The 57,671-nt window shown below is 32.1% G+C and carries 58 protein-coding genes (2 of these 58 only partly in view); 19 read left to right on the top strand and 39 right to left on the bottom strand.

The genetic code is table 11. From position 1 onward, the window contains the following. The 4 genes from lepB to DG435_RS07135 all read left to right on the top strand — a co-directional run. Nucleotides 1-1,462 carry the 3' portion of a signal peptidase I gene (gene lepB, locus DG435_RS07120; RefSeq protein WP_106792680.1) on the top strand. 110 nt of this gene lie to the left of the window's left edge, so 1,462 of the gene's 1,572 nt are visible here — the last part of the coding sequence; its start codon lies beyond the left edge, outside the window; the stop codon is at nucleotides 1,460-1,462. Between the two features lie 17 nt (nucleotides 1,463-1,479). Next, nucleotides 1,480-2,106: a WbqC family protein gene (locus DG435_RS07125; RefSeq protein ID WP_106792679.1), complete on the top strand. Its 627-nt coding sequence runs from the start codon at nucleotides 1,480-1,482 to the stop codon at nucleotides 2,104-2,106. After that, nucleotides 2,103-2,411, top strand: coding sequence for a DUF6122 family protein (locus DG435_RS07130; protein ID WP_106792678.1), 309 nt, complete (start codon nucleotides 2,103-2,105; stop codon nucleotides 2,409-2,411). The genes DG435_RS07125 and DG435_RS07130 overlap by 4 nt, the downstream gene beginning before the upstream one ends. A 90-nt stretch (nucleotides 2,412-2,501) precedes the next feature. Next, nucleotides 2,502-3,278 carry a M949_RS01915 family surface polysaccharide biosynthesis protein gene (locus tag DG435_RS07135; protein ID WP_106792677.1) on the top strand — a complete coding sequence of 259 codons (777 nt, stop codon included), beginning with the start codon at nucleotides 2,502-2,504 and terminating at the stop codon, nucleotides 3,276-3,278. A gap of 44 nt (nucleotides 3,279-3,322) precedes the next feature. On the opposite strand, the gene DG435_RS07140 is transcribed toward DG435_RS07135, so the two are convergent. The 7 genes from DG435_RS07140 to DG435_RS07170 form a co-directional block, all read right to left on the bottom strand. After that, nucleotides 3,323-4,339 (bottom strand): endonuclease/exonuclease/phosphatase family protein, encoded by a 1,017-nt coding sequence (locus tag DG435_RS07140; RefSeq protein WP_106792676.1) that lies wholly within the window; start codon nucleotides 4,337-4,339, stop codon nucleotides 3,323-3,325. Between the two features lie 2 nt (nucleotides 4,340-4,341). Then, entirely contained in the window at nucleotides 4,342-5,220 is an 879-nt protein-coding gene (locus tag DG435_RS07145) for a rhomboid family intramembrane serine protease (RefSeq protein WP_106792675.1), read from the bottom strand. 3 nt (nucleotides 5,221-5,223) lie between these two features. Then, nucleotides 5,224-5,976 (bottom strand): rhomboid family intramembrane serine protease, encoded by a 753-nt coding sequence (locus DG435_RS07150; RefSeq protein ID WP_106792674.1) that lies wholly within the window; start codon nucleotides 5,974-5,976, stop codon nucleotides 5,224-5,226. A 7-nt stretch (nucleotides 5,977-5,983) separates the two neighbouring features. Continuing rightward, a complete protein-coding gene (mutL, locus tag DG435_RS07155; protein ID WP_106792673.1) occupies nucleotides 5,984-7,858 on the bottom strand; it encodes a DNA mismatch repair endonuclease MutL in 1,875 nt (624 codons plus the stop codon). Then, entirely contained in the window at nucleotides 7,859-8,155 is a 297-nt protein-coding gene (locus DG435_RS07160) for a hypothetical protein (protein WP_035090467.1), read from the bottom strand. It lies immediately after the preceding gene. Nucleotides 8,156-8,282: 127 nt separating this feature from the next. Beyond that, on the bottom strand, nucleotides 8,283-8,786 hold the full coding sequence (gene ribH, locus DG435_RS07165) for a 6,7-dimethyl-8-ribityllumazine synthase (protein ID WP_024768676.1): 504 nt from the start codon (nucleotides 8,784-8,786) through the stop codon (nucleotides 8,283-8,285). 63 nt (nucleotides 8,787-8,849) lie between these two features. Continuing rightward, the gene (locus tag DG435_RS07170; RefSeq protein WP_024768677.1) at nucleotides 8,850-9,620 is read right to left on the bottom strand and encodes a tol-pal system YbgF family protein; all 771 of its coding nucleotides are present in this window, start codon (nucleotides 9,618-9,620) and stop codon (nucleotides 8,850-8,852) included. Between the two features lie 136 nt (nucleotides 9,621-9,756). Between DG435_RS07170 and DG435_RS07175 the strand changes: the two genes are divergently transcribed. Genes DG435_RS07175 through DG435_RS07185 form a run of 3 tightly spaced genes read left to right on the top strand, consistent with a single transcriptional unit; the run spans nucleotide 9,757 to nucleotide 11,615 of the window. Then, nucleotides 9,757-10,857 carry a DNA replication/repair protein RecF gene (locus DG435_RS07175; protein ID WP_106792672.1) on the top strand — a complete coding sequence of 367 codons (1,101 nt, stop codon included), beginning with the start codon at nucleotides 9,757-9,759 and terminating at the stop codon, nucleotides 10,855-10,857. A gap of 48 nt (nucleotides 10,858-10,905) precedes the next feature. Continuing rightward, complete coding sequence (locus tag DG435_RS07180) at nucleotides 10,906-11,319, top strand: hypothetical protein (RefSeq protein ID WP_106792671.1); 414 nt, start codon at nucleotides 10,906-10,908, stop codon at nucleotides 11,317-11,319. Continuing rightward, the gene (locus DG435_RS07185) at nucleotides 11,319-11,615 is read left to right on the top strand and encodes a DUF721 domain-containing protein (RefSeq protein WP_106792670.1); all 297 of its coding nucleotides are present in this window, start codon (nucleotides 11,319-11,321) and stop codon (nucleotides 11,613-11,615) included. The genes DG435_RS07180 and DG435_RS07185 overlap by 1 nt, the downstream gene beginning before the upstream one ends. Here DG435_RS07185 and DG435_RS07190 read toward each other — a convergent pair. Together DG435_RS07190 and DG435_RS07195 are read right to left on the bottom strand one after the other, a co-directional pair. Next, nucleotides 11,601-11,993, bottom strand: a complete 393-nt coding sequence (locus DG435_RS07190; protein ID WP_106792669.1) for an acyl-CoA thioesterase — start codon at nucleotides 11,991-11,993, stop codon at nucleotides 11,601-11,603. The genes DG435_RS07185 and DG435_RS07190 overlap by 15 nt on opposite strands. A gap of 124 nt (nucleotides 11,994-12,117) precedes the next feature. Then, nucleotides 12,118-13,290: a hypothetical protein gene (locus DG435_RS07195; RefSeq protein WP_106792668.1), complete on the bottom strand. Its 1,173-nt coding sequence runs from the start codon at nucleotides 13,288-13,290 to the stop codon at nucleotides 12,118-12,120. 400 nt (nucleotides 13,291-13,690) lie between these two features. Here DG435_RS07195 and DG435_RS07200 point away from each other — a divergent pair, with 400 nt between their 5' ends. Together DG435_RS07200 and DG435_RS07205 are read left to right on the top strand one after the other, a co-directional pair. Beyond that, entirely contained in the window at nucleotides 13,691-16,918 is a 3,228-nt protein-coding gene (locus DG435_RS07200) for a SusC/RagA family TonB-linked outer membrane protein (RefSeq protein ID WP_106792667.1), read from the top strand. 10 nt (nucleotides 16,919-16,928) lie between these two features. Continuing rightward, nucleotides 16,929-18,383: a SusD/RagB family nutrient-binding outer membrane lipoprotein gene (locus tag DG435_RS07205; protein ID WP_106792666.1), complete on the top strand. Its 1,455-nt coding sequence runs from the start codon at nucleotides 16,929-16,931 to the stop codon at nucleotides 18,381-18,383. A gap of 554 nt (nucleotides 18,384-18,937) precedes the next feature. Here the strand turns inward: DG435_RS07205 and DG435_RS07210 are convergent. Continuing rightward, complete coding sequence (locus DG435_RS07210; RefSeq protein WP_106792665.1) at nucleotides 18,938-20,098, bottom strand: hypothetical protein; 1,161 nt, start codon at nucleotides 20,096-20,098, stop codon at nucleotides 18,938-18,940. 167 nt (nucleotides 20,099-20,265) lie between these two features. Here DG435_RS07210 and DG435_RS07215 point away from each other — a divergent pair, with 167 nt between their 5' ends. From DG435_RS07215 to DG435_RS07230, 4 genes are all read left to right on the top strand, one after another. Next, the gene (locus DG435_RS07215; protein ID WP_106792664.1) at nucleotides 20,266-20,787 is read left to right on the top strand and encodes an RNA polymerase sigma factor; all 522 of its coding nucleotides are present in this window, start codon (nucleotides 20,266-20,268) and stop codon (nucleotides 20,785-20,787) included. Between the two features lie 87 nt (nucleotides 20,788-20,874). Then, the gene (locus DG435_RS07220; RefSeq protein WP_106792663.1) at nucleotides 20,875-21,789 is read left to right on the top strand and encodes a FecR family protein; all 915 of its coding nucleotides are present in this window, start codon (nucleotides 20,875-20,877) and stop codon (nucleotides 21,787-21,789) included. A 4-nt stretch (nucleotides 21,790-21,793) separates the two neighbouring features. After that, nucleotides 21,794-24,346 (top strand): TonB-dependent siderophore receptor, encoded by a 2,553-nt coding sequence (locus DG435_RS07225; protein ID WP_106792662.1) that lies wholly within the window; start codon nucleotides 21,794-21,796, stop codon nucleotides 24,344-24,346. Between the two features lie 83 nt (nucleotides 24,347-24,429). Further along, on the top strand, nucleotides 24,430-25,539 hold the full coding sequence (locus DG435_RS07230; protein WP_106792723.1) for a C1 family peptidase: 1,110 nt from the start codon (nucleotides 24,430-24,432) through the stop codon (nucleotides 25,537-25,539). 68 nt (nucleotides 25,540-25,607) lie between these two features. Here DG435_RS07230 and DG435_RS07235 read toward each other — a convergent pair whose 3' ends face one another. Both DG435_RS07235 and DG435_RS07240 read right to left on the bottom strand, forming a co-directional pair. Next, on the bottom strand, nucleotides 25,608-26,027 hold the full coding sequence (locus DG435_RS07235) for a nucleoside-diphosphate kinase (protein WP_024768690.1): 420 nt from the start codon (nucleotides 26,025-26,027) through the stop codon (nucleotides 25,608-25,610). A 232-nt stretch (nucleotides 26,028-26,259) separates the two neighbouring features. Continuing rightward, nucleotides 26,260-27,288 (bottom strand): alkaline phosphatase D family protein, encoded by a 1,029-nt coding sequence (locus DG435_RS07240; RefSeq protein ID WP_106792661.1) that lies wholly within the window; start codon nucleotides 27,286-27,288, stop codon nucleotides 26,260-26,262. Between the two features lie 79 nt (nucleotides 27,289-27,367). Between DG435_RS07240 and DG435_RS07245 the strand changes: the two genes are divergently transcribed. From DG435_RS07245 to DG435_RS07255, 3 genes are read left to right on the top strand one after another with little or no spacing between them, the layout of a single operon-like run. Then, nucleotides 27,368-28,384 carry a bifunctional oligoribonuclease/PAP phosphatase NrnA gene (locus DG435_RS07245; RefSeq protein WP_106792660.1) on the top strand — a complete coding sequence of 339 codons (1,017 nt, stop codon included), beginning with the start codon at nucleotides 27,368-27,370 and terminating at the stop codon, nucleotides 28,382-28,384. After that, nucleotides 28,381-28,932 (top strand): gliding motility-associated peptidyl-prolyl isomerase GldI, encoded by a 552-nt coding sequence (gene gldI, locus DG435_RS07250; protein WP_106792659.1) that lies wholly within the window; start codon nucleotides 28,381-28,383, stop codon nucleotides 28,930-28,932. Before DG435_RS07245 ends, gldI begins: the two co-directional genes overlap by 4 nt. 12 nt (nucleotides 28,933-28,944) lie before the next feature. Then, complete coding sequence (locus tag DG435_RS07255; protein WP_106792658.1) at nucleotides 28,945-30,087, top strand: peptidylprolyl isomerase; 1,143 nt, start codon at nucleotides 28,945-28,947, stop codon at nucleotides 30,085-30,087. Nucleotides 30,088-30,203: 116 nt separating this feature from the next. Here DG435_RS07255 and DG435_RS07260 read toward each other — a convergent pair whose 3' ends face one another. From DG435_RS07260 to DG435_RS07355, 20 genes are all read right to left on the bottom strand, one after another. Then, nucleotides 30,204-31,952: a serine hydrolase gene (locus tag DG435_RS07260; protein ID WP_106792657.1), complete on the bottom strand. Its 1,749-nt coding sequence runs from the start codon at nucleotides 31,950-31,952 to the stop codon at nucleotides 30,204-30,206. Between the two features lie 109 nt (nucleotides 31,953-32,061). Continuing rightward, nucleotides 32,062-32,436: a hypothetical protein gene (locus tag DG435_RS07265; RefSeq protein WP_106792656.1), complete on the bottom strand. Its 375-nt coding sequence runs from the start codon at nucleotides 32,434-32,436 to the stop codon at nucleotides 32,062-32,064. Nucleotides 32,437-32,504: 68 nt separating this feature from the next. Then, on the bottom strand, nucleotides 32,505-32,948 hold the full coding sequence (locus tag DG435_RS07270) for a hypothetical protein (protein ID WP_106792655.1): 444 nt from the start codon (nucleotides 32,946-32,948) through the stop codon (nucleotides 32,505-32,507). Beyond that, entirely contained in the window at nucleotides 32,945-33,541 is a 597-nt protein-coding gene (locus tag DG435_RS07275) for an RNA polymerase sigma factor (protein WP_106792654.1), read from the bottom strand. The genes DG435_RS07270 and DG435_RS07275 overlap by 4 nt, the downstream gene beginning before the upstream one ends. A gap of 79 nt (nucleotides 33,542-33,620) precedes the next feature. Then, on the bottom strand, nucleotides 33,621-34,796 hold the full coding sequence (locus DG435_RS07280) for an acyl-CoA dehydrogenase family protein (RefSeq protein ID WP_108840576.1): 1,176 nt from the start codon (nucleotides 34,794-34,796) through the stop codon (nucleotides 33,621-33,623). A 33-nt stretch (nucleotides 34,797-34,829) separates the two neighbouring features. Beyond that, complete coding sequence (locus DG435_RS07285; RefSeq protein ID WP_106792652.1) at nucleotides 34,830-35,660, bottom strand: DUF2306 domain-containing protein; 831 nt, start codon at nucleotides 35,658-35,660, stop codon at nucleotides 34,830-34,832. A gap of 249 nt (nucleotides 35,661-35,909) precedes the next feature. Then, nucleotides 35,910-36,467, bottom strand: a complete 558-nt coding sequence (locus DG435_RS07290) for a hypothetical protein (RefSeq protein ID WP_106792651.1) — start codon at nucleotides 36,465-36,467, stop codon at nucleotides 35,910-35,912. A 100-nt stretch (nucleotides 36,468-36,567) separates the two neighbouring features. Further along, nucleotides 36,568-37,020: a hypothetical protein gene (locus DG435_RS07295; RefSeq protein WP_106792650.1), complete on the bottom strand. Its 453-nt coding sequence runs from the start codon at nucleotides 37,018-37,020 to the stop codon at nucleotides 36,568-36,570. Nucleotides 37,021-37,105: 85 nt separating this feature from the next. After that, nucleotides 37,106-37,828 (bottom strand): DUF4386 domain-containing protein, encoded by a 723-nt coding sequence (locus DG435_RS07300; protein ID WP_106792649.1) that lies wholly within the window; start codon nucleotides 37,826-37,828, stop codon nucleotides 37,106-37,108. Between the two features lie 172 nt (nucleotides 37,829-38,000). Next, nucleotides 38,001-38,435, bottom strand: a complete 435-nt coding sequence (locus DG435_RS07305) for a DUF6326 family protein (RefSeq protein WP_106792648.1) — start codon at nucleotides 38,433-38,435, stop codon at nucleotides 38,001-38,003. A gap of 50 nt (nucleotides 38,436-38,485) precedes the next feature. After that, nucleotides 38,486-39,043: a GIN domain-containing protein gene (locus DG435_RS07310; protein ID WP_106792647.1), complete on the bottom strand. Its 558-nt coding sequence runs from the start codon at nucleotides 39,041-39,043 to the stop codon at nucleotides 38,486-38,488. Next, complete coding sequence (locus tag DG435_RS07315) at nucleotides 39,030-39,410, bottom strand: GntR family transcriptional regulator (RefSeq protein WP_106792646.1); 381 nt, start codon at nucleotides 39,408-39,410, stop codon at nucleotides 39,030-39,032. Before DG435_RS07315 ends, DG435_RS07310 begins: the two co-directional genes overlap by 14 nt. Before the next feature lie 2 nt (nucleotides 39,411-39,412). Continuing rightward, nucleotides 39,413-40,165: a hypothetical protein gene (locus DG435_RS07320; protein ID WP_159025576.1), complete on the bottom strand. Its 753-nt coding sequence runs from the start codon at nucleotides 40,163-40,165 to the stop codon at nucleotides 39,413-39,415. Beyond that, nucleotides 40,149-40,997, bottom strand: a complete 849-nt coding sequence (locus DG435_RS07325; protein WP_106792644.1) for an ATP-binding cassette domain-containing protein — start codon at nucleotides 40,995-40,997, stop codon at nucleotides 40,149-40,151. The genes DG435_RS07320 and DG435_RS07325 overlap by 17 nt, the downstream gene beginning before the upstream one ends. Nucleotides 40,998-41,235: 238 nt before the next feature. After that, a complete protein-coding gene (locus tag DG435_RS07330) occupies nucleotides 41,236-41,799 on the bottom strand; it encodes a DUF2867 domain-containing protein (RefSeq protein WP_106792643.1) in 564 nt (187 codons plus the stop codon). 50 nt (nucleotides 41,800-41,849) lie between these two features. Next, nucleotides 41,850-42,365 (bottom strand): GNAT family N-acetyltransferase, encoded by a 516-nt coding sequence (locus tag DG435_RS07335; RefSeq protein WP_106792642.1) that lies wholly within the window; start codon nucleotides 42,363-42,365, stop codon nucleotides 41,850-41,852. A 69-nt stretch (nucleotides 42,366-42,434) separates the two neighbouring features. After that, nucleotides 42,435-42,875, bottom strand: a complete 441-nt coding sequence (locus tag DG435_RS07340) for an SRPBCC domain-containing protein (protein ID WP_106792641.1) — start codon at nucleotides 42,873-42,875, stop codon at nucleotides 42,435-42,437. A gap of 136 nt (nucleotides 42,876-43,011) precedes the next feature. Next, complete coding sequence (locus DG435_RS07345) at nucleotides 43,012-43,521, bottom strand: hypothetical protein (protein WP_106792640.1); 510 nt, start codon at nucleotides 43,519-43,521, stop codon at nucleotides 43,012-43,014. A gap of 95 nt (nucleotides 43,522-43,616) precedes the next feature. After that, nucleotides 43,617-44,348 carry a hypothetical protein gene (locus tag DG435_RS07350; RefSeq protein ID WP_106792639.1) on the bottom strand — a complete coding sequence of 244 codons (732 nt, stop codon included), beginning with the start codon at nucleotides 44,346-44,348 and terminating at the stop codon, nucleotides 43,617-43,619. Nucleotides 44,349-44,603: 255 nt separating this feature from the next. Next, on the bottom strand, nucleotides 44,604-46,064 hold the full coding sequence (locus DG435_RS07355) for an aminoacyl-histidine dipeptidase (protein WP_106792638.1): 1,461 nt from the start codon (nucleotides 46,062-46,064) through the stop codon (nucleotides 44,604-44,606). 180 nt (nucleotides 46,065-46,244) lie between these two features. On the opposite strand from DG435_RS07355, the gene DG435_RS07360 reads away from it, so the two are divergent. After that, complete coding sequence (locus DG435_RS07360) at nucleotides 46,245-47,309, top strand: DUF3810 domain-containing protein (RefSeq protein ID WP_106792637.1); 1,065 nt, start codon at nucleotides 46,245-46,247, stop codon at nucleotides 47,307-47,309. A 5-nt stretch (nucleotides 47,310-47,314) separates the two neighbouring features. Here the strand turns inward: DG435_RS07360 and DG435_RS07365 are convergent, their stop codons facing one another. The 3 genes from DG435_RS07365 to DG435_RS07375 all read right to left on the bottom strand — a co-directional run bounded on the left by DG435_RS07365 (nucleotide 47,315) and on the right by DG435_RS07375 (nucleotide 49,936). After that, the gene (locus DG435_RS07365; RefSeq protein WP_159025575.1) at nucleotides 47,315-47,983 is read right to left on the bottom strand and encodes a hypothetical protein; all 669 of its coding nucleotides are present in this window, start codon (nucleotides 47,981-47,983) and stop codon (nucleotides 47,315-47,317) included. A gap of 143 nt (nucleotides 47,984-48,126) precedes the next feature. Next, nucleotides 48,127-48,807 (bottom strand): hypothetical protein, encoded by a 681-nt coding sequence (locus DG435_RS07370; RefSeq protein ID WP_108840577.1) that lies wholly within the window; start codon nucleotides 48,805-48,807, stop codon nucleotides 48,127-48,129. Nucleotides 48,808-49,240: 433 nt separating this feature from the next. Further along, entirely contained in the window at nucleotides 49,241-49,936 is a 696-nt protein-coding gene (locus DG435_RS07375; RefSeq protein ID WP_159025574.1) for a hypothetical protein, read from the bottom strand. Between the two features lie 156 nt (nucleotides 49,937-50,092). Here DG435_RS07375 and DG435_RS07380 point away from each other — a divergent pair, with 156 nt between their 5' ends. Then, nucleotides 50,093-53,077 carry an amidohydrolase family protein gene (locus DG435_RS07380; protein WP_106792633.1) on the top strand — a complete coding sequence of 995 codons (2,985 nt, stop codon included), beginning with the start codon at nucleotides 50,093-50,095 and terminating at the stop codon, nucleotides 53,075-53,077. A gap of 50 nt (nucleotides 53,078-53,127) precedes the next feature. Beyond that, nucleotides 53,128-54,420, top strand: a complete 1,293-nt coding sequence (locus DG435_RS07385; RefSeq protein WP_106792632.1) for an amidohydrolase family protein — start codon at nucleotides 53,128-53,130, stop codon at nucleotides 54,418-54,420. Nucleotides 54,421-54,543: 123 nt separating this feature from the next. Here the strand turns inward: DG435_RS07385 and DG435_RS07390 are convergent, their stop codons facing one another. The 4 genes from DG435_RS07390 to DG435_RS07405 all read right to left on the bottom strand — a co-directional run. Continuing rightward, nucleotides 54,544-55,362 (bottom strand): tetratricopeptide repeat protein, encoded by an 819-nt coding sequence (locus DG435_RS07390; RefSeq protein WP_106792631.1) that lies wholly within the window; start codon nucleotides 55,360-55,362, stop codon nucleotides 54,544-54,546. Nucleotides 55,363-55,434: 72 nt separating this feature from the next. Beyond that, a complete protein-coding gene (locus DG435_RS07395; RefSeq protein WP_106792630.1) occupies nucleotides 55,435-56,244 on the bottom strand; it encodes a hypothetical protein in 810 nt (269 codons plus the stop codon). A 71-nt stretch (nucleotides 56,245-56,315) separates the two neighbouring features. After that, nucleotides 56,316-57,305, bottom strand: a complete 990-nt coding sequence (locus tag DG435_RS07400) for a DKNYY domain-containing protein (protein ID WP_159025573.1) — start codon at nucleotides 57,303-57,305, stop codon at nucleotides 56,316-56,318. A gap of 122 nt (nucleotides 57,306-57,427) precedes the next feature. Further along, a protein-coding gene (locus DG435_RS07405; RefSeq protein WP_369871770.1) for an asparagine synthetase B crosses the window boundary here: on the bottom strand, nucleotides 57,428-57,671 show its end. Its footprint extends 1,082 nt past the window's final position; only the last 244 of its 1,326 coding nucleotides appear in the window; its start codon lies off the right edge, out of view; it ends in the stop codon at nucleotides 57,428-57,430.

The following is a 57,671-nucleotide window of genomic DNA, read 5'->3' on the forward strand; positions in this document are numbered from 1 at the left end:
CCCTGTCTATAATGCTGTAATTTTAATGAAAATTATAAATCGTCCATGGTGGTGGGTGATACTATTATTTATCCCTGTAATAAATGTCATTATGCTACCTGTTATTTGGGTAGAAACGATACGAAGTTTTGGGAAAAATTCTACCACCGATACCATTCTGGTTATCGTTACTCTTGGATTCTATATCTTTTATGTTAACTACATGCTCGATGTAACTTATATTGAAGATCGAGATCTAAAACCAAGAACCGCAACAGGAGAATGGGTAAGTTCAATTCTATTTGCAATCGTTGCTGCAACTATAGTACACACTTATTTTATGCAGCCCTACACCATTCCTACCGGTTCCTTAGAAAGAACATTACTGGTTGGGGATTTCTTATTTGTTAGTAAGTTTCATTATGGTGCTCGTACTCCTATGACAGCAGTATCTTTTCCTATGGTTCATGATACAATCCCACTGGTACGAACCAAATCGTATTCTAATAAGCCACAATATCCATATTTTAGATTACCTGGTTTTCAAAAAATCAAGCGTAATGATATTGTAGTGTTTAGCTGGCCAATAGATACTGTAAATGCTTTTCAGCAATATAGCGATGGGAAATATCATTATAAACCTATAGATAAAAAATCTAATTATGTAAAACGTTGTGTAGGTATTCCTGGTGATTCTCTGGCAGTAGTAGATGGTTTTGTCTATATTAATGGAAAACAAACCAAATTACCAGAACGTGCTCAAGTACAGTTTTCATATTCTGGAACAACTAAAGGTAGTAGTTTCAATCTTCAAAATCTATACAACCGTTATAAAATAAAACAAAATGAGTTTGGGTATAACAATTCACAATTTAGTGCCCATGGTATGACCGAGGAGGCTGCTTCTCGATTTAAAAATCATCAAAACATAGCTAGTATACAGAGAAATGTGACTCCAAAAGGTTTAAAAGATCCTAAAATCTTTCCTAATAATGGTAAAGTAAATTGGAATTCGGATAATTTTGGTGCAATTTATATTCCCGAAGCTGGTAAAACAGTGAAAATGGATCTCAAAAGTTTCTCCCTTTACAGAAGAATCATAGAGGTCTATGAAGGTTCTGAAATGGGAATTGACAATAAATTATCTGTAAACGGCACGCAAGTACTCCTTAATGGCAAATCTATAGATCGCTATACTTTTAAACAAGATTATTACTGGATGATGGGTGATAATCGTCATAACAGTGAAGATAGTCGTGTATGGGGTTACGTTCCTGCCAATCATATTGTAGGGAAACCTGTTTTTGTATGGTTTAGTTGGGATTCTAATGCTAAAGGACTTTTTAACAAAATACGATGGGAACGCATGTTCACTACCGTTGGAGGAAATGGAAAGCCTGTGTCCTATTTTAAATATTTCTTGATTGTTTTAGCTGGCTGGATTATCTATAATCAATATCGTAAAAGGAAAAAAGGAGCTTAATACCCAGTACCATAAAATTGAAAACATCCCTACTCCATCCTATGTATTTTGGATCTATACTGCAGTATGTAGCTGTAGCCAAATCTGATGTTGTTGTTTTTGAAAATGAAGATAATTATCAAAAACAAACCTATCGTAACCGTACTTATGTCTATGGAGCAAATGGCAAACTTTTATTGTCCATTCCCATTAAGCATAATCAAAAGCAAGAAAGACAATTATACAGGGATGTTCGTATCGAGAATGATTTTCAATGGCAAGCATTACATTGGAAATCCCTTGAAACCGCCTACAGAACTTCGCCGTTTTTTGAATATTATGAACATGAATTTGTTTACTTATTTGAAAAACCCAAAGAATTTCTTCTGGATTTCAATTATGAATGTATGCAAGTCGTACTAGACTGTCTTCAATTAGATACTTCTTTTTCTAAAACTATTACATATGACAAGGATCCCAAAGAAGTTACTGATTTGCGAAATCTGGTAAATGCAAAAAAAACAAAGTCATATGACCTTCAACCTTATATTCAAGTTTTTGAAGACAAATACGGCTTTATACCTAATCTCTCTATTTTAGATTTGATATTTAATGAGGGTACCAATGCATTAACGTATCTCGAGAATCAATCTATTTTTCTATGATTCGACCGATCTTACACTATGGATTTCATTTCATAGTTCCATTATTGATCGCAATACTCTTCTTTCCCAAACAATGGAAGAAGGTCTATTTTCTGTTTATAGCAGCTATGGTAATTGATATCGATCATATTTTGGCCGATCAAATTTTTGACCCTAATCGGTGTAGTATTGGATTCCATCCTTTACATAGTTATTATGCTATTACAGCATATGGGATTATGTTATTTTTTCCTAAAACGAGAATTATCGGATTAGCTCTACTATGGCATATTCTTACAGATCAGCTTGATTGCTGGATGATGTAAAAAATAGCTTATACAATCCATTTTAGAAAATATTGATTACATTTAGTATAGAACTGGTTCTAACAAACTGCTTTTAATCTATTTTTTTCTATGAACAAACTTCTACTTTTTATCGTAATTATTAGCTTATTTTCTTGTGGAAAACAAACAAAAGATTCCAATGACAATACTGAGCAACAAGTAACAAAAGAGGATTCTACCCCAATAGTAGAGCTTAAAAGGCTTGATTCTATTTCATTCGATCCAAAAATGGCCCGTAGGCTTTCTAATAAAGAAATCGCATCAACTTTTACTAAAAGAACAAAAAGGCGGTTCGATATTGTATCCCCTATTTATCAAGCATATTCGTATAAAGACGAGTTGGGGGAATATTACCTGTTATTATCAGAACGTTTTAAAGGAATAGATGAAAAAAATGACACCTTGTATGATCAGATAAAAGCAACTAATTTATCTTATAGAAACAAGCAGTTCAAAAAAAAATCTTCTATTAAAGATGATATAGATAAAGATTGGGAAACATCGATTGGATTTTGGAATAAATACTCAAGTTTATCTGATTTAGATAATGATGGTCTGGCTGATCTTGTATTGGTTTATGGTACTATGGGACAAGATGGATATACAGATGGTAGAGTGAAGATTATTATCTACCATAACAAAAGGAGAGTAACTATTAGACATCAGAACAGCAATTATGATGGAAGGTTAACCAAAATCAGTAAAAAATTCTACACATTACCTCTACAAATACAACAGTCTGTAAAAGAAAGGATGAAGCTAATGATGAAAAACAAACATGCAGTTTTCTTTGAGGATTGGGAAGCAAAAATGGAAATAAATGCTATCAGTATAGATGGATTGTAATACGATAATGAATCATTAAGAAAATGGTATTGCGCCTTTAAAAACTAAAACTTTATTTTTGATAGTATTGGAAAATGGTCTGAAAGCTCAAGGTCAAAGCTTTTAAACCCTTGTACTTCAAATTCTTCGGGGACTAAAATAAAATCAATTCTGGCCGGAAACAATTCGAACTTAAAGGTTTTACCAAATCCTTTTCCTGCTTTCTTAAAAGTATCCTGAAGGTTTTCTGATCTAATTTTATCGTACACATATGAATATGCCGTATTATTAAAATCACCCATCACAATGTTTCTATACGGCGAAGATTTCATATGCTCTATAAGCTGCTCTGTCTGAGTTTGTTGTTTTTTAAAAGATACTCCGATACGCTTTAATAACTTTTGAGAATCTGCCTTAGCCAAATCATCTGTTTTAGAACTAATTCTATGGGATTGCAAATGAATATTATACACTCTAATAGTATCCTTAGGAAATATTACATCTGCAAAAATCACATTGTTAGCCGTATTCTCAAAACTTAAAGAGCCTTTATTTATAAACGGATATTTCGAAAAGATAACCAATGCCAATTCTCTACTGTTGTGATTAAAATACTCATACTTATTTGAATATTGGCTAAAATCGATATCCGGATTATTATAATATTCCTGAGCACAAAAGATGTCTGGGTTTTGATCTTTCACCAGTTTTGAAATATCCTTAGGGATAGTTTTTGAGGTTATCCAGAAAAAACGATTAAAACTATGTACGTTATAACTCATCAATGAAATACCATCCTCGACCTCATCGGCTGATTTTCCTCTTAGCTTATACAATGAAGATACATGAGAAATTCCAAGAATTAGTACAACCAGAGAAAGTATTCCCTTTTTATTGAGTTGTACTGCCCAAAATAGCAGAAACAACACATTAATCACAATTAGGATTGGTACTGCCAAACTTAACACAGACAATAACGGAAACATTTTTGGAGAAACATAAGGTAGTAAATAGGACAGTAACAAGGCAGAAGCTGCCATCGCGTTCATCAAAAAGACGATCTTACTAATTACTTTCCTCATAACTACTCCTTCCCTGCTTTAAACAAAAAATCTTTCTCTTCTTTGGTTAAGCTATCATAGCCACTTTTGCTAATTTTATCCAAAATAGCATCAATTTGTTTCTGATTAGGAGTTTTAACTGAAGAAGTTGCTGTTTTTTTAGGAGCTCTTTTATGAGTTTTTGATCTATGAACTGTCTTTAACGGACTTTTCTTTTTTGAGGTAAACATGGCACTTAGTCCATCCATAAGTTTTTCGAACCAGGAACCGATGTCATTTCCTTTTTTAAGCTGAATCGCATATATATAACCAAAAAGTGCACCGCCCAAATGAGCAATCAATCCACCAGCATTACCAGATGTAGGAATTTGAATAAGATCAGAAAGCACTACAAACACTCCTATCTGCCATAATTTGATGTTAAACATAAAGATTCGCACTTCAGAATTTGGTGTATATGCAGCAATAAAAATCATAATGGCACGAACTGCAGCCGATGCTCCAATTAAATATGCTAATGTGTTATTTAAAACCGGAAATACATTATAAGCCAGTACAAATAATAATCCTCCGCAGATAGCACCTAATAAGTAAATTGTGAGAAATCTTTTTTCGGTAAATAAGTTTAAAACATATTGTCCGAACCAGTATAGCACTAGCATATTCCAGAAAATATGCCAAAAATCAAAATGCAAAAAACTATACGTGAGAATACTCCAGGGTTGTACGATCAACGATCCAGGATCAACAGGTAAAACAAACCACTCCATCAAAGCACCAGAGTTTGTTTTAAAAATCCAGGATCCTAGTGTAGCGAATAAAAATAAAGCTACATTAATAACAATAAGCTTAATGATTACATTAGCTGTTTTAAACTGATATGATAGATTATTTGCTGTCATCGATTAATACCACCGTTTATCATTGAACGAATTCTTTTTCCAATACCACATAGTAATAAATCCAATTACAGCACCACCAATATGTGCCCAATGAGCGACATTAGAAGGACCTAAAATTGCTTGCCCCGTTATTCCTCCATAAAGGTCTAATAAAAAATAACCACCTATCAAATATTTTGCCTTAATAGGAATCGGAATAAAAATTATATATAATGGTAAATTAGGGTATAATACCGCAAATGCTGCTAATATTCCAAAAATAGCACCCGAAGCCCCTACCATTGGCGTTACATAAGCCCCTATCATTCTCTCAGTAACTTCTTGAGGTATATTAGGATATACTTTATATTGACCAGAGGCAACAGTATCTTGTATGAATTTACCAATTTCTGCAGGAGAAAAACCTGCATCCAAATATGCCTGATATCCTGGGGTAAACTGAAAATATGAAAATAGAATTTGAAAACCTACTGCACCAAGCCCTGAAAAAAAGTAAATAAAAAGAAACTTTTTCTGACCGATAGAACTTTCCAAATGGCTTCCAAACATATATAAGGCAAACATATTAAAAAAGATATGCCCTGCATCTGCATGCATAAACATATGGGAAACAATTTGCCATATCTGGAAATTATCATTTTTAGGAAACCAGAGTGCAAATAAATTAAATGCGTTGTTTCCTAAAGTTAACGACCCTACGAAAAAAATGGCATTAATAATTAATAACCCCTTTACTGTATCTGTAATTCTCCCCATTTATGTATTAAAATTTCTTATCGATTTCATCTACTGTTAACGTAATGAAAGTCGGCTTATTATTTGGTGTTATAGTAGGCTCGGTACATGCAAACAGGCTATTTACCATATACTGTTGTTGTTCTGAAGCCAATTCTACTCCTGCTCGCACTGCAATACTTTTTGAAATGGATCTGGCTAGCAAATCTGTCTGAGAAAAACCACTATCTGGCACCTCACTTTCGAGATCATTAATCAACTGTTCTAAAAGTTGAGCTACTTCTTTTTCTGAAGTAACCGATGGTATTCCCATGATTTCAACCTCTCCGGGGGATAACTCTCCAAAAACAAACCCTGTATTTTCGAGCTGTTCTTTTACAGTAGTAAGAAGTTCAATCTCTTTTTTGGTAAAAGAAAGTACCAGTGGAAACAATAATTGTTGACTTACAGCACTTGCCATGGTAATATTACGCAATAACTCTTCGTATAATATTCTTTGATGTGCTCGGTTTTGATTAACAATCACCATCCCACTTTTTATGGTAGTAACAATATATTTTTTTCTAAGTTGATACGTTGTATGATGTCCAACTTTTTTTTCATCGGTCTCAAACAATGATCCTGTAACTTCTGCACTTTCGAATTCTACTGAAGAAAAATCATTTTCAGTAGGCTTGAAGGTTGTCATTTCAGATTCTAACCCTACATACAGATTCTCCCAGTCTCCGGCAGATTCTTTTTTAAACGATGTATGGCTTTTGCCCGAAAACGAGCCACCACCAGATACTTTTTCATCTTTAAACGGATTAAAATTACGATCTACCTCTATTGTAGGTGTTTGAGCAGTCTTACTCTTATACTCATAAGGTGTATCCATCGAAGCATCTCTATTAAAATCTAATACAGGTGCCACATTAAATTGCCCAAGGCTATGTTTTATCGAAGCTCTTAACATGGCATACAACGCATGTTCATCTTCAAATTTAATTTCGGTCTTAGTAGGGTGAATATTAATATCTATTGATTTGGGGTCCACAGTAAGATATACAAAATAGCTTGGATGTGCTTTATCTTTTAGCAAACCTTCAAATGCAGCATTAACGGCATGATTCAAATAAGGACTCTTAATAAACCTATTATTAACAAAGAAAAACTGCTCGCCACGTGTACGCTTAGCATATTCTGGTTTTCCTATAAACCCACTTATAGTAACTAAGTCTGTTTCTTCTTCAACGGGAACAAGTTTTTCATTGGTTTTCCCTCCAAAAATATTTACAATACGTTGGCGACAATTTGTAATAGGTAGATTAAAAACTTCACTACCATTATGGTACATATCAAATTTAATAGAATGATGTGCCATAGTCACCCGATGAAATTCATCGATAATATGGCGTAATTCTACTGCATTTGATTTTAAAAAATTTCGCCTTGCAGGAATATTATAAAATAGATTTTTGACACTTATAGAGGTTCCTTTTGGTGTTACGCATACTTCTTGAGAAATCACTTCACTACCTTCTATATTAATCTCTGTACCTACCTCATCTTCTTCTTGCTTAGTTTTTAACTCTACATGGGCAATCGCAGCAATAGAGGCCAAAGCTTCTCCTCTGAAACCTTTGGTATCTAATTGAAAAATATCTTCTGCTGCTTTTATTTTTGAAGTAGCATGCCTTTCAAAACTCAGTCTGGCATCGGTAACGCTCATTCCTGATCCATTATCAATAACCTGAATAAGAGTTTTACCAGCTTCTTTTATGATTAATTTTATATGCGTAGCCTTAGCATCAATTGCGTTCTCTAATAGCTCTTTCACTACTGAAGCTGGTCGTTGAACCACCTCTCCGGCAGCAATTTGATTAGCTACGTGATCTGGTAATAGTTGAATGATATCAGACATCTATCGTCGTGCAGTAAATATGGATAAATCAAAATCAATTATATACAAAAAGATGAAGATCAGGATTATTGCAATATAAATAACCTTTCTATTAATTTCACGATTACCTCGATTACGACTCGATGTACGGGCTTCTGCCCAGTGTGAACCAAAATCTATATCATTTGTAGCATCCCTGTATTTGGTAATTTTATTCTCAAAATTATAGATATTACCTCCACTTTTACCTTCATAGTATCTAGGGGTGTAATTGAATCTTCGGTTTTTCCTTCTTTTTGGGATACTTAACTTCACAATCTGCTTCTATCTTTTTGATTATCCAAATATACTTAAAAAGCATTGTAATGTAAAGTTTTTAGCATTACAATAACATCAAAATATAAATAGCAAAGATTATACCGCTTAGATTTTAGCTAGAGAATTCTCATTTATAAAAGGTTGCGTCTTTACGCAACTGTGCCATTTTGATAGCTGCAATTGCCGCTTCAGTTCCTTTATTACCATGCTTTCCGCCAGAACGATCAATAGATTGCTGTAGTGTATTATCTGTAAGCACACAAAAGATTACAGGGATATCACTAGCTATATTTAAGTCCTTGATTCCTTGTGTAACACCTTCGCAAACAAAGTCAAAATGCTTGGTTTCTCCTTGTATAACAGATCCTACAGCAATAACAGCATCAAGCATATCAAAAGATTCTTGCATTTTCTTACAGCCGTATATCAATTCGAAACTTCCGGGTACATTCCAGCGTACTATGTTTTCTTTTACTGCTCCACAATCTATAAATGCATCAAATGCACCTTGAAATAGCCCTTGGGTAATTTCTTCATTCCATTCTGAAACAACAATCCCAAACCGAAAGTTTTTCGCATTTGGGATAGTAGTTTTATCGTATTGTGATAAATTTTTATTTTCTGTAGCCATATTGGTTTCGCGTCTTGGGTTTTAGGTTTCAGCAAAAAACTAAAAATTAGAACCACAAAACTATTACTTCATTGCTTGTGCTTTACCTAGATGTACATCTGCTTGATTAGCTTCTACACTCTTAGGAAACTCTTCTTTAATTCTTTCTAAATACGGAATTGCAACTTCTGGTTTATCAAGAGATATTGCAGTAATTGCTGCTTTTAATAAAAACTTCGGAGTAGTAAAGTCATTTACTTTTGCTTTAGCCGCTTTTTCATAATACCCTAATGCTTCTTCTGTTTGATCAAGCTGAGAAAATGCATCCCCAATACCACCTAAAGCTAAAGGACCTAATATATCGTCATCACTCTTAAAACTATCAAGGTAATTGATTGCTTCCTGGTATTTATTCATATTTAGGTAAGAAAATCCAGCATAATAGTTTGATAGGTTAGCAGCGTCGGTACTACCATAATTCTCTATAATTCCTAAAAAACCATACTTCCCTTCTCCTCCGTTAAGAGCTAAAGTATATAACGAATCACTAAGTTTAGAGTTACCATTAACAGCATTATCAAAATACTGTTGTGCAGTAAACATCTCATTAGCTGCTTCTTCCTCTTTTGGTTCCTGGATAAATTTCTGAAATCCAAGATATCCTAATATCACAACGGCTATCATTCCGACAGCACTTAGTATATATTTTTGGTTAGCTGCAACCCATTCTTCAGTTTTAGAAGCCCCTTCATCTAAGGTATTAAATACCTCAGCAGTTGTTGAATTGTCTTCTATTTGCTCAACTTCTTCAGCTTTGTTTTTTGGTTTGTGTCCACGTTTCTTGTAAGTTGCCATAAATTTTCTTTAATGAACGGCAAAAATAAAATATTTATTCACAATTAAAAGCACAACTATTTATTATTTTTCAATAATTTGCGTCGGTTAACTAAGAATTCTATTAAAGTCGGGACTCCTTGATGATCACTATTTTATGATTTTAAATTCTCTTTCTTTACTTAATTATAAAAATTTCGAGTCCATCAATTTTGAATTTGACGATAAGATAAACTGTCTTGTTGGAAATAATGGGGTCGGAAAAACAAATATTCTGGATGCTATTTATCATTTGTCATTTGGTAAAAGCTATTTCAATCCAATTACCAGTCAAAACATTAAGCATAATGCCGATTTTTTTGTCATTGACGGTCTTTACACAAAGGAAGGTCGTGATGAAAAAGTTATTGTAAGTGCAAAAAGAGGGCAGAAAAAAGTAATCAAACGCAACGCAAAAATATATGATACTTTTAGTGAGCATATTGGTTTTTTACCTTTGGTAATTATTTCTCCTGCAGACAGAGATCTAATTACAGAAGGTAGTGATACTCGTCGCAAATTTATAGATGGTGTGATCTCCCAAAGTGATCAATCTTATCTAAAAACATTATTAAAATATTCTAAAATTGTATCACAGCGTAACTCTCTATTAAAGTACTTTACTGCCAATAATACTTTTGATCCTACCACATTAGAGGTATACAACCAGCAAATGCATGAGTACGGTAGTATTATCTATGAAAAAAGAGCAGCATTTTTAGAGGTTTTTATTCCTATTTTCGAAAACAGGTATCAAGCAATTAGCTCTGGAAAAGAAAGTGTTACTCTTTCTTATCAAAGTAAGCTATCCGAAACTAATTTACTAACTCTTTTAGAGCAGAGTCTTTCTAGAGACAGAATGCTACAATATACCAGTGTGGGAGTTCATAAAGATGATTTAGCTTTTGAGATTGAAGGCTATCCTATTAAAAAATTCGGAAGCCAGGGACAACAAAAATCGTTTCTTATTGCTTTAAAACTAGCTCAATTTGATTTTATTAAAAAACAAAGTAAAGTAAACCCTATACTCTTACTTGATGATATTTTTGACAAACTTGATGAAAAACGTGTAGAGCATATCATAAAATTGGTAGATGATCAAAATTTTGGACAATTATTCATTAGTGATACTCATGCAGATCGAACAGAAAGTGTGGTAAAAAAGATATCGCAATCATACAAAATTATTAAGTTGAAAAATAACGAATTAGAGAAATAGAGATCATTAAAAATTTCTTCTGATTAATAAAAAACACTCAAATAAAATATGCGACGAGTTTTACTTTATATAGCACTTCTATATGTCACTTCTTGTACAACCACCAACCCAAAAGAGTATATTCAATACTTGGATGGATATTGGGAAATCAAAAAGGTAGTATTACCTGATGGAAACAAAAAAGAATATGTGTTCAATCAAGATATTGACTTTTTTGAAGTTAAAGACTCAATAGGAATACGCAAAAAAGTACGACCTCAACTGGATGGAAATTTTATAATTACCAATAATCAGGAAATATTCACTATAGCTATTGAAAACGATAGTGTAAGATTATATTATAAAAACTCGTTAGCGGCATGGAAAGAAACCATTATTTCTGCAAAAGAAAACGAGATAGTTTTCAAGAATGAAACAGGAAATGTTTACTTTTATCAACGATATCAAAAGCTAAAATTATAATGGCAAAACGTCATCAAGAACATCAGAGTATGGAAGAGGCTTTAAAAAGCTTTGTTTCTGACAATAATCTACAAAAAGGACTAGACAAGGTTGCTGTACGTGATGTTTGGGAAAAAATAATGGGACCTGCAATAACAAAATATACGCGGAATATTAAACTTGAAAGAGAAACTGTGTATGTTGAACTTACATCATCTGTATTAAGAGAAGAACTTAGTTATGGCAGGCAAAAAATAATAGATAACCTCAATGAAGAACTAGGCAAAGTATTAGTCAAAAAATTAGTTCTGAGGTAACTCCTTTTTTTCATGTAAAATTTCAGTTTTACCATGTGATACTGGTTTTCCATTGATATCAAGATTAACTACTGTTATATTCTCTACCTTAATAATTGTCTTATGCGTTAATTTATTTCTCACTTCACATTTAAGAATCAAAGAGGTATTTCCGAATTTCACAACGCCCATTCCTATTTCAATAATATCACCTTGTACTGCAGAGCTCACAAAATTGATTTCAGACATGAATTTTGTCACTACTCTTCTGTTTTGTAATTGTATAATTGCATACAACGCCGCTTCTTCATCTATCCATTCTAACAACCTACCTCCAAATAAGGTTTCATTAGAATTTAAATCGCCTGGTTTTATAATTTTTCTGGTGTGATACTTCATGATTTCATTTTGTTTACCACAAAATTATCAAAAATATCGTGTTCTATGCTCGATAAAAGAAAAGGATTTTACAGTTAAGATGTATTACTATTTAACGCTTTGTCATTAACAATGTACAGAGTGGTTAGGGAACTATTATCTCGTCACAAAACTGTATGCCATCAGAGCAATTTGGAGTCATTACTTTTGCACACACATTATTTGTGCCTTGATCCAAATCAAACTCTACTACTCCAACGCTTAACAATGAATTTTCAATAAAAACTTCATTCACATACCAGCCTATAGTAACATCATTACTCACTCCTGTAACAGAGGGGTTAAATTTATATGTATTTGTGCCTGTAATTCGTTCATTAGTAAATGTAATATCTGGGCAAATAGGTTCTACCACAATTTCTTTACAAGCAATCGTTCCGCTAAGGCAGTTAGTGGTAATCACTTTTATACAAGTTTCATATGTTCCCGGAGTAAATTGTCTTGTAAATGGGTTTCCATCAACAACCTGATCAGCAATTATCTCCCCATTGATTTTAAAAAATAGTTGATATCCTTCGATAACCTCAATATCCGGAATGAATCTATACTCATTATCTTGTAAAGGTTCGATTTCAAATCGTATTGCAGGACAGCCAACACAATTATTTATGATTTCATAAAACTCATAATATGTCGATATTTGGGTCGGCTTAAGGTCTGGAGTAACTAGTATTGATATTGGAAATTTAAAATTCGGCTGATAAATAGCTCCCTGATCCGTAAGAAAACGACTAAAATTTTCCTCACTATCAATATTAACTTCTTTATTTTCTTTATCACTTAGCGAAATAGGATATTCAAACTTAAAACATTGTCTATATAAATGATCAAAAACATCTCTGAATGTTTTTATCTGACATTCTCTAAGTACATTAATCAAAGAATCTTCATTTTCTACAAGAAGTGGACCATCAGCACCTTTAAACATTACCTGAATAGGAAATTGCAACCCGGTTATATTAAAATTTGCACTTTGTCCAGAAATTACACCAAGTAATCCTTGATAATCATCAACTCGTATGGTCGAATCAGTATTATAACCAAATATTAATGGATATTTAAAAGTAAAACACAACTCTTCTTCATTTATTACCGAATTTCTGGTTTTTATATCATTAAGGATAGATACGATTGTTGTAGTTGATGTAATCTTAGCATCTATACTATCAGGAAAAAAAGAGTCATCATTTACACAAGAATATGCAAACATTACCAATGCTAGTATAAAACCTTTACAATATGTACTTAATTTATTCAATATGAAACTATTCTAGATATATTTATAACGTTTCCAAATTCATTTACCCTACCCCATTTCTCTATTTAACATGGATGAATGTATATAAAATAAAATTAGAATCAAAAGGCTATCTAAATAATTAAGAACAACAAAACAACTCGATAAATTTTAATTTACCTGTATTATTATAAAAAAACATTGGGTCTTAAATCACAATATTCGATATTCATCGTTCTAAAAGTTATAGAGTTTAAAACGATCTAAAATTTCTTCACAAATAGATAAAAATATTAATTAGTCGTTTCAAATAATTACCCTTACAAATTTGAGGTTAATCTTTTGTTAAAAAATTACTATCACTATTCTCCTCTAAATATTCTTAATAACCTTGCTTACTAACAAAAATTAACATGCAATAATGAAATTATTAACAAAAAACATGCTAATACTTCTAACGGTATTAGTGACGCAATTTTCTGTTGCGCAAGAAACCCCTATTACAGGTAAGGTCACAGACGATGGCGGCATGCCATTACCTGGTGTAAATATTATAGTAAAGGGAAGCAACAGTGGAGCTCAAACAGATTTTGACGGAATGTATTCGTTACAAGCTTCTGAAGGAAGTACTCTTCTTTTCAGTTATCTTGGTTTTGCAGATCAGGAGGTTATTGTAGGTGCCCAAAAAACTATTAATGTACAATTAGAAGTTACAGCTTCTCAATTAGAAGAAATAGTAGTTACGGCTCTCGGTATTTCTAGAGATAAGAAATCTTTAGGATATTCTACACAAGAAGTTGATGGAGAAGATTTAACCAAAGTGAAAACTGCAAATTTTGTAAACGCACTTTCTGGAAAAGCTTCTGGTATTCAAATTAGAAAAAATAACAATATAGGTGGGTCTACCAATGTTGTTATTAGAGGTAACGCTTCTTTAACAGGAAGTAACCAGGCTTTATTTGTTATTGATGGAGTTCCTATCAATAATACAAATAGTAATTCTGCTGGTCAGGGGCAAGCTCAAGGAGGGTATTATGATTATGGTAATGCTGCATCAGATATTAATCCTGAGGATATAGAATCTATAAACGTTCTAAAAGGTGCTGCTGCATCTGCTCTTTATGGCTCAAGAGCTGCAAATGGTGTCATTATGATTACTACTAAAAAAGGTGGTAAATCCAAAGGTATGGGAATTACAGTTAATTCTGGAATGACATTTGGAACTATAGATAAAAGTACATTTGCAAAATACCAAACACAATATGGTGCTGGGTATAGCCCTGGTTTTTATCAGGAAGATATTTTAGGAGATGGTACAGCAGATGATGAAACAGTTAAATATGATGATGATGCTTCTTATGGATCTGCTTTTGATCCAAATTTATTAATCTACCAATGGGATTCTTTTGATCCTGCATCACCTAACTACAGAACAGCCACTCCATGGGTAAACGCTGAGAATGGTCCTATTTCATTTTTTGAGACTCCGATAACAATTACAAATTCGTTATCATTAGACAAAGGGTATGATCAGGGTTCTTTTAGATTAAATTACACGATGTTTGATCAAACTGGTTTGATGCCAAACAGTTCTATCAAGAAGCATAACTTTTCTATGAGTGGAAGTTTTAAACTTAGCGATAAATTAACTGCAACTGGATATGCTAATTATATCAAAACAGATGGTTTAGGTCGTAACTCTACAGGATATAATGATAATATTGTATCTAATTTTAAACAATGGTGGCAAACCAATGTTGATATAAGGCAACAAGAAGATATCTATTTTGCAACAAGAAGAAACGTAACTTGGAACCCTGCTTCTGCAGATGCCGGTTCTACGCCAATTTATTGGGATAATCCATATTGGAAACGTTATGAGAATTATCAATCTGATTCAAGAAATCGTTTTTTAGGAAACGTTTCTTTAAATTATGTAATAACTGATTGGTTTAATATTACAGGTAGAGTCGCTACAGATACATATTCTGAATTACAGGAAGAAAGAAGAGCTAACGGTAGTGTTCCTACTCGTTTTGGAGTTAGTAGAGGTAATGTAGATTCTGGATATGGAAGAAGGGATATTCGAAATACAGAAACCAACTATGATTTGATGTTCAATTTTGATAAAAACTTAAGTGATGAATTTAATATTAAAGGAATTTTAGGAACTAATATTAGAAGAAATCACTTTCAATCTATTTATGCATCTACCAGTGGTGGGCTAAGTGTTCCTAGATTATATTCATTACAAAACAGTAAAGGACCACTTCCATTACCTGTAGAAAGAGATGAAAAAATTGGAGTTGATGGTGTGTATGCCAGTGTATCTCTTGGATATAAAAACATGTTGTTTTTAGATGGTACCATAAGAAGAGATCATTCTTCAACTTTACCAAAAGGTAATAGTACTTTCTACTACCCATCTATTGCTGGTAGTTTTGTTTTTTCTAGCCTTTTGGAGACAGATATTATTTCATTTGGTAAATTAAGAGCCAATTATGCAGAAGTAGGTAATAGTGCTCCTTTTGATTTTTTATATGATAGTTATAATGTGAATACTCCTATAGGAAGCGCAAGTACTTCTGTAGGAAACGTAAAAAAGAATCCTAATCTAAAACCTGAAAGAACAACAAGTACTGAGATTGGTTTAGAAATGAAACTTTTACAAAATAGATTTGGATTTGATGTTGCATATTACGTAAACAACTCTATTGATCAAATTTTTGGAGTACCTGTTAGTAGAGGAACTGGTTATACTTCTAAAATTCTTAATGCAGGAGAAATTGAAAATAAAGGTATAGAAGTATCTGTATCTGGAACCCCAATAAAAACAGACGATCTGTCCTGGAAGGTAAATGTAAACTGGTCAAAAAATAAAAACAAAGTAGTCTCTTTAGAAGATGGTATAGAAAATCTTCAATTAGGTGACTTTCAAGGAGGTGTTACAATAAACGCTACTGTGGGTCAGCCATATGGTGTTATTTATGGTACAGATTACACTTATATAAATGGGCAAAGAGTTATAGACCCTTCTAATGGACAACATATAAAAACTACTGCATCCAATAATGTAATAGGAGACACTAACCCAGAATGGTTGATGGGTATTTCTAATAAAGTTAATTATAAAAACCTTTCTTTTAGCTTTTTAATTGATATCCAAAAAGGAGGTAGCATATTTGCTTTGGATCAGTATTATGGTCTGGCAACTGGTTTATATGCAGAAACAGCTTTTATCAATGATTTAGGGAACCCTGTAAGAAATACTTTAGCCGATGGCGGAGGTTTTATCAACCCAGGTGTAAATCCTGATGGATCTACAAATACTACGCGAATCAGAGCAGATCGATTTGGTGCTCAAGGATATCGTAGAGGTTTACCTGATGCTGCTTTTGTATATGATGCTAGTTATGTAAAATTACGTGAAGTCTCTTTAACATATACTTTTCCTAAAAAATTAATTGACTACACTTTCTTAAATGATGTATCTATAAGTATAATTGGATCAAACCTTTGGATTATTGACAAAAACACTCCTCATGAAGATCCTGAAGGAGGTTTAAGTTCTGGTAACCTACAAGGGTACTCTACTGGGTCATTACCAACAACCAGAGATTTTGGTTTTAACTTAAAATTACAATTCTAAAAAAATTAAGATGAAAAAAATATTAATCCTAATTACCGCGGTAATTATAGCCTCTTGTTCGGATAATCTCGAGAGTCTGAACGAAAATATTAAAGATCCATCTTCTGTTCCTGGAGAAACCTTATTTACAGGTGCACAGAAAAATCTGGTTGATCAAATAGTAGATCTAAATGTAAATAATAACAATACTAAACTTTTTGCTCAATATCTACAAGAAACAACCTATACAGATGAAAGCAACTATGATCAAACTAGTAGAACTATTCCTGCTACACATTGGAGTATTCTTTATAAAGATGTCTTAAAAGACCTGGATGAAGCTGCTAAGATTATAGAAGACACAGAATATTCACTTCCTTCGGATATTGAAGTTAAAGCGAATAAGCTTCAGGTAATAGAAATCTTAACTGTCTATACTTATAGCATATTAATAGAAACTTTTGGAAATGTTCCTTATACAGAAGCTCTAGATATTAATAACTTATTACCTGCATATGATGATGGTGAAACTGTATACAAAGCATTGATTGGTAGACTTACGGTTGCTATTGATGCATTAGATACAAGCAAAGGAAGTTTTGGAGCTGCAGATAATATTTATGGTGGTGATGCATCGCTATGGAAAAAGTTTGCTGCTTCTTTAAAACTTAGAATGGGTATCTTATTATCTGATGTAGATAATGCATTTGCAAGAACTACCGTAGAAGCAGCAGTTACAAGTGGTGTATTTACCAGTAGAGCTGATAATGCCAATTTTACGTACTTAGCAGCGTCACCAAACACAAATCCTATTCATGATAATTTAGTTTTGAGTGGAAGGCATGATTTTGTTGCGGCGGTTACGATCGTAGATATGATGAATACATTAAATGATCCCAGAAGACCTCTATATTTCTTAGAAGTACCAGGAACTGGCACTTATGTTGGAGGAGGTATTGGAGCTACATCAAACTATTCTTCACATTCTCACGTGTCTGCTCAGGTAGAAGCGGCAACAACTCCAGGTGTAATTTTTGACTATGCTGAAGTTGAATTTCTATTAGCCGAAGCTGCTGCTAGAACTTTTGCAGTTGGTGGTACAGCAAAAAGTCATTATGATATTGCTGTAGTTGAATCTATAGAAAGCTGGGGAGGATCAAATGCAGATGCAGTAACATATCTTGCTCAAGCAACTGTGGACTATGATACTGCTTTGGCAGCAAGTACTGCAACTACTCCTTGGAAAGAAGTAATTGGTAATCAAAAATGGATAGCCTTATTTAATAGAGGGTTAGAAGGCTGGACTTCAATCAGACTTTTAGATTTCCCAATATTAGCTACTCCAGCTGAACCCGTTTCTGGTTTCCCTAATAGATATACGTATCCTATTATAGAACAAACCTTAAATGGTACGAACTGGCAAGCTGCCTCTGCAACAATAGGTGGTGATCTTGCAGAAACAAAACTTTTTTGGGATTTGAATTAACCAATATTCCATTAAAATATTAATATAGTTTATAGGGGTGAGATAGAAAATCTCATCCCTATTTTTTATACCAATATTATGCTTAGTTTTTTAAATAATATTCCTTCGTTTTATATCCTGAAATCTTCTACCTTTCTATCAAAGAGGTTTCTATTAAACATTTAAACACAAATCTAAAGGAGTGTTTTCTGGATAAAAAAAACATGTAAAAACAAATCATTTATCTCGCATATCCTTCAAGGGTTGTAGGAGAAGGATTGGGAAAATCTCTACAATTTTCCTTCTGTCATTTCGAAATTTTCAATTTCATTCTAGGTAGGACCACCTAGTCATTACAAAAGACACTCTATTTGACGGCTTTTTTCTTTCGATCTTCATCATATTAAATTCTATGATTTAATTTTTCACTAACTATAAATAATATTACATCATAACCTTATAAATAAAGATTCCCCGAAAGCATGGCCTCGCTTCCAGGGAATCAACCTAATTAATCTAACCTAACTAACTTTTATGTTCTTTATAATCTATAAGTGAATAGAAAATCAGTAGTATTACTCAAATTCTACAATCTTACAATATGAGATACCATCTGGACAACTTGGTGTTTCAATCATTAAGCATACTTCATATCTTCCTGGTCCATCAAATTCATAATAAAATGGATTGTTATGAGGGAATTCTGGTGATTTGCCCACATATTTTCCGTTAACGAACCATTCTAGAGTAACATCATCTATTCCTTCAAATGCGCGAGGATAAAAATGATATGCAGCTTTATCTCCATCTCGTTCTGGTTCAAAGAACAGATCTGGGCAATCTCCTACTCTTATCTCTTTACAATATTTCACTCCTTCTGGGCAATCAGGCGTAATCACTTTTAAGCATACTTCATGAGCTCCAGAATCAAATTGATATACAAGAGTTCTATTTCCTACCTGTGGATCATTTTTTGGTGATTCAACATCTTTCCCATCAACATACCACAATATTTGACTTACTTCATCTGTACCTTCTATTTTTGCTTCAAAAGTATAGGTGCCCACAGTTCCTGGTTCTATTTCTTTTGTAAAAGAAACTTCTGGACAAACCAAATCTGATTCTTCAACCTCTATAACTTTACAATAAGAGACTCCTTCTGGGCAATTTGGTGTTTCTGTTTTGATACATACTTCATATCTACCTGGTTCTTTAAAATCCCAAATCAAATAATTATCCTCGTCAGGTGCAGAATCTTCTACCAATCTATCATTAATATACCATCCATAAGATACCTCTTGAATCCCTCTAAAGTCTGCAAAAAACTTATAAGTAGATCGCCCTTGATAATGTTTACTTCTAAAAAACAAATCAGGACAAGGGTTATTTTCGTCTACCTCTACCTCTATATCAGCACAGGCTTCTATTGTTCTCTCCTCGGTTATTATTCTTACACAAATTGTATGTTTACCGGGCTCAAACAAATAATCCAAAATCTGATTAATAATATTTTCTTCGTCTTCTCCTTCTATATCATTTCCATCTACAGACCAAATCGTCTGTGCATCATTGTTAATCCCGCTTGTCTTAGCTTCAAAACTATAAACCGCACTTCCATCTTTGTTATCTATAACAATCTTAACCTCTGGATCATTATTAAAATCTTCTGTTTCACAAGAGGCAAATCCTAATAGAAGCGTAAGCATCAACGTATACCAAATACCAAGTTTTTTCATCGTAAATAATTTTAGGGGTTACTAAATTTTCTTCAGAAGCTTTTTAAACCTCTCTTAAAATGAAACGATTTAAAAAAAAATTACCCTACCCCCCCTACTTTCATTTTTTATTCTTTGATAGCTTGAAAAAAAAATCTAGATTTGAAAATATATTTTTATTCCCCTAAATGTCTGACAACAATAATTCTACATGTAACGAGCAAGTCTTTGACGAGTTTTTCAAAAGTAATTCCAAACTTTTGAGGAATTATATATATTACAAATTTGGAGATCTGGAACAAGCAGAAGATATTGTTCAGGATGCATTTATTAAACTCTGGAGCAATTGCTCTAAAGTGTCGATAGATAAAGCCAAAAGCTACATTTATACTATTGCTACCAATCTTGGAATTAGCGTTACACGACATCAAAAAGTGAGGTTTAAATACAGAGACTATATTACACAACGTAAAACAGATATCAATCACGAATCACCAGAATTTATTGCTCTTGAAAAAGAGTATATGGAAAAATTAAAAAGCGCAATTGCGGATTTACCAGAACGCCAAAGAGAAGTGTTCCTGCTGAGTCGAATAGATAAAAAAACATATAAAGAAATTGCAGAGCTATCGAATGTTTCTGTAAAAGCAATAGAAAAATTGATGCATAAAGCATTATTAACATTAAGAGGAAAAATAGGAAATATTTAAAGTAAACCTATTGACCTAGAAAACTTTTTAATAAAAAGAGGTAGGGTAATTTAAAAATAAAACGTTCACATATTATATGCCGAAGTTATGTTAGACGATAAAAAAGACGATATATTCTTATCCAGATGGATTAGCGGAGAGCTTTCTGAGGAGGAACTTCGTGAGTTTAAGTCTCATCCTGAATATGAGTATTATGTAAAAATAATGGCTGGTGCTGATGCTTTGGACCTAAAAGATTATGATGTAGAAAAAGAGCTATCTACTTTAAAATCTAAATCAGACTATACAGCAAAAGAAAATTCTAATTCGGTTATACGATTATGGCCCTATATTGCAGTTGCAGCTTCGATTGCAATTATTCTGGGAATCTTTTTATTTAGCCCCAATGAATCTTTCAACACTAATTTTGGAGAACAATTATCTGTAATATTACCAGATGGATCAGAAATGATCTTAAATGCTAAATCTATTGCAAGTTTTGACAAAGAGAATTGGAAAGAAAATAGAATGGTAACATTAGAAGGGGAGGCATTTTTTAAAGTAAAAAGAGGAAGTAAATTCACAGTTACTACCAAAAACGGCGAGGTTTCTGTACTAGGAACCCAATTTAATGTGCAGTCTCAAAATACTTTTTTCGAAGTTACTTGTTTTGAAGGTAAAGTTAGTGTTGCCAATAAGGAAAATAAAGAAATTCTAACAGCGGGAAAAGGATATAGAAATCTAGAAAATACTGTTCCAGAAAGTTGGACTTTCGACACTCGGGAACCATCCTGGCTTAGCAATACAAGTTCGTTTAGAAGCATACCTATCAAATATGTATTTAATGAACTTGAAGAACAATATGATTTAAAAATTAAAACAACAGAGATAAATCTCGAAACTATATACACAGGAACTTTCCCTAATAATAATAAGGAAGTTGCTCTTAGAACAGTTTTTAGTACCTTAGGCATGAAGTATAGCCTATCGAAAGATGGCAAGACCGTGGTATTAGAAAAGTAATAGAATGATAAGACTTTTATGTGTATGTCTTTTTTTATGTAGCATATCTGTTTCTTCTCAAGAAGAAGCAAAAGTCATTACTATTAATAATAGACCACTACCAGAAATAATTCCTATAATCGAGGAATTTTATAGCCTTAAGTTTTCTTATATCGATACTTTTATAAAGGATAAAAATATTTCTATAACCCTAAGCCCTCAACTCTCTCTACAAGATTTAATTAAAAAATTACAACAACAAACGAAATTACAATTTAAAATCACTGGAAAAAACTTTGTTACCATTAGTGTTTTAAACAAAAGAGATACTATTTCTGTTTGTGGATATATTCTAGACGAAGAGCAAAAGCCTCTTAAGGATATAGGAGTTTTTTTTAAAGCTAATCGTACTAATGTAACCACAGACAACAAGGGGTATTTTGAAAGTAATCAAGTTCCATACAACTCGGTTATTTTAATTAGTGCACCGGGATTTCGTCAAAGAGTTCTGAATTCTAAATCGTTTTTAACTAATGAGTGCATTAAAATATACCTTACCAATGCACATGAAGAAATCCTGGATGAAGTTTTTATTCAGGAATATTTGGCTAAAGGAATTACCCAAAACAAAGAAGTTATTCATATTGATTTAAATAATGTAGAAATTCTTCCTGGGCGTACAGAGCCAGATATTTTACAAACTATACAACTCACTCCTGGTGTTAACAATCCTTTTGAGACTGCTTCTGGGTTATTTGTAAGAGGAAGTTCTCCTAATCAAAATCTAGTACTATGGAATGGTATAAAAACCTACCATCAGGGACATTTATTTGGTATGCTATCTGCGTTTAACCCATATGTAGCTAAAGAGGTAAATTTTTCTAAAAGTGGAGTCAGTGCCAAGTACGGGGATAGAATTGCAGGAGTTGTAGATATTAAATCCGAAAACCAAATTGCAGAACGTTTTTCTGGTGGAGCCGGATTTAATATGATAAATGCAGATATAGTAGCGCATATTCCTATCATACGAGATAAAATATCACTTCAGGTATCAGGAAGAAGATCATATACCGATGTTTTAGAAACATTTACCTATAAACAACTCTCTGATCGTGTTTTTCAGAATACTAAAATTGCCGAGACCGTTGCCCTTAATAATGAAAATAATGATTTTTTCTATATAGATTATAATGCGAATTTAATTCTACAGCCTTCAGATAGTGACAAAATTGAAATTAATACGATTTATAGTAAAAATGACTTAGATTTTAGAAGAAGTGACGCTATCGAATCCTTTAATGATGACCTCACTACAGAAAATGAAGGATATAATTTTAAGTGGAGCCACACATACAGTAAAACTTTTAATACCAAAGTAAGTGGGTATTACACCAAATATCTTTTAAATTATCAGTTTATTACCCGAAACCTAGGAACAATAACCGAAATCGAAAGTAAAAAAAATACTGTTGGAGATTATGGTGCAGAACTTGGGTTAAATTATAAACTATCAAAATATCAAAACATTTCTGGAGGTTATCAATTATCTAACAATACGATTAGATATGCCTTTGTTACTGCTACCCCTAGTTATGAATTAATTCTGGATGAAGATGATCGTTTTTTAAATACACATGCAGCATATGCAGAATACACATTCGATACTCCAAAAAACTTTTATGTTTCTGCCGGATTACGTTTCAATTTTTATGCAGAGCTTGATAAAACTTTTATAGAGCCTCGAATTTTTGCTCAAAAATATATTACCAAAAATTGGGAAATCAATACCAGCTTAGAATACAGAAGTCAATCAACCAGCCAGATACAAGAATCTGTCGTGAGCGACTTATCTCTTGAAAATCAAGTCTGGACATTAGCAAACAATGAGCAGTTTCCCGTGATTAGTAGCTATCAATTTACATTAGGAAGCAGTTTTAGAAAAAATAAATGGTACCTGGATATCGATGGATATTATAAACAAATCGAAGATATTACCACATTAACCGCAGGATTTATTAATCCTATAGACAATGTTCACCATGTAGGGGAAAGTAGAATTTTTGGCGTCGATCTTTTTATAAAAAAAAGATTTAAAAATTACAAAACCTGGGTTAGTTATTCTTATATCAACACCCATAATACATTTGAAGATATTAATAACAATCAATCTTTTCCTGGTAATTGGAATATTGAACATACAGTAAAATGGTCACAATTTTATAAAATTAATAATTTTCAATTCTCCCTGGGGTGGATTTGGCATACAGGTAAAGCCTATACTAATGTATCTGGAGTAGATGAAAGTGGTGAAATCGTAATCTTAGAATTTGATGAGATTAACAGTAATAATCTTCCAGAATATCATAGATTAGATTTCTCTGCTATTTATGATTTTAAAATAGGATACAATCCCAGTATTAAATACAGAATTGGGCTTTCTGTTCTAAATTTATACAATAAAAAGAATTTACTAAATCGAGAGTTTAGAACAACAAATTCTCTTAATAACCAGTTGATCAATTCTGATATATTATCACTGGGGATTACTCCTAATATTAGCTTTAGAATTTTTTGGTAAATAACTACTCTATTTTTTTAGTTGAGTTTTTCTTATTTATCTATTTTCTTGTACCTTCATTGCCTACAAATCATATAACTAAAATGAAAAAACTCTTTTTTATTAATTGCATGTTTCTATTTTTATCTATAGGATATGCGCAAGAAACACATCCCGATTATAGTATAACAGATGAAATATCTCTTAAATGTAATCCTGTTATTAGTCAAGGAAAAACAGGTACCTGCTGGAGTTTTTCTACCACCTCATATATCGAATCAGAAATTGCTCGTCTAGGACATGGAGTTCATGATTTATCAGAAGTATTTCAAGTTAGAAATACATACACCGATAAAGCCAGAAATTATATATTAAGACAAGGTAAAGCCCAATTTAGTGAAGGAGCACTTGCACATGATGTTATAAAATCTATTCGTAAACACGGGATTATTCCTAATGAAATTTATACAGGTTTTGCTGGAAGTATTGCAGACCGTCACGATCACAGTGAACTCATTAAATTATTAACCAATATGGTTGATAACGCAGTGAAACACAAAATTCTTTCAAAAAACTGGTGGAAAAGTTATGAAGCTATGTTAGACATCTATCTTGGAGAAAGACCAGACACCTTTAATTACAATAATAAAACCTATACTCCTATGGAGTTTGCCAAAGAACTTGGGATAGATGCAAATAACTATATTACACTAACTTCTTTCACTCATCATCCAATGAATAGTGATTTTATTCTCGAAATACCAGATAATTTTTCTAATGGTATATATCATAATATCCCACTTGATGAGTTACAACAGGTAGTTGATCATGCGTTAAAAGAAGGATATACTGTAGCCTGGGATGGAGATGTAAGTGAAGTAGGATTTTCTCAAAAAAGCGGCTTAGCAATTCTTACCCATAAAAAAGAACGCAAGGATGCATTTAAAGAATATATCAAAGAAGAAAAAGTTACTCCCGAATCTCGACAAAAAGAATTCGAAAAGTACAATACAACAGATGATCACTTAATGCATTTAGTGGGCAAAGGCGTGGATAAAAAAGGAAAGACGTATTATAAGATCAAAAATTCATGGGGAATTAAAGGAGCTCAACATGGGTATCTTTATATGTCTGAAGCGTATTTTAGAATGAAAACCGTAGGGATTTTACTTCATAAAGATGGTATTCCTAAAAAAATAAAAGAAAAGGTATAATCAATTTATAAAACACAAAAAAGCTGTCTATATATAGACAGCTTTTTTGTAATAAGAAATATATCTTTTTAGAACTGCTCTCTTCCAGAAAAATGAAAAGCTCCTTCAATAGCAGCATTTTCATCACTATCACTACCGTGAACAGCGTTTTCACTAATAGAAGTAGCATACTTTTTACGAATAGTTCCTTCTGCAGCTTCTTCAGGATTTGTTGCTCCTATTAAGGTTCTGAAATCTTCTACAGCATTTTCCTTTTCTAAAATAGCCGCTACAATTGGACCACTTGTCATATACTCTACTAATTCTCCGTAAAAAGGACGCTCTTTATGAACTGCATAAAATGCTGCAGCATCATCTGTAGTAAGCTGAGTTAATTTCATCGCTACAATTCTAAATCCTGAAGCAGTAATTTGCTCAATAATTCCTCCAATGTATCCTTTTCTTACCGCATCCGGTTTAAGCATTGTAAAAGTTCTGTTTGTTGCCATTGTATGTTTTTGTTATCTAATACCTCTTATAATCAGAAGTATTTCAAATTATTACTTAGGTATATAAAACCCGATTTTTAAAATTTTTGTGCAAAAATATATATAAAAGCATCAAAAACAAGAATTATTATATGAAATGAGTATTATTAAGAATCAATTATTTACATCCGAATAGATTTATTCTTCTTTTTATAGTTAAAGAAAAGCACGTTCAATAACTAGATCTCCAAATCTATTTTTTAGGGTATTGTCGTTTATACTCTTGTAATACAATATTATTTTTACCTCGAATCTGCATAGTTACGGTATAAGAATCAAGATCAAATTTTAGCACTCCAAAACTTGGAGTCGAGATTACCCGGCCGATTCTGTACTTATTAGATTCTCCTTTATATTCGGCATATGAATGTGTTAAACCACTAGATGTAAAATCAATTAATGGATACTTAAGTCCCTTTACCTTATTCATAGAAAACTCAGAAATATGGCGATCTCCACTAAGTATTATAGCATTTCTTACTCCATTATTTATTAGCATATCATTTAATCGTTTTACTTCGTGAGGAAAATTCCCCCAAGTTTCAAAACCATGTTCTGATGACAAAAATTGAATACTACTCACAATAAGAACAAAATCAGAATAATTGGATGCCAGCTCTTTTTCAAACCATTTCCATTGCGCTTCTCCTAATACAGTACCTTCATTATTTTCATATGGTTCATACCGTCTTCCTTCTTCTGTACTCTTTCTTAAAGCAGATCTAAAATATCGAGTATCCAAAACGATCACTTTTATGCTTCCTTTTTCAATTTCAAAAACTCTTGATGTATAAATCCCATCCTGAACTCTTAGAGGATCATCCTTTCCTACTTCTAAAAAATCTAGAAATAACTGCTGGCTTTCTTCTTTTTTATTCCACTCTACTCCTGCATCATTTTTACCATAATCATGATCATCCCAGGTAGCCATTACAGGAACTACTTTCTTTAATTTTTGATAATCGGGATTACTATTTTGTATCGTATAATCACTTTCTATTTTGGACATATCATCAGAATCTGCATAGATATTATCTCCTCCCCAAATAAATAGATTAGGAGTATTTTTTAAGATTTCATTCCAAAAAGGCTGAGGGCTGTTCTGCTTATTGCAACTTCCGAATCCTATAACAAAATCTGAAGATGATGCAGTTTTATCTTGTGAAAAAGTGAATTGAATTACACAAAAAAACATAACTAGAAAACTATCAATATATCTCATGACTCTTAAATTTAATGACTCAACAAAATTAATTGTTCTAATATTACTAAAATATTATTTATTGTATCTTCGCTGACCTATGAATACTAATGAAACAAACAAGGTAAGAAGACTTCTTTCTTCTTCAAAAAATATTGTAATTGTAACTCATAAAAATCCTGATGGTGATGCTATAGGTTCTAGTTTGGCTTTATATCACTATCTCATTTCTTTTGGACATGATGTTACGGTTATTACACCAAATGACTATCCCCTTTTTTTAAAATGGATGCCTGGTGAAGATACTATTCTTAAGTATGATAGTGATATAAAAACTGCCTTATCCAAAATTGAAAAAGCGGATCTTATTTTCACTTTAGATTTTAATCACTTTTCTAGAAGTGGTGATATGGAGAATGTTTTGGCAAAAGCGAAAGCTACCTTTATTATGATTGATCATCACCAACAACCCGATGATTACGCAGAAGTAACTTATAGTGATCCTGGTATGAGCTCTACCTGCCAGATGATATATCATTTCATAGAAAAACTGAATGATTTGGATAAAATCACTCCAGAGGCCGCAACCTGCATTTATGTTGGAATAATGACAGATACTGGATCTTTTAGATATAGATCTACAACAAGCACTACTCATAAAGTAATAGCAGATCTAATCGATCGAGGAGCCGATAATACTAGAATCCATGAAAGTATTTATGATACTAATACACTATCCAAAATTCAATTAAAAGGTATTGCCTTAAATAATCTAAAAGTACTACCAGAATACAAAACAGCATACATTACTTTATCTCAAAAAGAATTGGATCAACATGGTTTCAAAAAAGGAGATACTGAAGGTTTTGTTAATTTTGGGCTTTCTATAAAAGGAATCAAATTTGCTGCTATTTTTATTGAAAACAAAGGAGAAGAAATTATCAAAATCTCTTTACGCTCTAAGGGTGATTTTTCGGTAAACGAATTCTCAAGAAATCATTTTGAAGGGGGAGGTCATAATAATGCAGCTGGTGGGAGAAGTAATCTATCATTATCTAATACCGTTGAAAAATTTATTAGTATCTTACCAACTTATAAAAAAGTCCTGAATCAATGAGATTAGCCCTTCACACGCTCTGTCTTCTTTTTTTATTTTCTTCTTGTAAAACACCTGAAGCCCGAAGACCAATAAGTATTAAATCTGGTTCTTTTATTAGTGAATCTATTAATCGCAATAAAGAACTTGCAGCAAGAGAAGAGGCTAGAATTCAAAAAATTATTAATGAAGACTCTACCAATAATTATATAACCTCAGAAACAGGATTCTGGTATTTCTACACTAAAAAAGATACCATATCTACCACCACACCACAATTTGGAGATATCGTTACTTTCGATTATAATGTAAAAGATTTAGGCGGCACTGTAATTTATTCGCAACAAGAATTAAATACAATTACATACCGTATTGATAAAGAAGAACTTTTTTTAGGTCTTAGAGAAGGATTAAAGCTTATGAAACAAGGTGAAATGGTAACATTTCTGTTTCCTTCTTATCAAGCATATGGATATTATGGTGATGATAATAAGATTGGCACAAATATTCCGTTAATAGCAGAAGTAACACTTAACACAATTACAAAAGAATCAACAACAGAAAATTAATTACCAACAAAAATGAAAAAATTAAATTTATTATTCTTAGCTATTATTGCATTAGCATTCAACAGTTGTAATGAAAAATATCCAGATTTACAAGAAGGTGTCTATGCTGAAATCGTTACAAACAAAGGTACTGCTGTAGCAAAATTACATTATGACCTTACACCTATGACAGTCGCCAACTTTGTTTCTCTGGCAGAAGGTACCAATACTATGGTTGACAGTACTTATAAAGGAAAAAAATATTATAACGGAATTATATTTCACAGAGTAATCAAAGATTTTATGATCCAAACTGGAGATCCTCTTGGAACTGGAACAGGAGATCCAGGATATAAATTTCCGGATGAGATTGTGGATTCACTTTCTCATAAATCAAAAGGAATCTTATCAATGGCTAATTCTGGCCCAAATACCAACGGTAGTCAGTTTTTTATTACGCTAAAAGAAACTCCTTGGTTAAATGGAAAACATACTGTTTTTGGAGAAATCGTTTTAGGACAAGACATTATTGATAGTATTGGTGTTACAAAAACGGTTCCTGGAGACAAACCAGAAGCAGAGATAAAAATGATGGAAGTTAATATCATTCGTAAAGGTTCCGATGCTAAAGCTTTTAATACGGAAACTGCGTTTACAGACAAGATAAAAGCTGTTGAAGAAGAAAAGGCTGAAAAAGAACGATTAGCAAAAGAGCGTAATGAAGCTATTGCTGCAAAGTTTAATGAACAGAAAGGTACAGCAACAAAATTAGAAAGTGGTCTTGAAATTATACATACAAATCAGGGAGATGGACCACAACCCAAACCGGGAGAAACTGTAGGTATAAATTATGCAGGGTATTTCACAGATGGAAGAGTCTTTGATACTAATATTGCCGAAAAAGCAAAAGAACTAGGAGTTTTTAATCAGCGTAGAGCTGATGACCCAAGAGGATATGCCCCTGCACAAATGCCATATTCTGCTGAAGCAAAAATGATTGCTGGTTTTAAAGAAGGTATATTACAATTAAAAAATGTAGGTTCTAAAGCTATAATTTTTATTCCTTCTCATCTTGCTTATGGAGAAAGAGGTAATCGAGGAATTCCACCAAATACCGATCTAATTTTCGAGATAGAATTGGCTAGTATACCAGGCCAGGCAGAAGAAAAAAAATAATTTCTATTGTATTATCACAATAGTCAAAAAATAAAAACATCCCGATTAATTCGGGATGTTTTCTGTTTTGTATAATATCCTCCCACAATTCTCATCCTGTAGAGGTTAAAAGATTTTCACAACCGTTTTGCTTGTATTTCTTCTCCATTCTCAATAAGAGTCAAACTTTCTACTTTACCATCATCATTTTTATTGAACCGAATATTAGTATTCATTTTTTCTAGAAAGAACTCTTCATTCGATACTGCAAACATTGGCATAGAACTCCGACCAGTGGGTTGAACAATTAATTTATCGTTTTCATAAGTTACAGTTAGTACAAACCCTGGTTTAAGTTCATATTTTCCTACATAACTTTTTAGGATAGAATTATCAACAACAGCTTCTTTTTTTGTTTTTACTTCAACCTTAATACCAAGCTCTGCTAATGATTTAATTGATGCAGTAAGTGAAGGATCAAGTTCATATGCTTTTTGATATGCTTTAATTGCTTTTTCTTTATCTCCTTTTTTCTTATATCCATCACCCAGAGAATCCCAAAGATTACCATTATCTGGAAATAACTGAACATTGAACCTAAATAACTCTATTGCCCAATCAGGATTTTCCTCTTGCCTTAACATCATATATCCTATATCATTAAGAGTATCTCCATTTCTCAAATCAGAGCTATATTCTTTTTTGATCATTGCAGTTAACACATTTGACTGATTTATTTTATTTTTCTTTATAAAATCAAATACAAAAAAGTTAATATTTTTTTTAATTGGTTTTGGTTGATAATCTGTATTAAAAATCATTTTTTCTATAGGCCATGCAAGTTCTACTTCTCTACTGGTCGCATTTGTAAAAAATATAATTATCACATCTTCTTTGGGAAGCCATATAAAATCATGGAAAAATATACGATTTCCTCCGTTATGACTTATAATTTTTGTGTTTCTATCTGAATTAAAAATTGCCCATCCATAAGCATAATGACTAGATCTGCTTTCCTGCTCTGGAGTATATGGTGTAGTCAATATTTTTGTTAGTGGTTTTGATAAGATCTTATTAGATTTTAGGGCCAAATACCATTTATACATATCTTCGGGTGTAGAATGAATTCCTCCATTTCCTTTTAGAGTCCATGATACTTTATCTCCCGCTTTATGAAATCGTTCAATCATCGTTCCTACAGGTACAACATTATTCATATAACCACTTGCAATCATCTTTTTATCCCAGTCAGGGATAAAATATCCTGTTTGTTTCATACCTGCAGGCTTGAACAAATATTCATTTAAAAAACTCTCATACTCCTGTCCAGAAATCAATTCGATAATTCGTGCTAGTATACTATAGCCTGCATTAGAATATCTGTATTTTAATCCCGGTTTCTGAATTAATTCTGTTTCAAACAAAGTCTTAAAAAATTGCGTTCTGGGTATATAATCAAAATCTCCCTCACCGATTACATCAATTAGTCCTGATGTATGGGTTAATAACTGATGAATCGTAATGTTTTTTTTATCATTTGGCAGATCAATGAAAAACATGCTCAGAGGATCGGTTACCTTTATTTTATTAAACTCGACCAGTTTTAATATAGCAGTAGCTGTAAATTGTTTCGTTGTAGATCCTATTGTAGCAACTGTATTCGGTGAATACAAAATATCATCTTCTCTATTTGCTAAACCATACCCTTTATTAAGAATAATTCTTCCTTGTTTAGCTACCAAAACACTTCCTGAAAATCCATTTGAGACACTTCTATTTAAGTAATTATCTATTTTTCTAATGATATATTCATCTTTTTGTGCACATGAAGTAGTCCATCCTGATAATATAATGAGACTAATTAAGGTTAAAAATGCTCTTTTCATGATTATTTTATTTTTTTTCTGTAGTTAATATTAAGACGTATTTTTCCGGGCTCTTCTGGAGAGCCATGTATAAAATTGCCGTGTTTTTGATTTTAATTTCTAAGAAGTATTACTTACCAAGCCGTTTCAAATACCAGAAATAGAGTAAAAAGCTTACCGAAATACAGATAGCCATTATAGCAAAAGAATGTATCCCTAAAGGCAGTGTATAGTTGACAATAAATAATCCAATCCCTACACTCATCAAAATGGCAAACCATTTAATATTGATATGATGATCATCTGATTTTCTTTGTAGAATAGAAGAGACAATACTTTCAGATATTCCTTTATCCAGGATTTTATTTTTCAGCTTATGCTCCAATATTTTTCTTATAATTAACAACACAAAGAGCATTACCAAAACAATGATAAAAATAAAAACACCCATTTTTATAAAATCTGAATCTATATATTGTGCTGGAGTAATAAATATTGAGTTCATAGCCTATATCTTTTTTATGTTTATATGGGATTAGACAACTAGTCCCACTAAATGTTGCAATCCTTTTATTAATACTTCAACATATTTATTTTTTTATAGTATGATCTATACATATCCAGGCCAAGAAACAACGAAATCAGGATCGCTATACTAAGGATAAAATAGTTTGAGATCGTAATATTGGTACTAAATACATTACTGAATACGTCTCTAAAAATATAAATGGTAAAAAAAGCAGCTCCCAGACTCATTATAATTATAAGACAGAGCATATAATTATAGATTGGCTCTTTTTTAGAGAAAGCTAACCGATCTAAGACCAATTCTGTTAAATTAAATTCTAGCTCAGGTTCTGGTTGAGATTTAAGTTCTCTAGATAATAGCAAATAACTTTCTGAAACCTTTTTACATACTTCGCATGAATTAATATGTTCAATATTATCACTACTACAATTTGATTTGTCAAAAGTATATTTCTGAATATCTTTATCATACAGATGTTGCATCTTCATAGTTCTTCTTTTTTATAGTTAAGTAATAGGTTCTCTTTTAGTTTTTTTCTAGCTCTATACAAATAATTCTTTACCGTTCCTTTTGGTAAATCAGTAATTTCTGTAATTTCTGCATAACTTAATTCTTCATTATGATAAAGTGTAATCAGGGTTTTGTATAAAGGAGATAGTTTCTCTATTGCTAAGGTGAGTATTTGGGAACGTTCTTTCTTAAAAACGTATGATTCTGTCTGATTATCAGAGTAACAAAATGTATTAACACTTATTTTTTCCCAAAGTTCTTTTTCCTCGTTTTTATCTATATCCAGAATTGGTATTTTTTTCTTTTTCAGATAGTTTAGGCAAGTGTTATATGTTATGGTTGCGATCCAGGTAGATAACTTAGCGTTAAATTTAAAACTTTCTAACTTATCATAAACTTTCAAATATACTTCTTGTGCCAGGTCCTTTCTGTCTTCTGGGTTTTTGACCATCTTATAAATGATCTGGATAACTAAACCTTTAGTGTTGGAAATAATGGTTTCAAATGCTATAGAATCACCATCTAATACCCTCTTAATCAAAACTCTATCTATTGCTCTTTTTTGTTCCATATAGCCCAATATCAAGATTAGACAGTCTATGTAAAAAAAGGTTGCACATTATCATGTGTTTTTTGTTGCACTTCAAATATTATAAAAAATCACAGCTCGTATTGTTCATTACTGATTTACCAAAATGTGCCTTTATATCTATATCGGTCATGGGTTGTAAAACTCCATATACTATCTCTTTATAAATTTTATTTGTTAAGGAATTGGGTGATAAAAATTTTGACCCCATTATATACCTTACCTTATTAATAATTTCTTCAGAAAAATGTGTCGAAAAATACTTTGCTACTACAGAGGCCTCAAATATTTTGTCTAATGATGCCTTATTTCCTTTTTCAAAATTTGCTAGTTTAGTTCCTGCGTTCTCACATAGCATATATCCCGTTTTGTATTTTATCATTAACTCCCCAAGACTATCAAGGAAGTTATCTGACTCAGATAATTTTTTATCATTTTTAATCTTTTTTTGACTAAACGCTTTTAAATGCGAAATCACACAGAACGCTGCTCCCAAATAAGAACCAGGCACCAGTGCCTGGAACCATGATCTTTGATAAATCAAAAGTTCACATCTTTCTTCATTTGTAGTATCCAATTTAATAACATTGGTACTACTCACTACTAAATTTTTGAACGTAACTGATTTTGTAAACGATCCTTTCATTGTATCTCCAAATACAGCTTCTTCAAATTCAATTTTATCATCATTTGCAGGTAGAAAAAATACTGCCTTAGTTCCATTAGTTAATGTTGCTGTGAATACTAAATAATCGGCTACACCAGATAATGACATATATGGGGATCGACCATTTATTATATAAACGTTTCTTTTTTTTTGCGCCACTATACCTTTGTTACCAGAAGTCTCTTTAAAAGTTCGTACCGATCCGGTATTGGCAATCAATATTTGGTCTTTTTCTATCTTTTTTAGTAAAACTTCTCTTTTCCAATATTGTATACTTTTCTTCGAAAAAGGGAAAGAAGATAATGATGCCAGAATATAATAATGCATAGATAAAGCAACAGACACGGGAATTGATATTTCACCAATCCTGTGCAAAATTCTGAAGCATTCTTGATAAACTATTTCTGTATTTTTCTCATGACAAGGAATAAAGGGTAGTCTTGTTGTTTTTATAAACACATAGAATTCTTTATAGTTTTTGGTCTTCTCAACTTCATAGAGTTTATCGCACACTTTTTCAAGTTCGGTTTTTCTAATAACTTCTTGATTATCTATTATCATGTTCTTCATTTCTAAATATTGATTAGTGATTATAAGCAAACTTTACAGACGCGGAAGCCACATGCTCATGGTTGCAGCAAAAATCCCAATACCGGTTATGATGGTCAGAAAAAAAAGAAGGGTCGTCATAGCAAACTTACCTGTAGTACCACTTCGATCTTGTGCTCGAAGATAGAGTTCTAGAATGGCTAGTGGCACTAGAAATTGACCAAACCCTAGGAATACGAGAAACGGCCCCTGAAACGTCTCTGGATCAAAACCAACTGGGCCACCATTAATAAAAAGCCAAAACATTAATCCGATACGAAAAAACCAGACACCATTAGATACCAAAAACAACCTAAGTGCCCATCGTCTGTGGGTATTAAAATCACGAGCAACGGCTGTGCGCCAAGACATAATAGCAAAAAACATAATCAAAAAAGCATTAATACTAACACTTACCTGACCAACAAGTCCGCCTATATTACCGCGAATCCAAATCATGTAAAGCCCATCAACACTAATCAATAATGCAGTGAAGATATAAATACGGCCATTCCATCGATGAAAAGCACGAGCATGGATACGAATCTGAGGAATAAATTGAAGTGGCCCACCTACTATAATAATGATCGCTAATACAATATGCAAGGCAACGGCTAAATTCCCCATGGTTTCACCAGGAATATATCCATGAGGAAGAACTTCATTCCATTTCTCAAAATCTCCATGTACTGCAGAACTACCATAAAAGAAAGTTACATAATATGCAAAGATCCATTGACCAATAACGGCTACAAGGAACCAAAACGTCACTGCAGTTCCCAGAGCTCTATCTGCTTTTACCGTTTTAGGTCGTGCTATACTGGCACTACTATTTTCTGATTTCATTTTATTCGTTTTTTGATTGATGATGATATGATTAACACTTGTTTTTTTAATATTTAATATGAAAGACTTTCTTTGATTATAGAATAGCAGTCATTTGTTCTTTAATAATAAGTTCGTACTGTTAGAAATAATTGATTAAGACTATTGGAAGGAATTAAATCATTCTTATACTGCGGTCAAAAATTGCCAATAAGATTATTAACCGTGTTTGTAGGATCGGTTTCTTAATCTATTCCCTTTTCATTAAAGTTAGCTTGTTCTTACCTTTTTTGATACAAGGTATAAGATACCGCCTCTCACAAGTTTGTAGGTAATTACAAATACAATAGTCAATAAAACTCCTATTCCTATTGGTAGAATTCCTCCGAAAGTGTATGTCATTCCAATGATAAAACCAAGTAGGTACTCAGACCTGTATAATGGAATGAAAAATGATATTAGAAATAATCCAATCATCATATACTTTGGAAAATCCATATCAAGCGTAAAAAAGAGAGAAATCAACATTCCAAATAAAAGAGCTCCAATAAATCTATAAAGGATATTAGTCATGTTTTGGTGCACTCTCAACTTTTCGTTATTAACTATTCTTCGATGAATGCGATATAACAGATACCAGATTAGTATAGGTAGAGCAATGATACTCCACCAATTTGATATACCTGGTAAGTCCGCACGATGAAGAATATGATGGGTTGGCACTCCCCCATGATAATAGTCCCAAATTAGATGTGTTCCTACCAATAGAGTTATTATTCCAGTAAAATAGATTCGAATTTCTAACTTCTTTTTTTCATTTGATTTCATAACTATTCGTTTTCTGATTGATGATGATTGATGATAAGTCTCAAGCTTCTAACTTCTATCAAAAAGAAGTTAGAAACAGACAAAAAAAGTGTGATATAGGCTATCTAAATTTAAAAAGCTCCTTTATATAGTTTTTAAACACATATCCCCAAGGGATAACGATAAGGTCAATAGGAATTGCCATAAGAAATGGTTTGAGAAATTCTTCTGAGGTCGAATCTAGTTGACCAGAAGACCATAAAGGATATGCAATACCTATGGCCCATACCGACTTATAAAATAATTGCAGTAATAGTAAAGGCAGCATTTTTAAAGGATATCGTATTCCTAAGCCCATCAAAGTAGCATACGCAGCCCAAAAACTATAGGTAACTCCATCATAAGGACCCCAAACTTCGCTAGGGTTAATAATTTCTGTCCATGTACTATGCCCCAAAGTAAAAAAGGTAAGGAGATAAATAGCTCTCATAGCATACATATAGAACTTTGGTACTTTTTTAATTTTCACAGACTCGTTTTCCAACGTGTTTGTGACAGCGTCTTTTGATTTCATAATTGTTCGTTTTTTGATTGATGATGATGATTTCTTAAAACTTAAAATATTCAGGTTTTAAAAATTTTATCTAGATATATGTATTTTAGCTGTTAGATACATACGTTGATTTGTCTTTTTTTGTGCCCATGATTAGTAGCCACAGACAAGAACCTATTTCTCCTATACTGGCAGGAAGCATAACAAAGGAGGGGATTTTGTAATTAGGAAAAAGTAATTCTCCACATACCGCTATCAAGTAACTAAAACAGCCGATCATCAACAAAATACCTAACGTTTTAGGAAGAAAACCTGATTTAAAAACCAGATACCCAAAAGGAAAGAGCCAAAGTCCCCAAAATACCTCAACAATAAGAATTCCATTATGATAAGACTCCAAAAGCAGCATTACCTGTGCTTGTAACTGTTCTGTAGTATACACTTTAAGATATTCTGCATTACCAATTAATGAAAGAATATCAACTTTGTTTTGTATATTCAAATAAGAAATAGGAACACTAATGATAGCAAATACTACCATTAATATTGCAGAATTTTTATGAACTGGTTTAAGCAATTTGTATAAAACTATCGGTAACATTATATAACATACATAGCTAATCAATCCACTTAAAATCCCCATTCGAAATAACAGTTCTGATGTAGCTATATTGTTAAATGTAATCGAGGCATCATCCCATACTATAAGTTTTGAGGGTACATACACTAGATTAAAGATTCCACTTAATACAACACTTAAATAAACTAGTCCTGCTATTCTTGCAGTCCTATTTTGTGCATGATAATCTTCGTTTTTTATTAAACTCATAATGTTTGTTTTTTGATTGATGATAATTGCCTTTTGAAAATATTGAGAACAAAATTCCTGTAGTAAAAAGTAATATCTATACTTAATACTGCTTATTTATATAGTTAGGTTATAGAATGAAATGTGTATTCTACATCTACATAACTACTTTGATTTATTATGTATGTTGTTTCTAAGCTTCTTGCTTAGGCCATTTCAAGGCATAGCGAATGATTAATAAACTCAGAGCGATTTCTATTACCCCCAAAAACATATAGTATATTGTCCAGGGTGTAGGGTTTATCATCGTAAGAACCATTATAATAGTGTAAAGGCTACCAACAATGATATTTAACCAGCGATTTATGTTTGGTTTTAGTAATAGAGACAATGAAATCATCATTGCAGGAATAGCCATACTTATTGCAAAAGCTAGAATTATAGTAGGAGTTGTCTCACCAATAGGGGTGACTTTAGCTATCATGTCTTCTATTGCTCCTGGAACGAATAAAGAGAAAAAATCTCCATAAATATAACACACAACAAGTGAGGTCCACAAGGCAGAAAGTTTTAGTTTTATATTGATTTTGTAATCTTCTAATATTCTGTTTTTTTTGATTAAATCCATAATGTTCGTTTTTTGATTAATGATAATAATTTAATTTTCTTCTCTATTGATTAGTTAGAGAAATCAATTTCATTTGTATTTCCTTTTAATTTCACATTAGATCCAGGAGTAGCAGAGCATTTAACCGACTCATATAACAGTTCGAGATTTCCATTACTATCATCTGTAAATTCCAGTATTAAATCTTTTCCGGAAACTGCTCCTTTTGTTTCGAAATATGATTCTGAGCTCACTTGTAGTGAATCCAATTGATGATTAGAAACAAATATTCTCACTGTATCTCCTTTTTCCTCTCTCTTTGTTTTTTCTATGATTAATTTTTTATCCTTCACTTCGGTTTTAATATGGGTCATTAAATTTTCTGAGGCTTCTACTTTTACTTCAGTTATGCTATCTTGTTTAAAAAAAACTTCAATACCATGACTAACTGATATCTTGCTAAACGCAGAAACAATTCTTGTTTCAGATATCATATTCTCGGTATATTGAATTGCATTCTCTAGAAGTTCTCCTTTCCTCACATTATCATGTATAGAAAACTGGAAAGCCAGAAAAAAAAGAATAACAGCTCCTAATGCGACTATTACAATCCAGTTACTTGTCTTCATGATCTATATTATTTAGATATTGATTAAATGAGTCTTTTACTTCTTCAAATTTTATATCAAGCAGTCCCATTTTTTTAAATATATCAGGAAGAAGTTCTTCCATAAATTCTTTTCTTTTAATATCGAGAACCTTGTTGTATCCATTTTCTGAAACAAAATACCCTATCCCTCTTTTGTTATAGATTACCTCTTGTTCCTGCAAATAGGTAAAAGCTCTTATTGCGGTATTAGGATTTACCTCTACCATAACAGCAATCTCTCTCACAGAAGGTATTCTTTCATCCTCCTGCCATCTTTTTACAAGTATATTCTCATAGAAAAAATCTACGATTTGTAAATAAATAGGTTTGCTGTCATCAAAATCCATCCTTATACTTCCTTTTCAACTATCTTAAAATAACTTGCTAATAGCATTAGCGGCACAAAAATGCCCATAAAAAACCCTTTTCCCATTCCAGAAAAATCTTGTCCAGTTTTATCAAATGCTTCTGAGGCTAGTCCTTCTCCCGAAAATACATCATACCCGTAATTGAGCATCCCGAAAAGCATCATATTGAGTACTATCAACCCAAAAACAAGTAATACAACTACAAGTAATGTTTTTCCCACTCTATTTTTATTAAATGCAATAGCACCATAAAGAAATACGGGTTGTATAACAAAATAAACCTTAACCAGCTGCCAGTAGCTTTCTGAAAATATAGGCAACAGGTGAAAATTGGTTTCAGAAAACATACTGCCCAATATAATTGTTATTTGCCCAACCAAAAAACCAAGGATTGAAAACACAAGAGTATATACCACAAAAGTACTAAGCCAGGCTGCAGCTATTCTTTCATAAGATGAAACGGGTAATGAAAAATATAGATGGTTTGATTTTTGGTTATGCGCTTCTTTAAAAGTTGAAAAAATAAATAGTACTCCTAACGCTATATAAAACTTACCGAATATGCTCATAAATTCGCCACTCGAAATCTGATGGTCCCCTCGTAAACTAAACAAAAAGACAATAAAAAAAATAGCACTGGCAACAGATAAAGTAGTAAGTATTGCTCCCTTAAGAAGTATGATATCTCTATATATAAAACTGCCTATTCTCTTAATGTTAAATTGTTCCATCATGAAATGTATTTAAGGCATTATTAATTCTATTAGATTCACTTAAAACGGCATTAAATAATAATTCTAGATCCACTTCTGTCTCATCTCTATCTTCTCTAAAAAGCATAGCTTTTCCTCCAAAAGATGTTTCAGAATAAATAATAGACTCTTTTGTATCTCTCCTAGGTTTTCCAAACCATAAATGTTCAGAAACATTAGACAATGGCTGATCAAATGCTACTTTGGATTGATCCAATATCACTACATGATTTATCAAGCTATGTAAATCCCGAACCTGGTGAGTAGAAATAATAATACATTTCCCCTCATCAACCGCCAGAGCCATAATCTTCCTAAATTGACTTTTTGATGGAATATCCAACCCATTAGTTGGCTCATCCATAAGCAGGAGCTTTGTATTTGTTGCAATTCCAAATGCAATAAGTACTTTCTTCTTATTACCAAAAGAAAGAGTTGATATGTTTTCATCGGTCGAGAGCTTAAACTCTTCTATTAGTTTATAAAATTGATCTCGAGAGAACCTTGGATAAAAAGGAGAATTTACTTGTTCATAAGTAGAAATCTTAAGTCCTGGTAACTCAAAATCTTCTGGTACCATAAAAATATCCTGAAGACATTTTACATTTCTTCCTGAAATATTTTCACCCAAAACCCGATAATAACCTGCTTTTGGAAATAACAATCCGGTCATTATCTTCATTAATGTACTCTTTCCTTCACCATTCTTACCAAAAAGTCCATAAATGTTTCCCGGGATAAAATCTAAAGTGATATTATCCAGGATTATTTTGCTTTTTGGGTAATAGAACCGTAAGTCTTTAATTTGAATCATGGCTAGTGTATTAGTTATCTAGTACACTGCAAATATATCTAAGAGAAATCAATAAACCAAAGATTTTTTATTTTATTGATTATCTGCTAGTTAACCTATTAAAACCAAAACAATGCTTAGACCAGGTATAGTAAAGGTTTTCGGAATATTACATTTTTAGAATTATACTATCGAAAATTGACGGCCTTTTAATTTAATATTCCAATTTTTATAGAATTTTTAAAGTGAGAAAAGATCATTATGCTGTCTTATGGGCTTTCTTTTTTTCTATAAACAACAATTCTTTTTCCATTTTTTTAAATATTTTTTTCATAAAATATCGATGAAATGGTTTCACAAAAAAGAAATACATTTTTCCTAGGGTATTATGTATTTTCACTACGGTTGCTAGTTCTATTATCGTGTCTTCCCCCTCTTTATAACTAATAAAAGATAGTTTAAAATCTAAATGTTTGTCTGTCTGTCCTGTTAACAGTTCTATATCATTCTTATCCAGTACATCGAATATTGCAATACTATCCCCAATATTACCTTCAAATTCGTTCAAATATGCTTCTCTTTCTGTATGAGTTAGTTTAGTTGCTGTTTTTAGTCCCATTTTTTTGGCTATTTTCTCTCTAGAGAGTAATAGTTTCGTAAAAAACGGTGAGAAGGATTTAAAGAATGCTACCATACAATCTTTTGGTTTAGGCACTTCATTTAATACTGTGGTTCTCAATTGAAAAACATCACAATAACTTACTTCCTTACTTTGTTTAGCAATCAGGTATTCTTTATTTAGTTCTATCTCTATTATTTTCATTTTTTAAAATCTGAAGTCACATTATTATTTACTATTGTTATAACATACTACTACATCTTTTTATTTAAGATATAATACCTATGTTCATCCCAAATTTTATCATTCTTAATAATTGCCTTTTGGAATATTCCTTCTTTTTTAAACCCGCTTTTTTCGAGAACCCTCATTGAAGTAGTGTTATATTCAATAATTCCTGCATATATTCTAATCAGGTTTAATTTTTCAAATCCATATTCGGTTATCTGGTCTACAGCTTTTGTAGTAATCCCTTTACCCCAATAAGGTTCTCCAAGCCAATACCCTATTTCTGCTGATTTTCTATATATATCATTTTGTAACATAAGAGATATAACTCCACAAAGTTTACCTCTAAACTCAATCCCGAAGCTTACTACAGGGTCCTGTTGTATTGTCATCTCAATAAAGGATGTAGCATCCTCTTCATCATAAGGATTAGGAAAATAATCTCTTAGATTATTTGATATATTACTATTATTGGCAAGTTTTGCCATTTGTAATTTATCTGATTCTTTAAGCTGTCTTATTTTAATTTCTCTATTATCCATAATTCATTAAGTTATTGATAAACCCAAGCAATGATATGGTAATCTATAGAGGTAGTTTTCATTCTACACTTATTTTTTTGACATTAAATATTCTTTTAAACTACTTTTAATAAAGTATTCCCAGCCTCCTATACAGCTCTCTCGTGCAAATTCTGGAATATCAGGCGGAAAACTGTCTATTATTTCGGTCATCAACCTAAGTTTTACATGATTCTCATTTTTAAACAATTCAAATGTTACAAATGAATCTCCGCTATATTCTTTATATCTCCAACTATATTTTATCTTCTGATTTGGTACTACTTCTGTTATCTTCCAAAGGTGTGTAAACGTTCGATTTTCGACCTCGACAACAAATTGTGTTTTAAATCCTTCTTTTGCTTCAAACGATTCAATTTGTTCAAAAAACCATTTTTTCATTTGGTCTAATTCTGTTATGGCTTTCCAAACATTTTTTGGTGTTGTCATATAAGTTTCTTCTACTACAATTGGTGCGTCTGTATTTTTCATATGACAAAATATTTTGATTATGTATTTTATTTTCTCCTCTATTGAGCAGCTTTTGCTTTTCTTATCATTTTCTAATGAAATAAACTTTTGATATTATATATTTTAAAGTTAAAATAAGAGCCTTTATTAAAAGGTTTTAATTACATCTAGATTCTTTAACAATAGTCCCTGTACATACCCATTGATCCTCGTAAATGGATTCGTAGCATATTTTCATTTCAAAATTACTTTCGTTCACTTTTGCATAAAGAAGTTCGGCCCATTTTGGATCAACAACTTTTATCATGTTTATTGATTCTCCTGCTGGTAAAACCCGGTTCTGAACTTCTGCTGTCAGATGCGGAAATTGAGTAGTTCCAAGAAGTTTAGAAAATAAAGAATCTAACACCGGAACAGGATTATTATTCAGTTTTATAGCTGCTTTGTTAATTATTGCAGGACCAACGCCATTGTTACGGACTTTCAACACTACCCCATCATCCTGGTTATAAATAATTCTCCATTCCAAATACGGCCATACTGAAGCATGTTGCTGTTTTTGCATTAGATTTGTTTGATAGATATAAACTGCAACAGTAATAATATTAATCGTAATAGCTATAAGCCCAACTTTTACACCACTACTTATCTTTTTGTTTTTTCCCATAATACACTTTCAACTAACACATTACAACCTTTTTTTTATGAATTTTTATTTTCAGAGATATCTATGACAGGTTGTTATTACCATTTTTATATATCCTATTTTTCTATTAATATTGGAAAATTGTCAAGATCTATATCCGATAGTTTTTCATTACAATTCTTTATTATTTTCCCAAGTAAATAAGGTCCCGTTTCTTTTTCATACCCCAGCCGAATATAAGCATAACAATCATTTTCTCTTAGATCTGTAAATTCTGTAGAAAAATAAGAAATACCAGTTTTATCACTTGTATCGGATTCATCTCCTAAATAGAAGCTTGAAGCTATATCAGCTTTTCCATTTTGAGTATGATTTGATTTCCCAAATTCTGTCATCTCTATTTTATAATCGATTGTAGTATAGTTAAATCTCTTAATTATAACAGCAACTGCAAGATTACCTTTTTTACCTGTTAATGTTATTCGACGACCTATTTCTGGAGTTTCTGGAAAATAAATAGTATCGGTGTCATTTAAAATCAATAGATTATCCGAAAGTGTGATCTTCTTCTCTCTTAATTTTTTGAGTCCATCAATAAATTTATCTGAATAGTCAGACTTATTTTTAATACTTATTTCTGTTTCTATTTTATCAATATCATTCTCCTTATCATCAGAAAGGTTTATGCTCTTATTAGTATATAAACTATCTCTAGCTATTGTTTTTGTTGTATCTACAAAAATCGAAGATGTTTTTTTATTCGTCTGTGAATTACTACACCCCAATACACTCATTACGATTAGAGTTGCTACTATATTTTTTGCCTCCACTATTTTAAGATGACTCATAATAATTTTGTACTAATTATTTAATTAAAAAAAGACAAGAGATGTTTTCTACTGTAGTTTAAAAGTAACTAATTCAAGTGAAAATGGTAAGAAAATTCTACAACAATGAATTAGAGTCAGTATAATATGATCTTAATATATACTTCTATAAACCAATAAACCTATCTTACTTATCTGAGACGTCGTGTCCTTGCATAAGTAAGATAGGTTTATATATCAATTCATTAATTGGCAATTATAGCCAAAAGATGAATACTATTTCTTTGGAGTTTCCTTTAAGATTTCTTTTACGAATTTCCAGTATTTTTGTACCGACGAGATACTTGTTCTTTCGTCTGGTGAGTGTGCTCCCAAGATTGTTGGTCCAAACGATATCATATCCATATCCGGATAATTCTGCCCCAGGATACCACATTCTAATCCTGCATGACAGGCAGCTACATGTGCTTTTTCGCCATTAAGGTTTTGATACAATTCATCCATTACTTTTAATATTGGAGAATTCATATTAGGAGCCCAACCGGGATAATCCCCACTAGTGGTTACTTCACATCCTATTAACTCAAAAGTAGCTCTCAACTTGTTTGCAAGATCCAACTTAGAAGATTCTACACTGCTTCGGGTTAGACATTCGATAGTGATATCTCCTTTTCCTATTGTTATTTTAGCAATGTTATTAGAGGTTTCTACCAAGTCAGAGATTGAAGCGCTCATAGTATACACTCCATTATGTGCAGCATATAATGCCTTTATTACTCCTTCCTGAACACCTAACTCCATTACCTGTGCTGGTAGATCTGTAGTATTAATTTCTATAGTAAGATCAGGATCGGCGATAGAAAGTTCATTCTGGATTGTTTTAGATAACTCTCCTATTTCGAATTCAAAAGCTTTTGCCTGTACTGCATCTACTACAATTATAGCGAAGCTTTCTCTTGGGATTGCATTACGTAAGCTTCCTCCTTTTACTTCACTAATTTGTAAGCCAAAATTCTCAAAACCATCAAATAAAAGTCTATTCATTATTTTATTAGCATTCCCTAATCCTTTATGAATATCCATACCAGAATGCCCTCCACTAAGTCCTGTAATAGCAATAGTATACCCTACTTTACCATCTGCAACCGGTTCTTCTTTATAATTTCTTTTTGCTGTAACATCAATTCCGCCAGCACAACCAACTCCTATTTCATCATCTTCCTCGGTATCCAGGTTTAATAATATATCCCCATGTAACCATCCTCCTTCTAATCCCATAGCTCCTGTCATTCCTGTTTCTTCATCAATGGTAAATAATGCCTCGATAGCAGGATGTGCAATATCTGTAGATTCCAGAATTGCCATAATAGTAGCTACTCCTAATCCATTATCGGCACCAAGAGTTGTTCCTTTGGCTCTTACCCAATCTTCATCGATATACATTTCTATACCTTGGGTATCAAAATCAAAATCGGTATCTGTATTTTTTTGATGTACCATATCCAGGTGAGATTGCATCACTACCACTTTTCGATCTTCCATTCCCGAAGTAGCTGGTTTTCTAATTAGAACATTACCAACCTTGTCTATCTCGGTAGTTAATCCTAATGATTCTCCAAAATCTTTCATAAACGCAATGACACGTTCTTCTTTTTTTGAAGGTCTTGGAACCGCATTAAGATCTGCAAATTTATTCCATATCACTTTAGGCTCAAGGCTTCTTATTTCTGAATTCATAATTGATGTTTAAATATTGTCAGCGTTATATTATAGATATTTAGCAAAATTCTAAATTTTAAATCAAGTATCAAAGCTTAGAGCTGTCAAAGTCATAAAGTTTCTAAAGTCAAACAAATAGATCCTAAAAAAACTCTTAATTCTTCATTCTAAATTGAGAATTGTAAATATCTTTATCCCATGCAATCTAAGACAAAACTTTATCTCACAATATTACTTCCTGTTCAAATCATTCTGATTAAAATCTTTTCTTTTTTTCCTGAAGTTATAGAAAAATTATATAGTAATGGCTTGTTTGTTTATATCTCCAAGGCTTTGCGATATGTATTTGGATGGCTTCCATTTTCTTTTGGGGATATTTTATACTGCGTTTTAATTATTATGCTAATACGTTTTTTATTTAAAAAGGTATTTAAGAAGCATTTGTTATGGAAGGAAATAGTATTGGATATTGGCGCTACTTTATCAATTGTGTATGCATGTTTTCATATTCTTTGGGGAATGAATTATTATAGATTACCCTTACATGAGATATTACAATTAGATGATGAATATAGCGAAGAAGAACTGATTGACGTTTCAGAAAAATTAATAGTTCAAGCCAATTCTTTACATCTGCAACTAGAATCCAACGATTCCCTACCTATACGAATACCATATTCTAAAGAAGAAATATTTCAAAAAACAATTCCTGCTTACGATCAGTTACATCAAATATTTCCTGTATTACAATATCACCCTAAGAGTATTAAAACATCTATATTAAGTCTTCCTCTAACCTACATGGGGTTTAGTGGGTATTTAAATCCTATTACCAATGAAGCGCAAGTAAACGGATTAATACTTAATTACAAGGCGCCTACCACAAGTTGCCATGAAGAAGCACATCAATTAGGATTTGCCAAAGAAAATGAAGCCAATTTTATAGCTGCATTGACCACAATGAATTATGATGATGTATATTTTAACTATAGTGGAGCTACCTTTGCTTTAAAATTTTGCCTAAACGATCTTTATCTTCGTAATGAAGAAAAAGCAATCTGTCTTATCGAAAAATTAAGACCCGGTATTAGAAGAAATTATATTGAAGTAAATGAGTTCTGGGAATCTTATGAAAATCCCCTGGAACCCATTTTTAAAAGTACTTATGATAGTTATTTAAAAGCTAATAACCAACCTGATGGTATGGAAACCTATAGTTATGTCGTAGCTTTATTAGTTAATTATTATAAGACCAGATTATAGAACAGCTATAAGGTATTATAATACCCCACAATTCTAATTAGATCATTTTCTTTTTTATAATTAAGCCCTTTTGAGGAAACGTACTTTTCGATTTCGTTCTTTTTATCTTCCAAAACTTTCAATACATCTTTCTGTTTTAATTTGACCTTAAGTAAATCACCATCAGCTTTCAATATGAAATAACTACGTTTTTCTATATATTTATCATTCGTTGTCTGTTCATAAGCATCAATTCCTTTTTGACCTTGCTTTACCTTCTTTTCTACCTTCATAACCAAAGAATTCTTTCCTTCTTTTAAAAAGACAAAGAACTGTTTTGTCCCTTCATAATCTAACATCTTATAAACATATCCTTCGTCCAAAACAACCCGAATATTCTCTCTTTTCAAAACATTGAATATTTCTGTAACTTCAATTTCGTCATTTAAAGTATTATATCTAACATAGGCTCTACGCATTTTTTTTCCGTTTACGTATACCGAAGCAAGCTTATTTTCATTTTCGTAGTACTGATGCCCCTGAACAGTATTCTTTAAAGGCTTCTTAACTACTACTCGAGTCCCATAAGCACTCATATTTGTTGTTTCTTCAACTCCAGCAACCGAACCTATTTTAGCTTGCCCAACAATCAGACAATTTTGCAACAATAAAAGCACTAAAAACAATTTTTTCATTCTCTTTAATTTAAATTTTCCCGAAGTAAAGAAACGACTTTTATACATAATATCACCCATTGTTAAAAATACTATTTAACAATCTGATATACTACAAGAATTCTAAATTCTGATAAAATTAAATAGATAAGTCAATCCTAAAGTTATATAGAATTATAATAATTAATAATCTTAATCAGGTCTTTTTCCTTCTTAAAACTTAGTTTTTTTGAAGAGGCAAATTTTTCAAGTTCTTCTTTTTTATCCAAAACTTTAAGGATGTCCTTTTTCTTAAGTTTTACTTTTTGAACCTCTCCCTTTTTATTGTTAATTATAAAGTATTTATTATTCTCAATATATTTTGAAGGAGTACTAGCATCATAACTGGTTACCGCTTCTTTCCCTTGTTTTACTTTCTTCATTGCTTTCACTCCCAGAGAGAATGGTCCTTTATTATACACAACAAAAAATTGTCTGTCCCCTTCATAATTAAATAACTTATAGCTATACTTTCTAAGAGCAACTTCTAAGTTATCTACTTTTAGCATATTAAATCTTTTATTATCATCTACATATTCTAGTTCTCCATTAAAAGCATTGTATCTAACTAAACATTGGCGTACTTGTTTTTTATTCACATATATTGTTGCCATTTCATTATTCTCTTCAAAATACTGATGTCCCTTAATAGAAGTGTTTCGAGCTTTTTGTCTTACCATAATTGTTGAACTAAAAGGCCCTATCCCTGTCTTACCTCCAGGATCCGAGGCTCCTCCTCCAAAGGTTTCCTGCCCAATCATTACAGTACTACTCATCAATAAAAAAAGAATAAAAAAGTTTTTCATTATTATAAATTTTGTTGTTAATATTTTGGTAAATTTCTAAAAATCCATAAATATACTAGTACAAGTAATGTTAAAACAATCTTAATTAACAATCTTTATTATACCAATTATTGTTTTACATATGATTCAATTTATGGTACACCATACTTATGAAAAAACTTCTATTATCACTTGCGGTGATATACAGAATTTTAAATTCTCACTCTCAGTATTATTTCTCAAAAAAATAATAAGTTAGGTTATTACAACAAATTCTAAGTATACTATATTCAAAAATGCGAAGGTTTATCCCACATATGATACCACAATCAAGTTGGGATTTCTGATGTATTTATTCTGTCTCTATTGGAGTCAAAAATGGAAAACAATAATGGAAGAAACTTAATAATTATATGGTTGCTTTAAAATTAGCACCGACAAGATTCTAATAGCACTACAACGTATTATAGTAATCTATTATCTTAATCAAATCTGATTCCTTTTTAAACTTCAATTTTTCTGAAGATGCAAATTTTTCAAGATCATCTTTTTTATCTTTCAAAACGTTAAGAACGCTATTCTTTTTTAGTCTTACTTTCTTTAAATTTCCTGTCTTATTTTTTATAAAATAAAAATAATCTCTATAAAAAGCCGGAGGTGTATATTTCTCAAAACCTGATTTAGGTTTTTTGGCATCCTGAATTTTTTTTCTTGCTTTTAATACTAATGAAGTTTCTTTGTTTTTATTGAAAATAATAAAATATTCTTCTACTCCTTTTTTATTTAACAGCAATCCATATTCATAATCTTTCAAAACCACTCGGATTTTATTTTCTTTAGAAAGGACAAATTTTTTATCGTTTTCTATAACTTCAATTTGATCATGATATGCATCATAACGTACAGCATATTTATGAATCATCCTATCGGCAACATAAATTTCTGCTATTTTATACTCTTCATTATAGTATTTATGCCCTTTTATCGATTTTTCGGTATAGCTGTTTCCAGTAGGACTACTATATACGTTAAGCACTTTTGTAGTATCATACGCTAAGCCATTACTAGAATTAAAATCGTTATTTATATTAGATTGCCCAATCATTAAAGTAGTGCCAATCCATAAAAAAAGAATAAAAAAGCTTTTCATTATTGTACGTTCTATTGTTAATATATACAGATGTAATCCTAAAAATACAAATTTAATAATGCAATAGCTAATGTTAAAACAATCTTAATTAACAGCCTCTTTTTATTTCAACCGTTATCTTTAAATCCGATTCAATTTACTTTACACTAATCACTTATGAAAAAACTTCTATTATCACTTACGGTGATATGCGGAATTCTAAATTCTTACTCTCAAGATTATTTTCCAAAAAATGATGGGGTTAACACTACCAATTCTAATTACACCGTATTTAAAAACGCGACGATTCACACAACACCAGATACTGAGATCAAAAATGGAACTCTAGTTATCCAAAAAGGTAAAATTGTACAGGTAGGAAATTCTATTTCGGCTCCTGCGAATAGTGTGATAATTGACCTTAAAGGGAAACATATTTATGCTTCTTTTATTGATCCATTCACCAATTTTGGTATCGAAAAACCTAAACGAAAAGGAGGAAGCCCTTTTAGAGGTAACCCGCAATATGAAGCATCCCGAGAAGGCTATTACTGGAACGATCACATTCGTCCAGAAACTAATGCCTTAACCTCCTTTAAATATGACGCCAAAAAAGCAACAGAATATGTAAAAGAAGGGTTTGGAGTACTTAATACTCATATGCCCGATGGTATTGTAAGAGGAACCGGGTTATTAGTGGCTCTAAATAATGAAGGTACAGAAGGTGATCGACTATTAAGTGATCGCTCATCACAGTTCTTATCTTTTTCTAAAAGTAATAAAAGTAAACAGATATACCCCACATCATTAATGGGAGCTATGGCACTTCTAAGACAAGTGTATCACGATGCCGATTGGTATGCTGGTGGTAATGCCACTAACAAAGATCTATCTCTGGAAGCTTTAAACAGGAACAAAAATCTTCCTCAAATTTTTGAAGCAGGAAGCAGAATAAATGGTTTTAGAGCTGATAAGGTTGGTGATCAATTTAATACCCAATACGTACTTGTTGGTGGTGGAGATGAATATGCCAGGATCGACAAGGTAAAAGCTACCAATGCCAAATATATAATTCCTCTGGATTTTCCTGAAGCCTATGATGTTTCAGATCCTTTTATGGCTAATCTGGTAAGTCTTGGAGATATGAGACATTGGAACCAGGCCCCAACAAATCCTTCTGTATTATCAAAAAATGGGATTACCTTTTCTTTGACTACACATAAATTAAAAAAGGTTGCCGATCTAAAAGGCAGAATTACAAAAGCTATTGAGTATGGCTTGGATAAAAAAATTGCCATTGCAGCGCTAACAACCATACCTGCACAGATTTTAGGAAAGAGTAATCTTTTAGGAAGTATTAAAAAAGGGAGCTATGCAAACTTTCTAATCACCAAAAGTGAATTATTTTCAAAAGACAATATTATTTATGAGAACTGGGTGCAGGGTCGTAAAAATATAGTGAATGATATGAATGTTACCGATATCAATGGTAACTATAAGCTAACCGTTGCCGGAAAAACGTATGATATGTCAATTTCTGGAAAGCCTACAAAACCTAAAGCCGAAATAAAACTTGGTGAAACAAAATTAGGATCCAAAATAAACTATAAGAATGATTGGGTAACTATTACTTTTACCGATACTGATACTACTAAAACACAATACACAAGGATTATATCCAGTATTACTGGCACTCCTAATTTTTGGAGTGGTAAAGCTATTCTTCCTAATGGAGCGCAAACTTCTTTTTCTGTTAAAAAGAAACCCGAAAAGGCTTCTGAAAAAAAGGATAAAAAATCAACCGATAAAAAAGAAAAACCCGAAGTTCTTCCTGTTGTATATCCTAATATAGCATATGGAAATTCTCAAGTACCAAAATCGGAGTCGTTACTATTTAAAAATGCAACAGTTTGGACCAATGAAACCGATGGGATTTTAACAGAGACCGATGTATTAGTCAAAAATGGTAAAATCACTGCTATTGGTAAAAACCTTAATGATAGTAACGCCAAAATAATTGATGCTACAGGAAAACATCTTACTTCTGGTATTGTTGACGAGCATTCTCATATTGCAGCGGCTGCCATTAATGAAGCTGGACATAATTCTTCTGCCGAAGTAACTATCGAAGATGTTGTATCTCCCGATGATATTGATATTTATAGAAATCTGGCAGGTGGTGTAACCTCTATTCAGATTCTTCATGGTTCTGCAAATCCAATAGGAGGACGCTCTGCAATCATAAAATTAAAATGGGGACAGAGTGCCAATAATCTTATCTACCCCAATTCACCAAAGTTTATCAAATTCGCATTAGGCGAGAATGTAAAACAAAGTAATTGGCAAAGTTTTAGCCGTTTCCCACAATCAAGAATGGGGGTTGAACAATTATATATAGATTACTTCTCTCGTGCAAAAGAGTACCATAAACTTAAAACAAGTGGTAAACCGTATCGAAAGGATACCGAAATGGAAACCTTGGCAGAAATTATAAACGGTCAACGTTATATTAGCTGCCATTCTTATGTGCAAAGTGAGATCAATATGTTAATGAAGGTTGCCGAAAAATTTAATTTTAGGATTAACACCTTTACCCATATTCTCGAGGGATATAAGCTAGCAGATAAAATGGTAGCTCATGGTGTTGGAGGATCTACCTTCTCTGACTGGTGGGCATACAAATATGAGGTTAATGATGCCATTCCTTATAATGCAGCTATTATGCATAAACAAGGTGTAGTTACTGCAATCAATAGTGATGATGGAGAAATGTCTCGTCGTCTTAATCAGGAAGCTGCTAAATCCGTAAAATATGGTGGTGTAAGTGAAGAAGATGCGTTGAAATTTGTAACTCTTAACCCTGCCAAACTATTACATATCGATGACAAAGTAGGAAGTATTAAAATAGGTAAAGATGCAGATTTAGTATTATGGACAGATCATCCACTATCTATATATGCTAAAGCAGAAAAAACTATAATCGAAGGAGCCGTGTATTTTGATCTTGAAAAAGATAAAGCTATGAGAAAATCTATTGCAGCAGAAAGAAATAAACTTTCTACTATGCTTTTAAAGGCAAAAAACAGTGGTCTTAAAACACAGCCTGCCAAGAAGAAGGAAAAGCAACATTTCGAATGCGAAACTTTAGAAACTATTAATTAAACAAAATATAGATCAGACTAAGCTTGTCGAGGTCTAAAATCATAAAGAATATGAAAAAAATAGTATTCATAATAGCACTGTGTATTATTTCCTTTGGAAAAGTAACAGCGCAGCAAACCCCAGCAAAAGTTCAGAGTGAAGCAATAACGATCACTGGTGCTACAGCACATATTGGTAATGGAGAAGTTATTGAAAATAGTATTATCGTTTTTGAAAATGGAAAGATAACAGCAATAGGTGCTAATGGAAGTGCCTCTGCAAAAGGAACTGTAATTAACGCTTCTGGAAAACATATCTATCCTGGTTTTATAGCTCCAAATTCTACCTTAGGATTAGTAGAAATAGGTGCTGTTCGTGCTACAGATGACGATAGTGAAATTGGAAATTACAACCCACATATTCGAAGTATTATAGCCTACAATGCAGAGAGTAAAATTGTAGAAAGTATGCGCCCCAATGGTGTTTTAATAGCACAGGTTACCCCTCGTGGCGGTAGAATTTCGGGAACATCATCGATTGTGCAATTAGATGCATGGAATTGGGAAGATGCAACTATAAAAGTAGATGATGGTATTCATATCAATTGGCCAAGTTCCTTTACAAGGGGTCGTTGGTGGCTTGGTGAGGATCCCGGATATAAGCCCAATAAAAAATATGCAGAACAAATAACAGAATTGGTAGATTTTATACATCAATCCAAAGCTTTCATTAAATCAACTAAGACAACAGGAAATCTTCCTCACCAAGCAATGAAAGGTATTTTTGATGGGTCAAAAACTTTATTTGTACATGTAAATACAGAAAAAGAAATTTTGGATGTGCTTAGTTTTTCTAAAAAAAATAATATCAAGAAAATAGTTTTAGTAGGTGCCTATGAAGCTTATAAAGTTGCAGCACAGCTAAAACAAAACAATGTTCCAGTTCTAACTACAAGAACACACTCTACTCCCAGGCAAGAAGATGAAGATTATGATTTACCTTATAAAAATGCAAAATTATTGATGGATGCTGGAGTGTTGGTTGCATTACAGAATAGCGGGCAAATGGAGCGTGCTAATGCCCGTAATTTACCGTTTCAGGCAGGAACTGTTGCTGCACATGGATTAGATAAAGAAAAGGCTTTACAACTCATTACTGGTAACAGTGCCAAAATTCTGGGTATTGATAATAGTACCGGAACTCTTGAAGTTGGTAAAGATGCCACTCTATTTATTAGTATCGGTGATGCCCTGGATATGCGCACCAATCAATTAGAGAAAGCTTTTATCCAAGGACGTGATATTAGTTTAGAAAGCCACCAGACTAAGTTATGGAAACGATATAGTGAAAAATACACTAAATAATAATCCTAAATACTCTTATTAAAGAAGTTAAATCTTTTTAGTTAAAAGATTTAACTTCTTTAATAAACTATCTATATCAATGTAGCCAAAAGTATAATTACACAGGAAATAATCCTTTATAAATCAATTTGGACAATATTCATCAATAATTGCTATAGATTCTATATCTCCTAGTTTTACCAACTTTTTAATATCCTGACAGAAGTCCGTATCTCCTTTAGCCAATTTTGCGCCTACTCTTGTTTTTAAAGCTTTTATGTAGTTAGGAAAAATTGTTATTGCTTCAGAGGTATACAAAATTGCCTTGTCATAGTTCTTTTTCTTATAATGTATATCTCCCAGATTGTTATATGCCATATATGAATCCTTGTTGATTTCTATACATTTTTCGTAATATATTATTGCCTCATCATAGTCTTTTTTGTCACTATATAAATTACCGAATCGAAAGAAAGCTAGACTCCAATTAGGGTATAATTTCAGAGCCATATTCAGATCTTCTTTTGCTGCATCAAAATTTTCAAGTTTTGTATAAATTTGAGCCCTATCTAACCAAGCCATTTCATAATCCGGTTTTAGCTCAATAACTTTTGAAAAATCATCTCTCGCTCCTTCTAAATCGTCTAATCTTTCCTTTACAGCTCCCCTAACATAATATGAAATCATTGCATTAGGGCTAAACTCAATGGATTTATCTAAGTCTGATAGTGCAGATTTCCAATCGTGAATTACTGCTTTACACCTACCTCTTTTAAAATAATGTTCGGCATTGGGCCATCTGTTGATAAAACGGGTTTCCATTTTAATTTGTTTCCTCACAGACTCCCAAGATGAAGTATCCGGTAATTTGACAGTATTCGGAATTTCCTGTTCCTGTGCAAAATTATTTGTACAAAAAATTAAAACAAAAACTACATTAATAAACTTGAAATGTAATGTCATACTTCCTTAATTTTATTTTGATTGTTAAACCTTGTTTTCAATTAAGTTTTCTGTCATTACAACATACATCATTTACAAGGTTTTACTTTTTTCTATACTAGGTTTTTTAAATAATGAACTAGAAACTTTTTTCTTATCTATTTTAGCATTTACAAAATTCATTTCACTTTTAACCTCTCCTACTACACCATCTTTATAAGCTCTCCATTTAAGGGATGTAGGAAGCAATATTCCATTTACATCATTCCAATCTGCATATTCTATCAGACTTATTTTTTCGCTAGATTCTTTACTGAAAAATGTAACTGTATAGCCTAGAAATTTCATTTTCCCAGATGGTTTATCGTAATAAAGAAAATAATTGTCTTTGGGTGAATCTCCAATACCATCTCCATAAGATATTTTATAGCCTGCATACGAAATATCACCCACCTTAAGGTCATCTACTTTTTGATATGAAATTCCATCATCACCCAACACAAAAGGCATTGCATAAAAATAGAACATCAAATTGTGATAGAAACGAGGATTTCCCTTGAAATAAGTAGAATCCTGCTCTAACCAAGCTTCTTTACCATCAAATCCTAAAACGAATTTATCTGTTTCTACACGCGCATAACGGGTTTTAAGATCAATAGTGTGTTTTTCGTTTCCTTCAGGCTTAGCAATCTCAAAAATCATGCTATTCATTTGATCAAACGCATTGATACCTCCATGAGCTTTAAAAACAGTAGCAATATCTTCTGGAAAATCTCCAGATCGATCTGGTATAACTTCTTCTTTTTGTTCTTCCCGAACTTTGGTTTCTTTTTCTGGTTTTACTTCTTGTTTACAGGAGATAATAGTTGTAATCAAAAGTGATACTAGGATAAGATTTTTCATGATTAAGATTTGTAAATAAGTTAATTATAGACAGTGTAGTCGTATTACTTAAATTACCTTACAATACTGTATCACCAGTTTTTTGATTTTTTTAAAACTTCTCCAGATTCATAAACATGGTTTTTATCCGAAAAAGTATAATTCCTACTATTATATTTAAAAGTTTTGGGATCTGCACCTTTAATAATTTCTCCTAGAAAAAAAACGTAATTGATGTCTTTTGTATACCCATATTCGATTTCTTCAAAGGTATCAGCATCAGCTTCTTTTAAGGGTATTGTTTCATAATAGATAACATCATCTATTTTGATTATTTTATTACTATCAAAAAACGTTATTCTTTCTGCATTCTTAAAAGGAATACTAACTACCTCATCAACACTTTCTCCATTTCTGCTACTTGTGTGTAGGTATATATATTTATCATCACGAATACAATATTGATTTAACACAGTTACTTCTGATAAGTTCGTTTCAATTTTACGCAAAGGTTCATGATATAAATAATAGTATACCCCTTTATTATCCTTACAAAACTCTTCATTAAGTATTTCAAAAGATGAGTAGTCTACTTTTGTTAGCTTTTCATTATCCCTAAATATGTGATTCTTGTCTTTTGCAAAACTAAAATTTAACTGTATATATGTAGCTGGATCTGCATCTTCTAAAATTTTAAAACCTTCTCCTTTTTCTAAATCATATCGATCATGCATGATATATACATGATTTTTATCCATAGGAATGTTGTAGTCATATTTAACTGTAAAAGAAGGGACATCAATATCAAAATCAAGGATTTTTGCTTCATAGTACACACGGTTTTGATCTTTTGCATATGCTCTACCCAAAACTTGAAAAGTGGCAAAATCAACATTCATTTCATTCTTTCCTAATGAAAACCAATTTCCCATAGGGCTGTATATAATCTCATCCCCATCTCGTGTGTAAAAGTAAGAATCAGATTTCTCCTCATTTACCAATTTTCCAAATGGATTTAAAAAACGATACACTCCATAAATACCCAGTGTAGTTAGTAGTAGAAAAATTGCAGCTAATATCATTAATACTTTTTTTATCATTTTGCTATAATATGCTTCACTTTGTCATGAATCAAAAACAAAATTATAAAAAGTAATACGTAGATTCATCACTGTAAACCGTGATTAGAAATGCAATATTGCTATTAGGTTTTCTGCTTTTTCTTTTTTGCAGCAGGAAAGAGTACATTGTTTAGAATTAAACGATATCCCGGTGAATTAGGATGCAGTTCTAATTCTGTCTTTGGATCGCCAACTCTATGTGTATAATCTTCGGGATCGTGCCCTCCGTAAAAAGTAAAGAATCCTTTTCCCTTAATTCCATGTATATAGCGAGCTTCTGAATTGGTTTTATTTTCGCCCAGTACTAATACATTAGATTTAATCTCA

Source organism: Aquimarina sp. Aq78, assembly GCF_900299525.1.
Taxonomy (GTDB): domain Bacteria; phylum Bacteroidota; class Bacteroidia; order Flavobacteriales; family Flavobacteriaceae; genus Aquimarina.

Coding starts and splice junctions, on each gene's coding strand:
- DG435_RS07220 (WP_106792663.1), top strand. CDS start 20,875: ATGTTAGACGATAAAAAAGACGATATATTCTTATCCAGATGGATTAGC.
- DG435_RS07395 (WP_106792630.1), bottom strand. CDS start 56,244: ATGAAAAATCTTATCCTAGTATCACTTTTGATTACAACTATTATCTCC.
- mutL (WP_106792673.1), bottom strand. CDS start 7,858: ATGTCTGATATCATTCAACTATTACCAGATCACGTAGCTAATCAAATT.
- DG435_RS07290 (WP_106792651.1), bottom strand. CDS start 36,467: ATGAAATCAAATGAAAAAAAGAAGTTAGAAATTCGAATCTATTTTACT.
- DG435_RS07150 (WP_106792674.1), bottom strand. CDS start 5,976: ATGGGGAGAATTACAGATACAGTAAAGGGGTTATTAATTATTAATGCC.
- DG435_RS07215 (WP_106792664.1), top strand. CDS start 20,266: ATGTCTGACAACAATAATTCTACATGTAACGAGCAAGTCTTTGACGAG.
- DG435_RS07230 (WP_106792723.1), top strand. CDS start 24,430: ATGAAAAAACTCTTTTTTATTAATTGCATGTTTCTATTTTTATCTATA.
- DG435_RS07335 (WP_106792642.1), bottom strand. CDS start 42,365: ATGGATAATAGAGAAATTAAAATAAGACAGCTTAAAGAATCAGATAAA.
- DG435_RS07355 (WP_106792638.1), bottom strand. CDS start 46,064: ATGAATTCAGAAATAAGAAGCCTTGAGCCTAAAGTGATATGGAATAAA.
- gldI (WP_106792659.1), top strand. CDS start 28,381: ATGAGATTAGCCCTTCACACGCTCTGTCTTCTTTTTTTATTTTCTTCT.
- DG435_RS07300 (WP_106792649.1), bottom strand. CDS start 37,828: ATGAGTTTAATAAAAAACGAAGATTATCATGCACAAAATAGGACTGCA.
- DG435_RS07260 (WP_106792657.1), bottom strand. CDS start 31,952: ATGAAAAGAGCATTTTTAACCTTAATTAGTCTCATTATATTATCAGGA.
- DG435_RS07360 (WP_106792637.1), top strand. CDS start 46,245: ATGCAATCTAAGACAAAACTTTATCTCACAATATTACTTCCTGTTCAA.
- DG435_RS07145 (WP_106792675.1), bottom strand. CDS start 5,220: ATGACAGCAAATAATCTATCATATCAGTTTAAAACAGCTAATGTAATC.
- DG435_RS07255 (WP_106792658.1), top strand. CDS start 28,945: ATGAAAAAATTAAATTTATTATTCTTAGCTATTATTGCATTAGCATTC.
- ribH (WP_024768676.1), bottom strand. CDS start 8,786: ATGGCTACAGAAAATAAAAATTTATCACAATACGATAAAACTACTATC.
- DG435_RS07390 (WP_106792631.1), bottom strand. CDS start 55,362: ATGACATTACATTTCAAGTTTATTAATGTAGTTTTTGTTTTAATTTTT.
- DG435_RS07175 (WP_106792672.1), top strand. CDS start 9,757: ATGATTTTAAATTCTCTTTCTTTACTTAATTATAAAAATTTCGAGTCC.
- DG435_RS07130 (WP_106792678.1), top strand. CDS start 2,103: ATGATTCGACCGATCTTACACTATGGATTTCATTTCATAGTTCCATTA.
- DG435_RS07190 (WP_106792669.1), bottom strand. CDS start 11,993: ATGAAGTATCACACCAGAAAAATTATAAAACCAGGCGATTTAAATTCT.
- DG435_RS07180 (WP_106792671.1), top strand. CDS start 10,906: ATGCGACGAGTTTTACTTTATATAGCACTTCTATATGTCACTTCTTGT.
- DG435_RS07200 (WP_106792667.1), top strand. CDS start 13,691: ATGAAATTATTAACAAAAAACATGCTAATACTTCTAACGGTATTAGTG.
- DG435_RS07135 (WP_106792677.1), top strand. CDS start 2,502: ATGAACAAACTTCTACTTTTTATCGTAATTATTAGCTTATTTTCTTGT.
- DG435_RS07275 (WP_106792654.1), bottom strand. CDS start 33,541: ATGGAACAAAAAAGAGCAATAGATAGAGTTTTGATTAAGAGGGTATTA.
- DG435_RS07240 (WP_106792661.1), bottom strand. CDS start 27,288: ATGAGATATATTGATAGTTTTCTAGTTATGTTTTTTTGTGTAATTCAA.
- DG435_RS07140 (WP_106792676.1), bottom strand. CDS start 4,339: ATGAGGAAAGTAATTAGTAAGATCGTCTTTTTGATGAACGCGATGGCA.
- DG435_RS07225 (WP_106792662.1), top strand. CDS start 21,794: ATGATAAGACTTTTATGTGTATGTCTTTTTTTATGTAGCATATCTGTT.
- DG435_RS07340 (WP_106792641.1), bottom strand. CDS start 42,875: ATGAAAAATACAGACGCACCAATTGTAGTAGAAGAAACTTATATGACA.
- DG435_RS07310 (WP_106792647.1), bottom strand. CDS start 39,043: ATGAAGACAAGTAACTGGATTGTAATAGTCGCATTAGGAGCTGTTATT.
- DG435_RS07330 (WP_106792643.1), bottom strand. CDS start 41,799: ATGAAAATAATAGAGATAGAACTAAATAAAGAATACCTGATTGCTAAA.
- DG435_RS07305 (WP_106792648.1), bottom strand. CDS start 38,435: ATGGATTTAATCAAAAAAAACAGAATATTAGAAGATTACAAAATCAAT.
- DG435_RS07205 (WP_106792666.1), top strand. CDS start 16,929: ATGAAAAAAATATTAATCCTAATTACCGCGGTAATTATAGCCTCTTGT.
- DG435_RS07365 (WP_159025575.1), bottom strand. CDS start 47,983: ATGAAAAAATTGTTTTTAGTGCTTTTATTGTTGCAAAATTGTCTGATT.
- DG435_RS07235 (WP_024768690.1), bottom strand. CDS start 26,027: ATGGCAACAAACAGAACTTTTACAATGCTTAAACCGGATGCGGTAAGA.
- DG435_RS07265 (WP_106792656.1), bottom strand. CDS start 32,436: ATGAACTCAATATTTATTACTCCAGCACAATATATAGATTCAGATTTT.
- DG435_RS07270 (WP_106792655.1), bottom strand. CDS start 32,948: ATGAAGATGCAACATCTGTATGATAAAGATATTCAGAAATATACTTTT.
- DG435_RS07280 (WP_108840576.1), bottom strand. CDS start 34,796: ATGAAGAACATGATAATAGATAATCAAGAAGTTATTAGAAAAACCGAA.
- DG435_RS07315 (WP_106792646.1), bottom strand. CDS start 39,410: ATGGATTTTGATGACAGCAAACCTATTTATTTACAAATCGTAGATTTT.
- DG435_RS07210 (WP_106792665.1), bottom strand. CDS start 20,098: ATGAAAAAACTTGGTATTTGGTATACGTTGATGCTTACGCTTCTATTA.
- DG435_RS07185 (WP_106792670.1), top strand. CDS start 11,319: ATGGCAAAACGTCATCAAGAACATCAGAGTATGGAAGAGGCTTTAAAA.
- DG435_RS07325 (WP_106792644.1), bottom strand. CDS start 40,997: ATGATTCAAATTAAAGACTTACGGTTCTATTACCCAAAAAGCAAAATA.
- DG435_RS07285 (WP_106792652.1), bottom strand. CDS start 35,660: ATGAAATCAGAAAATAGTAGTGCCAGTATAGCACGACCTAAAACGGTA.
- DG435_RS07385 (WP_106792632.1), top strand. CDS start 53,128: ATGAAAAAAATAGTATTCATAATAGCACTGTGTATTATTTCCTTTGGA.
- DG435_RS07375 (WP_159025574.1), bottom strand. CDS start 49,936: ATGAAAAGCTTTTTTATTCTTTTTTTATGGATTGGCACTACTTTAATG.
- DG435_RS07380 (WP_106792633.1), top strand. CDS start 50,093: ATGAAAAAACTTCTATTATCACTTACGGTGATATGCGGAATTCTAAAT.
- DG435_RS07295 (WP_106792650.1), bottom strand. CDS start 37,020: ATGAAATCAAAAGACGCTGTCACAAACACGTTGGAAAACGAGTCTGTG.
- DG435_RS07370 (WP_108840577.1), bottom strand. CDS start 48,807: ATGAAAAACTTTTTTATTCTTTTTTTATTGATGAGTAGTACTGTAATG.
- DG435_RS07400 (WP_159025573.1), bottom strand. CDS start 57,305: ATGATATTAGCTGCAATTTTTCTACTACTAACTACACTGGGTATTTAT.
- DG435_RS07320 (WP_159025576.1), bottom strand. CDS start 40,165: ATGATGGAACAATTTAACATTAAGAGAATAGGCAGTTTTATATATAGA.
- DG435_RS07350 (WP_106792639.1), bottom strand. CDS start 44,348: ATGAGTCATCTTAAAATAGTGGAGGCAAAAAATATAGTAGCAACTCTA.
- DG435_RS07170 (WP_024768677.1), bottom strand. CDS start 9,620: ATGGCAACTTACAAGAAACGTGGACACAAACCAAAAAACAAAGCTGAA.
- DG435_RS07245 (WP_106792660.1), top strand. CDS start 27,368: ATGAATACTAATGAAACAAACAAGGTAAGAAGACTTCTTTCTTCTTCA.
- DG435_RS07345 (WP_106792640.1), bottom strand. CDS start 43,521: ATGGGAAAAAACAAAAAGATAAGTAGTGGTGTAAAAGTTGGGCTTATA.